Source organism: Ochrobactrum chromiisoli (assembly GCF_026241335.1).
In the GTDB taxonomy this organism is placed as follows: Bacteria; Pseudomonadota; Alphaproteobacteria; order Rhizobiales; family Rhizobiaceae; genus Brucella; species Brucella chromiisoli.
On record NZ_JAPHAV010000001.1, the window covers coordinates 690167 to 746897 of the forward strand.

Below are 56731 nucleotides of genomic sequence, written 5' to 3' on the forward strand. Positions count from 1 at the left end.
TCTCTACGCCATTCTGGTGATGATGGCTTGGGGCTATACGCATCTGTTTACGGGTCGCGCAGCTTTCCTGCATCTGGGTGCTTTCACTGCGACGATCATGTCTGCCAACGTGTTCATGGTCATCATTCCGAACCAGAAAATTGTGGTGGCCGATCTCATCGCCGGCCGCAAGCCCGATCCGAAATACGGCAAGATCGCCAAGCAGCGGTCGACCCATAACAACTATCTGACGCTGCCTGTGCTGTTCCTGATGCTGTCGAACCACTATCCGCTGGCGTTTGGAACAGAATTCAACTGGATCATCGCTTCGCTGGTGTTCCTGATGGGCGTCACGATCCGCCACTGGTTCAACACGCGTCATGCTCGCAAAGGCAATCCGACATGGACATGGCTTGTGACAGTGCTCTTGTTCATCGTCATCATGTGGCTTTCGACTGTGCCAAAAATCCTCACCGATGAGCCGAGCGAGCAGAAGATTTCATCGCTGCAACAGAGCTTCATTTCGGACCCGCACTTTGAAAAGGTGCGGGACACAGTTCTGGGGCGGTGCGCGATGTGCCACGCCAAGGAGCCCGGCTGGGAAGGTATTATTGCGCCGCCTAAGGGCGTAGTGCTTGAAAATGATAGGGAAATTGCAGCCCATGCGCGCGAAATCTATTTGCAGGCTGGGCGTTCCCATGCCATGCCGCCTGCCAATGTGACCGGTGTGAGCATCGATGAGCGCAAGCTGCTCGCATCCTGGTATGAATCCGCTACTTCTGGAGCAAAGTAAGAATGACCAAACTTCTCATCCGTGGCCGTGTGCTGAGTTTTCGCGACGAACCGCAAAGTCTGGATGATACTCAATCCTATCGCTATATCGACGATGGGGCTGTACTGGTTGAAAATGGCCGCATTGCGCGTTTAGGCGATTATGCCGATGTAATCGCTCAGGCAGGCAGCAACGTGCAGGTCGCCGACCATCGCCCGCATCTCATTCTACCGGGTTTCATCGATACGCATATTCACTATCCGCAGACGCAGGTTGTTGCATCCTATGCGGCCAATCTGCTCGAATGGCTCAACACTTATACATTCGTGGCAGAACAGAAATTCGCCGATGAGCAGCACGCGGAATTTATCGCTGAGCGCTTTCTGGACGAACTGATCCGCCATGGCACCACCACGGCCGTCGCCTATTGCTCGGTACACCCGCAGAGCGTCGATGCCTACTTCCGCGCGTCGCAGCATCGCAATATGCGTATGCTTGGCGGCAAGGTGATGATGGATCGCAATGCGCCGTCAGCACTCTGTGATACCGCTCAATCGGGCTATGATGACAGCAAGCAACTGATTGCCCGCTGGCATGGCAAGGACCGCCTTGATTATGTAATCACACCGCGCTTTGCGATTACCTCGACACCAGAGCAACTCGAAGCCAGTCAGGCGCTAGCCCGCGAACACCCTGAATGCTTCATCCAGACCCATCTTTCCGAAAACCACGAAGAGATCGAATTCACAAAATCGCTTTATCCAAATGCGCCGGATTATCTTGGCATCTACGAGCATTATGGTTTGCTGGGTGAGAAGACGTTGCTTGGCCATTCCATCCATCTCGAAGAACGCGAAGTGAAGGTGATGGCCGAGACTGGCTCGGTCGCAGTTTTCTGCCCGACCTCGAACCTGTTTCTCGGTTCCGGTCTCTTTGACCGTGATCGCCTGAAAGCATCGGGCGTGCACATGGCAGTGGCGACCGATGTGGGCGGCGGTACCAGTTTTTCGATGCTGCGCACGATGGACGAAGGCTACAAGGTTCTGCAATTGCGCGGTAATCGCCTCAATCCGTTCCAGTCATTTTATATGATGACGCTCGGCAATGCCCGCGCGCTGTCGATGGAAGACAAGATCGGTACGCTCGACGAGGGTACAGAAGCCGATATTGTGGTGCTTGATTCATCCGCCACATCGCCGATGCGCCTGCGCATGGCAGCGGGCGCAACGCTTGAGCAGGAGTTGTTCCTACTGCAAACACTGGGTGACGATCGCGCAATCGTCGAAACCTATGTGGCGGGTAAGCCGTTAAAGGCGGCACTTTCTTGAGTGTTTTTCGATGTCTGTAAACTGGAAGCTAATATATTTTATGGAGTAAATAAGTGTTATATAAATATTGTTCTTTTTAAAATCCCCATTTTTTCTATAATAAGAGGGCTTTTTTCATTGAAAAGCTATTGTTATAGGAAGAAAAATTATGACATATATTGATAATATTAAAGAAAAAAACTTGTCTGATATTATGAGGGCTGCTGATGCGTTCCCCATGGACAAAATAGTAGAGAGATATGCAAAAGATAATAATATCGATATAGATACGGCGCGAATGCATGAACGAGAATTGAAGCGGTTTTTGAGTTTAAGTATTGTGTGTAAAAGCCCAATTGGCATGCGCGGGCCGGTAGATGAATTATGGCATACTTTCATAACATTCACTGTTGAATATGAAAAATTTTGTAACCAGGTTGCTGGGCATTTTATTCATCATGTCCCAACAGATGAAAGTAGTTCGCCGGAAGCTATGCGTGAATCGGTTGCAGCATTCGATGAACTCTATGCCGATGTATTCGGTCATGAACCGCCAATCGAAGCTTGGCCCAAAACTGAAGCCAAATGTAGCTCATGCACTGATTGTATTACTTGTCTCGTTAAAAAAGATCATACTAAAATTCTTGATCGCCATGTTGTGTAGAGGATTTCCAGCAAAAGTGCGAAGCAGTTTTGCGTGGGATAATGCTTGAAAACAGACAGATAGAGCTTTTCCATTCATTTAATGGGTTCTGAGCCTAGATGCGTTTGCAACTTTTCTGTATTCTTGAGGTAGAAGGAAATATTGTAATTTTACATATCAGTTATATTTAGAGCGATTTGGGTTTCTTAAGCTCAAGTCGCTCTAGAGTGCGTTTCAATCTGATGGGGATCAGATCGATGCTCTAAATGTTGGTTTTAACGCGCATCTTTGTCCGAAAACCGTTTCACACTTTTCAGGATGCGTTCTAAAGTTCCTCTGGCTTCTTACCACCCATCGCATGGGTCAGCTCATCCGCTGTTGCGCGGATAATCGGTCCGAGATATTCGAGCCTCTTCTTGGGCAGACGAACAGCGGGACCTGAAATGGAAATGCCTGCAATCGCCTCACCATATTCGTTGAAAATGGGGGCTGCGATGCAGCACATGCCGAGTGTATGTTCTTCATCATCAATCGACCAGCCGCGTGCCCGGATCACTTGAATGTCTTTGAGTAGCGCCGGTAACGTGTCGAGAGTGCCTTCGGTGAAGCGCTCAAGCGTTTTGCCAGAGAGCGTGCGTGCGATCTGCGTATCCGACCATGTGGACAGAACAGCCTTGCCAATGCCCGAGGCATGGATTGGTCCGCGACGACCCGGACGGAAAAAGGCACGCATCGGTGCGTGGCTCTCTATCTGCGAAATGAACACAACGTCGCCGCCATCTTCGATGCCGATATTGGCCGTCTCGCCGCTCGCTTCCATCAGCTGTTTGAGATATGGCCGCGCCAATGTTCCAAGCTTGCGGAAACGGCGAAAAGCATTGCCAATCTCGAAAGCCTTCACACCAATGGACCAGTCGCCGCTTTCCAAATCATGCGAAACCATGCCGTGATTGGCGAGTGACGAGAGAAGCCGGTGCACGGTCGAAGGCGCCATCTGGCTCGCTTCCGCGAGGTCAGTCAGCGTTGAGCCGTCATTTTCGGCAATAAGCGCCAGAAGCTTGAGGCTGCGATCCAGAACCTGAACAGACGAAGGTACAGCATTCTCCGCCGCCTTGCGGCCTCGCTTTGCTTTTGTCTGTTCCATGAGCCGCCTCCGATTCCTTGTTTTTCATCACTACCTTATCCGCGTGAACCGCGAAAGTGTGTGGCGATTATCTCCATTCCGTTGAAAATCTTTATTTCCGTACAATGGTATTAATTTCCATTTTTACATATAGCATCGCTAAATGGATATATATTCCATAGGAGGAAGCCGTCATGGCCAGAATGCGCGCAGTCGATGCAGCCATACTTGTGCTGGAAAAAGAGGGGGTCAATTGCGCCTTCGGTGTACCGGGCGCTGCGATCAATCCATTTTATTCGGCCATGAAGGCACGGGGTTCTATCCGTCACATTCTTGCGCGCCATGTTGAAGGCGCTTCGCACATGGCTGAAGGCTATACCCGCGCTCAACACGGCAATATTGGCTTGTGTATCGGTACTTCCGGTCCCGCCGGCACCGATATGATCACCGGCCTCTACTCGGCTTCTGCCGATTCCATTCCAATCCTCTGCGTTACAGGCCAAGCCCCCCGTGCACGCCTCGACAAAGAGGATTTTCAGGCAGTCGATATCGCCAGGATCGCAGCCCCCGTTACCAAATGGGCGGTTACGGTTATGGAGCCGGCACTGGTGCCTTTTGTTTTCCAGAAGGCATTTCATATCATGAAGTCGGGTCGTCCCGGCCCGGTGCTGATCGATCTGCCGATCGATGTCCAACTCGCTGAAATCGAGTTTGACATCGATACTTATCAGCCGCTGGAGACATACAAGCCAGCGGCAACCCGCGCACAGGCCGAAAAGGCCATTGCTATGCTCAACGATGCGGAACGCCCGCTGATTGTTGCAGGTGGTGGCATTATCAATGCGGGAGCCTCCGATCTTCTGGTTGAATTTGCTGAAATCACCGGCATTCCGGTTATCCCGACCCTTATGGGCTGGGGCGTTATTCCCGATGATCATCGCCTGATGGCAGGCATGTGCGGCCTGCAAACATCCCACCGCTATGGCAATGCCACGCTTCTGGCCTCCGACATGGTGATCGGCATCGGCAATCGCTGGGCGAACCGCCATACCGGCAATGTCGATACCTATAAAAAGGATCGCAAGTTTATCCATGTTGATATTGAACCAACGCAGATCGGTCGTGTTTTTGCACCCGATTTTGGCATTGTTTCAGATGCGGGCAAGGCGCTCAAACTGCTGCTTGATGTTGCGACCGAATGGAAAACCGCAGGCAAGCTGCGCGACTGGTCCCAATGGGCGCAGGAATGCGGCGAACGCAAGAAGACCATGCTGCGCAAGACACATTTTGATCAGACACCATTAAAACCACAGCGCGTTTATGAAGAGATGAACAAGGCGTTTGGCCGTGACACCTGTTATGTCACGACTATTGGACTGAGCCAGATTGCCGGTGCGCAGTTTCTGCATGTCTATCGCCCGCGCAACTGGATCAATTGCGGTCAGGCAGGCCCCTTGGGCTGGACTTTGCCAGCGGCACTTGGGGTTCGCGCCGCCGATCCTGATCGTCCGATTGTTGCGCTGTCCGGCGATTATGATTTCCAGTTTATGATTGAGGAACTGGCAGTCGGCGCACAGCATAAGCTGCCCTATATTCATGTGGTCGTGAACAATTCTTATCTCGGCCTGATCCGTCAGGCACAGCGCGGCTTTAATATGGATTTCGAGGTCAGCTTAGCGTTTGATAACATTAATGCATCGGGTGACGCAGAAAAGGGTTACGGCGTTGATCATGTGGCGGTTGCCGAAGGTCTTGGCTGTAAGGCCATCCGCGTTCGAAGCCCAAACCAGTTTGCGGAAGGATTTGAGCAGGCAAAAGCGCTGATGAACGAGCATCAGGTGCCGGTTGTTCTGGAATTCATCCTTGAGCGTGTTACCAATATTTCCATGGGAGCCGACATCGATCAGGTGGTCGAGTTCGAGGAGTTGGCCGAGCGCGGCGAAGATGCACCGACTGCGATTGCGGCTTTATTAGATTAGATTGAGAGGGAGGCGGAAATGCCAAGATTTGCAGCCAATCTGACTATGCTTTTCAATGAAGTGCCCTTCATGGATCGCTTCGCGCTGGCAGCCAAAGCCGGTTTCACAGGGGTGGAATATCTCTTTCCCTATGACTTCAACCGCCATGAGCTGAAAGCAGCGCTTGATCGTCATAATTTGGCGCAGGTTCTGCATAATCTTCCGGCTGGTAACTGGGCTGGTGGCGAGCGCGGAATAGCGGTTCTGCCGGATCGGGTCGATGAGTTCCGCCGCGGCGTTGCCGATGCGGTTGATTATGCGACAGCGCTCAACTGCTCGCAGGTCAATTGCCTTGCAGGACTTGCACCGCAGGGCGTCGATCCGGATGCATTGCGCGCAACCTTTGTAAGCAATCTGCGGCTTGCAGCAAGAGAACTTGGCAAGCACGGCATTCGCCTGCTGATCGAACCGATCAATCATTATGATATGCCGGGCTTCTACCTCAACACAGTTGAGCAGGCGGTGTCGATCATTGATGAAGTGGGCAGCAACAATCTGTTCATTCAGTATGATCTTTATCATCAGCAGCGCACGCGCGGTGAACTGATCGCGACTTACGAGCGCTACAAACCGCTGATCGCTCATATCCAGCTTGCCGATAATCCGGGTCGTAACGAACCGGGCACAGGTGAAATCAACTTTTCCTATGTGTTCGAGGCGCTGAAAGCGGCTGGCTACAAGGGCTGGATCGGCTGCGAATACAAGCCGAAGACCACAACTGAGGAAGGTCTTGGCTGGTTCAAACAGGATGAAACCGAACGGCTTAGAGCATAGGGAGATTTGATATGGCTAAAATCGGCTTCATCGGACTGGGCATTATGGGCAAGCCAATGGCGCAGCATTTGCAAAATGCGGGCCATCAGCTTTTCACTTCAAAACATTCAAAGCCGCCGCACAAGGACTTGCTGGGTGCAGGATTGAGCGTGCTCGACACTCCAAAAGCAGTCGCCGCCGAATGCGAAACCATCATTCTCATGTTGCCCGATACGCCACAGGTGGCGGATGTCCTGTTCAGCGAAAACGGCGTTGCGGAAGGTTTGAGCCAAGGCAAAACACTCATTGATATGAGCTCAATCTCGCCGATTGAAACCAAGGAATTTGCAAAAAAGGTTAGGGAAACGGGTGCGGAATATATCGATGCGCCGGTATCGGGTGGCGAAGTCGGCGCGAAAAATGCCAGCCTTTCCATCATGGCAGGCGGTGCGCAGGATGCTTTTGACCAGGCATTGCCGCTGTTGAAGCTCATGGGCAAAAACATCACGCTTGTTGGTGATTGCGGCGACGGCCAGACGACTAAAGTTGCCAACCAGATTATCGTTGCGCTCAATATTGAAGCCGTGGCGGAAGCGCTGGTCTTCGCATCCAAAGCGGGGGCCGATCCGGCCAAGGTTCGTGAGGCGCTGATGGGCGGCTTTGCGTCATCGCGTATTCTGGAAGTGCATGGCGAGCGCATGATCAAGCGCACTTTCGACCCGGGTTTCCGCATTTCGCTGCACCAGAAGGATTTGAATCTGGCTTTGCAGGGCGCGAAGGCTTTGGGTGTTTCGCTGCCAAATACCGCAACGGCACAGGAATTGTTTAATTCCTGCGCAGCGCATGGCGATGATGGGCTGGACCATTCGGGACTGGTGCGCGCGCTCGAACGCATGGCCAATCATGATGTTGCGTGATTGATTTTCTCTCAGTGGCAGGAAATAGTGCGCCCAAACAACAATAATATTGGGAATCTGATGACTGTCATCACCGATCCGAAGAAGTTTCTGACAAGCCTGTTTGATGCAGCAGTTGCGGCTGCTGATCCTGAGCTGGTGATCCGTGCCAATCTGCCTGCCAAGCCCAAGGGCCGGACAATTGTGATTGGTGCAGGCAAAGGCTCGGCACAGATGGCAGCGGCCTTTGAGCGCGCATGGGCCGAACGGCATGCGGGTGAGGACGCACCAATCGAAGGCATTGTCGTCACGCGCTACGGTTATGGCACGCCCTGCAACACCATTGAGATCATCGAAGCATCACATCCGGTGCCCGATGATGCCGGGCTTGTGGCCTCAAAACGACTGTTCGACGCCGTTTCCAATCTCACTGAAGATGATCTTGTCGTCGCGCTTATTTCCGGTGGAGGCTCGGCTTTGCTGCCATCGCCGCCGGAGGGGCTGACCCTTGAAGATGAAATCGCGGTCAACAAAGCGCTGCTGGCGTCTGGTGCGCCGATCTCGGCTATGAATGCGGTGCGAAAGCATCTTTCGACCATCAAGGGCGGAAGGCTGGCAGCCGCAGCACATCCGGCAAAAGTCTTCTCGCTGGTGGTGTCCGATATTCCCGGTGACAACCCTGCCTTTGTCGCATCCGGCCCGACGGTGCCTGACGCAACGTCTCGCGATGATGCGCTCAAAATCATTGGACGCTACAAGCTTGAATTGCCCGATGCCGTGCTTGCGCATATCAAAAGCGAGAAGGCGCATGCACCAAAGCCTGATGATAAAATCTTCGCGAACAACGAAATACGTGTGATCGCCTCCGCTGCCGTTTCGCTGGAAGCAGCTGTCAAAGAAGCCGAGCGTCATTGCGTTGAGGCGGTGATCCTTTCGGATTCAATGGAAGGCGAAGCGCGCGAAGTCGCCCATGTTCATGCAGCCATTGCGCGTGAAGTGGCGGATCGTGATCGCCCGTTTAAAAAGCCGGTTGTTTTGCTGTCCGGTGGCGAAACCACCGTCACCATCCGCGCCAAAGGCGGCAAGGGTGGCCGCAACAGCGAATTTCTGTTGTCCTTTGCGCTCGATATTGATGGCTATAACAACATTCACGCACTGGCGGCAGATACGGACGGCATTGATGGCTCGGAAGATAATGCCGGTGCTTTTGCCGATGGCACAACTGTTTCGCGGCTGCAAAAGGCTGGCGAGGACGGTGCAGCGCGGTTGAATGCCAATGATGCGTGGAGTGCATTTGACGCGATTGATGATCTGTTTATCCCGGGGCCGACCGGCACCAATGTCAATGATCTCAGAGCCGTTCTCATAACAGAATAAGATGAGATTGCAGCGTGTCATCACGCTGGGGGGGGGAGGGGTGTATTGTTATAACGATTCAGACCGACATTCGCGATTCTGTTATAACGATTCATCTTTCTTGGCGGGCACCTGATCATCGTCGATAAGAATGCGGTTTGCTGCGCCGTCAAGGTCTTCATACTGGCCATTTTTGAGCGACCATAGAAAACCAGCAAGGCCCATCGCGCCCAAAAAAAGCGCGATGGGAATGAGAAAAAGAAGTCCGCTCATTTATGCGCTTCCTTCAAAACCACAGCGCGTGCAACAGTGGTCTGCATCGGCTGTTTCTGTTTTCCGGCCCGCAACCGCATCGCATTGCTGACAACCACGATGGACGACAGAGACATCGAGAGCGCTGCCACCAATGGTGTGACAAAGCCGAAAATCGCAATCGGCACAGCGATGATATTATAGCCGATGGAAAGCGCAAAGTTCTGCCTGATTAATCGGCCTGCTTCTTTTGACACTGCAAATGCCAGCGGAACAGCAGACAGACTTTCGCGCAGAAACACGAAATCGGCAGCATTGCGGCCAATATCGGCGGCAGTTGCCGGAGCCATGGAAACATGTGCCGCAACAAGCGCAGGGGCATCGTTGAGCCCGTCGCCAACCATCAGCACTTTATGGCCGTCATTTGCTAAACCCTGCACAAGCCGGGATTTGTCGGCTGGCAGAACTTCGCCACGATAGGTATCCACACCCAGATAACCGGCAAGCTTTTTCACAGCAGGCATTTTGTCGCCGGAGATAATCTCAAGCTGCAAGCCATTGCGTTTCAGTGCACCGATTGCGGCGAGCGCATCTTCGCGCGGCTGATCTTCAAAGCGGAAAGTCTGGACCAACTCGCCATTGATCGAAAGGCACGTTTCCGGCCCATCAGAAAGATTAGCATCTGCCTTGTCGTCAGCCCATTCACGTTTGCCAAGCCGATAGATCGTACCACTCAGTTCGGCCTCAATGCCAGCCCCCGGGATTTCTTCAATGCGTGTGAAGTCAGTCATAGGCTTTGCTCCGGAAAACAGAGCAAGTGCCCGCGACAAAGGATGGCGGGAATAAAGTGAGAGTTCAGATGCAATCTCAAGATTATTCGGATCGATTGACCCGCGATCAATCAGGCGAGGCTGGCCGAGCGTCAGCGTGCCGGTCTTGTCGAATACGGCCGTGTCGATCTCGGCCATCCGCTCCATGGCCGAGCCGTCCTTGATCATGATGCCGTTCTCAAACAGGCGGCGTGCTGCAACCACCTGAACAATTGGCACTGCAAGTGCGAGCGCACAGGGGCAGGTGATGATGAGCGTGCAGATAGCGATATAGATCGAGCGATACCAGTCGCCGCCGGTATAAATCATCCAGCCGACAAAGGCCGCAAAAGCAATTGTATGTACCATCGGCACATAAAGTTCAGACGCCCGATCAGCGAGACGGCGATAAAAAGCGCGACCGCCTTCGGCAACGTCCATCAGACGCACCATTTCGGCAAGGAAGGAATCTTTGGCTTCCGCCGTTGCGCGAATGACAAGTGGTGCGGAGAGGTTCATGGTTCCCGCACGAATATCCGAGCCGGGGCCGACTGGAACCGCATCGCTTTCGCCCGATGCAATGGCACAGTCGAGTTCCGAGCGACCATCTTCCACTTTGGCGTCGACAGGAACACGTTCACCAGCTGCAAGGATGATGCGCTGGCCTATGCGAATTTCATTGACCGGCAGATAGTTGCGCTCGTCATTGTCGCCGATCACCACAGCGCCGCGCGGGCTTAATTGTGCCAGACCACGCACGGCAGAGCGTGCACGTGTGCGCATCAGATAATCGAGTGTGCGGCCAATCAGCAGGAAGAACAACAGCGTGACCGAAGCGTCAAAATAGGCGTGCTGGCCATGGTTCATCGTTTCATAAACGCTCATGCCAAAGGCAAGCGAAATAGCTAGCGCAATGGGTACATCCATATTCACGCGTCGGGTCCGCAAGGCATTCCATGCAGAAACATAAAAAATTCGGCCCGAATAAATCAGTGTCGGTAGCGCGATCAGACCGGAAAGCCAGTGAAACATATCGCGGGTGGCAGCATCGGCCCCCGACCAGACCGCAACAGACAACAGCATGACATTGCTGGATGCAAAGGCTGCAACGCCAAGCGCGATCAAAAGCCGCGTGAAGGTCGGGTCCTTGTCCTGCACCATATCAAAAATATGCGCTTCGTAGCCAAGGCGACGGAGCGGATCGATCACATCGGGTGGCGTTTCGCCATCCTTCCAACGAATGGTGACGCGGCGTGCGGTCAGGTTCACGCGCACATAAGAAACGCCCGGCAGCTTGCCGAGCGTCTGTTCGATGGTCTTGATGCACAAACCGCAATGGATACCGGGAACCGAGAGATCAAGCTGGCGTAAACCATCGCCGAGCGCACGGCTTGCGACCAGCATTTCGTCTGGCGAAATCGATTGGATGACCGTGGCTATCTGTGCATTTTCAACGCAGCAACTCATAAGATCCTCCCGTCCTTCACCAGAACACGGATGATGTGGCGATACGGGTCGTCAAGGCCCGCATCGGCATTGACTTCCATAATCCATGCGCCTTCGCCCAGTTCGAGCGGTGCTGTCAGAACACCGTCTTCTGCAATGGAGAGTGTGACTTTGGTGTCATGGGCATCGCCGACAGGACGCTTGAATTCGACCGTGCCGCCGCTCATGCTGACAGCCTTGCCATCACGATCGGTAAGACGCCACGTAAAGACACCTTCCGCAAAAGCGGGCTGCGACTGCCAGCCAAGGGCTGCCTGTTCCTTGCCGGTTTCGGCTTTGGCGTTGAACTCCTGACTGGCGACATAGGTGTTTTTCACAACCAGCCCGCTCCAGCTGCTGACTGCCTTATAAGCCATCGTCATATTGACGGCGATGATGACACCGAAGAAAGCGATCATAATGCCGAGCATGTGCCAGCCGGTGAAGCCATTGGTGGTTTTTGATTTCACTGACATCATCTCTTCTCCCCGGTCATTTCTGGAGCCATGAAAGTTGCTTTGTAGCGGGCTGTTTCAGAGCCGTCTGCATCGCGCACTTCGATTTCATAGTCGGAGCGCTGCTCCGTTATGGCATCATGCGGCAGGGTTACAAAAACACGCAGCGTTTTCAGCCTGTCGGGTTCAACCGGCACATCATAATTGCCGTCTGCATCGATGTTTTCATCCTGCACGGTCAGCGTTGCACCCGGAAGGCCTTCGATTGAAAGCCGGAAGGTACGCGGAACAGGGATCATGTTGAGCAGCTTGACCGTATAGCCGTTGCGGATCGAACCATCGGACAACAGCACATATTGCGGTGTGCGGTCATGCAGCACATTGATGCCAATGCGCTGACGCGTCGAAAGCGAGATCACCAGCGTCAGACCGATCAGTGCCCAGATAATGAAATAGAACAGAATGCGTGGACGCAGGATCTTTTTCCACGAAAGATGCTCAACAGCACCGGACAACTTGTTTGGTGCCTCATAAACGCGCGCCGGATTAATCGGAGCGGTGCCATTGTTGGTGGCCAGCGCCATATTCCAGTCGTAATCGGCAAGCGTTGCATAGGAAATGAGACCGCGCTCTTTGCCGACCTTGTCCATCACGCTGTCACAGGCATCGATGCAGAGCGCGCAGGTGATGCATTCTAGCTGCTGGCCATCGCGAATATCGATACCCATCGGGCAGGCGGCAACACAGGCGTTACAATCCACGCAATCGCCTACGGTTTCCCCGGCGGCAATTGCCTTCTTGGAATGGCGTGAGCGTGGTTCGCCGCGCCAGTCATTATAGGTCACAGTCAGCGAATTTTCATCAAGCATCGCTGCCTGAATACGCGGCCAGGGGCACATATAGGTGCAAACCTGCTCGCGCATCAGCCCGCCAAAAACATAGGTCGTGGCTGTCAGGATCGCCACGGTGATGTAAGCGACGGGAGCTGCATGTCCGGTTACAAAGTCGACGAGCAGGGTTGGTGCATCGGCAAAATAGAAAATCCACGCGCCGCCCGTCAAAATACCGATCATCAACCAGATGGCGTGTTTGGTGACACGCTTCCAGATTTTGTCGAAGCTCCACGGCGCTTTGTCGAGCTTCATGCGTGCGTTGCGGTCGCCTTCGATGGCACGTTCGACCACCAGATAAAGGTCGACCCATACGGTTTGTGGACAGGTATAGCCGCACCATGCGCGACCAGCCGCTGACGTTATCAGGAACAGGCCAAGGCCTGCCATGATGAGCAGACCTGCGACATAATAGAATTCCTGCGGCCAGATTTCGATGAAGAAGAAATAGAACCGGCGATTGGCAAGATCGATCAGAACTGCCTGATCGGGCGCATAGGGACCGCGGTCCCAGCGCAGCCATGGCGTCAGATAGTAGATCCCCAATGTGATGAACATGATCATCCATTTGAAGCGGCGGAAATTGCCCTGCACGCGCTTCGGGAAAATTTTGACCCGCGCCGCATAAAGCGACTTTCCACTTTTAGGGAGGCGGATCTTGGGGGAGTTAACTGCCTGAACGTCTATCCGTTCGACATCGTCTGACATTTGCCTTGCTCCTGAAGCACGATGCCGGACAGACAGAAGCTGGCTTGCCGGGGGATCGCACTTTCAATGTTTGAGAGCGGGGTGGTTATTCGCCGTCCGTTCCAATGCAGTGATTTGAAATGAAGCGACCGATTGCCGTTAGATCGGGGCATCATTTTTAGCTGGCTGGCCCCGTTGCCGGGGCCAGTATTTGTTATTCGCCGCCACCCAGAGAGTGAACGAAGATGGCAAGCTGCTTGACAGTCGCGTCGCCGAGGCGTGCTTCCCATGCGGGCATCACGCCATGCTTTGGACGAGCCACCTGCTTTGCAATCGCGTCTTCACCTGAACCATAGAACCAGATGGCATCGGTGAGGTTTGGCGCGCCGAATTCACGCAGACCCTTTGCATCTGCGCCATGGCAGACCGCGCAGTTTTCAGCGAAGACCTGCTTGCCTGCCGGGACCATGTCCGGATTGTGTGGCGTGCCGGAAAGGCTGACCACATAGGCGCTCACATCGCGAATCTGCTCTGGTTCGAGCACATCGACAAAGGCAGGCATTTCCGAAATGCGGGTTTCGCTGTCATCGGGCGAGCGCACACCATGGCGAATGGTCGTCAGGATGTCGTCTACCGAACCACCCCACAACCAGTCGTCATCATTGAGGTTCGGATAGCCGGGAGCGCCCTGTGCACCTGTGCCATGGCACTGAACGCAGTTCACGCGAAACGCTGCTGCGCCGCCTGCAATCGCATATTGGCGCAGGTTTTCGTCAGCGATGATCTCATTGACGTCTTTCGCATTGATCTGGTCCATGATGCCCTGACGCTCAGATGCGATCTCGGCATTTTCCTTCCAGAAGTCACCGCGGCTCGACCATTCAGTGAGACCAGCCGTCGAGCTTGAGATCAGTGGCCATGCCGGATAGGCGATGACATAGGCTAATGCCCAAAAGATGGTTGCGTAATATGTCCACAGCCACCAGCGTGGCATGGGGTTGTCGAGTTCCTGAATGCCGTCCCATTCATGTCCGGTGGTCTCTACGCCACTGACTTCATCAATTTTTTTGTCAGTCATTTTTGTCGTCCTTGAATGGAATTTCCTTCGCATCATCGGCTTTCTTTTTGCTTCCCGGACGGAAAGCAAAAAGCACCACGAATACAAAGAACAGAGCCATCGCGAGCAGGCCCCAGCTATCGGCGAAAGTGCGCAGGGTGTTGTAATCCATGGCTAATTCTCCGCTTTATCGTGCTTTGGGGGACTGGTCGTAGGTCGAGAAGTCAACGAGCGTGCCGAGCATCTGGAGATAGGCAATCAATGCATCCATCTCCGAAATGACCTGTGGGTTGCCGTCAAAGTCGCCAACTTTCGCCTTTGGATACCGTTCAAGAAGGGCGGTCGTATCAGCGTCCGGCTCAGCCTGTGCTTTCAGATCGGCAACCGCGTTATCGACCATCTCTTGGCTATAAGGCACCCCGACGGCAGCATTAGCTTTGAGGTTCGCCGAAATATCAGTGATCTTGAGCGGGGTGTTGAGCAGGAAGCCGTAATTCGGCATGACCGATTCCGGCACCACGTCGCGCGGGCGCACCAGATGCTGCACATGCCACTCGTTTGAATAGCGACCACCGACGCGCGCAAGGTCTGGACCCGTGCGCTTCGATCCCCACTGGAACGAATGGTCATACATAGACTCTGCTGCCAGACTGTAATGGCCATAACGCTCCACTTCATCGCGGAATGGGCGGATCATCTGGCTGTGGCAGAGATAGCAGCCTTCACGCACATAGATGTCGCGGCCTGCCAGTTCCAGTGGTGAATAGGGACGCATCCCTTCCACCTTCTCGATGGTATTTTCGAGATAGAACAGCGGTGCGATTTCCACGATGCCGCCCACAGTTACGACGGCCAGCGAGGCAATCAGCAACAGCGTTGCGTTTTTCTCCAGTTTGGAGTGGTTTTTCAGAAAAGACATCAATCACACTCCTTATTTCGCTGGCTGCATGGTTGCGTCAACCACAGGCTGCGCACCGCCCATAGGGGCTTCCTTGCGCAGATTTCCGCGAATGGTCTGATAGACGTTCCAGGCCATAACCAATCCACCGCAGAGATAGAGAACGCCGCCCATTGTACGAATGACGTAGTAAGGGAACATGGCTGCAACGGTTTCGACGAACGAGTAAACGAGGAAGCCCTGGCTATCATATTCGCGCCACATCAGACCCTGCTGGATACCGGAAACCCACATAGCAGAGGCGTAGAGCACGATGCCGAGTGTGGCGAGCCAGAAGTGCCAGTTGACCATACGGATCGAATAGAGGCGTTCACGATTCCACAGCTTTGGCGTCAGGTAGTAGACCGCAGCAAAGGTGATCATGCCGTTCCAGCCAAGCGCACCCGCATGAACGTGACCAATCGTCCAGTCGGTGTAGTGCGACAGCGAGTTCACAGCCTTGATCGACAGCATCGGACCTTCAAAGGTTGCCATGCCGTAGAAGGCGATCGCTGCAACCATCAGACGGATGATCGGATCAGTACGGACCTTGTCCCATGCACCCGAAAGCGTCATCAGACCGTTGATCATTCCGCCCCATGACGGCATCCAGAGCATGATCGAGAACACCATGCCGAGCGTCTGCGCCCAATCGGGAACAGCGGTGTAATGCAGATGGTGCGGGCCGGCCCAGATGTAGAGGAAGATAATCGACCAGAAGTGCACGATCGACAAACGATAAGAATAGATCGGACGGTTCGCCTGCTTCGGCACGAAGTAGTACATCATGGCGAGGAACGGCACGGTCAGGAAGAACGCCACCGCGTTATGGCCATACCACCATTGGGTAACTGCATCCTGTACACCTGCGAAAGCCGAATAGCTCTTCACGCCAAGGAAGGAGACCGGAATCGCCAGATTGTTGACGATGTGCAACATGGCGATGGTGATAATGAACGACAGGTAGAACCAGTTTGCCACATAGATATGTGGCTCTTTGCGTCGCAGGATGGTGCCGAGGAAGACGACGAGATAGACGACCCAAACGATGGTGAGCCAGACATCGACATACCATTCCGGTTCAGCATATTCGCGCGATTGCGTGATGCCGAGCAGATAGCCGGTTGCTGCCATCACGATGAAAAGCTGATAGCCCCAGAAAACGAACCAGGCCAGATCGCCACCGATGAGGCGCGCGCGACAGGTGCGCTGCACGACATAGAACGACGAGGCGATCAGGATGTTGCCGCCAAAGGCAAAGATCACTGCCGATGTATGCAGCGGACGCAGGCGGCCAAAGTTGAAATAGGGTTGCAGATTGAGATCCGGGAAGGCGAGCTGTGCTGCGATAAGCACGCCGACGAGAAAGCCGGCCACACCCCAAAACACGGTTGCGATGACGCCATAACGGATCGGCCCATCCATATAGGTGGACTGATCGACTTTCTTTGGCGTCAGGCCGTAATCGGCATTACGCATCAAAAGAATGGTGAAGATGGCAAGTGTTGCGAACAGAATCCACATGTGGATTCTAAACAGCTCATCATGAGAAAATCCGGCCAGAAGCACAGCAAAAAGTGCTCCCAGACCAGACAGGACTGTTCCAGCGGCGTAGTTCATGTAATCCCCTCGCAGCGCAAGTCAGAAGCTGCCCAAGTGTCCAAGTGACGACAGCTATAGCGATAGCCCTTCTATCGGCATTCCACGGTTGCGTGTCATTGATCTAAATCAAATAGCACTTGATTGGGATGCGACGAATTGGGCGTTTCGAGAGGAATAGCTTTTTTAGCGTGAGAAATAGCTATTTGATTCGATTAAAATTTTTGATTTCGGATTATTGTGCTAGGATAATCAGTGAAGCGCGCAAGCCGCCTTCGGGGCGATTGTGAAGCTGCATTTTTCCACCCATACGGGCTGTTGCCATTTTCACAATAGCCAGCCCCAGACCGCTGCCATTCTCACTTCTGTTCGAGCCGCGATAAAAGCGTTCGGTCACATGTGCCATGTCTTCAGGCGCAATACCGGGACCATCATCCTCGACAGTGAGCACAAGCTTGTCGTCATCCCGCTGAAGGTTGCATCGCACAGACCCGCCTTCCGGTGAGTGGTTGACGGCGTTTTCAATCAGATTGCGCATGGCAAGCGTGAAGAGATGCGGATATTCCATTGTCACAAGCGGAAGATTATTGGGAAGCTCAATCGTCACGTTGCGATTTGCCGCAAGCATACGCATGTCGGTCGAGATAGAAACCAGCAACTGACAGGCGGGTTCGGGCGTGGGCCTCACCATCTCGTCACCTGTTTCCAGGGCCGCAAGGTCAAGCAGCTGGCTGACGAGGCGGCTCGTGCGATCAACACCTGACGCAATCTGGCGGATTGCCTTGAGACGCATGGTGTCATCTTTGGCACTCTCTGCAATCTGCGCCTGTGTCTTGAGGCCCGCCAGTGGGGTTTTGAGTTCATGCGCGGCAAAAATTGCAAAATTGCGCTCGCGTTCGCGCGCCTCTTCCACGCGATGGAAAAGATCGTTCAAAGCGGACACTGCGGGTGCGATTTCGGAAGGCAGCTTTTCTTCTGGCAGAGGATGCAAATCGCGCGCGTCGCGCTTCGACAACGTGCTGGCAAGACGGCTCAACGGATTAAGTCCGCGTCGCACGCACAGCCAGATCAGGATGGCAAGAATGGGCAGCAAGAGGAGGGCAGGCAGAACAACACCGGCCACCACATTTTGCACGAGGCGCTCTCGGACCGAGAGGCTATCGGCGACCATGACACGCAAACCAAGCTGCGTGTTTTCCACGGCAAAAACCCGCCAACGGTCGCCTGCAACAACCGTATCCGAAAATCCGTTCGCCACGTTGGTCAGGCGGGCGCCGGGCGCACTTTCCGAGCGGCCAACCAGCCTTCCATCGATAGCCCATATCTGGCAGAAAAGCTGACGGTCATAGAGCGGAAAATCGGGCAAGGGCTTGAGCGAAAGTTGTCCGCCATTTCCATCGGGCGCGACTTCAACACGCCGCTCGGTCAGCAGCGAATTAACCATGCGGGCTGCTTCCATGAGGCGCGCATCCAGTACTTTTTCAAGCCTTGCTTCCGTGCTCACATGAATCCAGATGACCGCAAACACCCAGACGAGAAAGGTGATCCCGATCAATATGCCCGTCAGACGGCTGCGGATGGAATTCATGTTTGTGCTCCCGCGAGCCTGTAGCCAACGCCGCGCACCGTTTCGATGAAGGCTGAACCGAGCTTCGAGCGCAAGTGATGAATATGCACTTCGACCGCATTGCTCTCCACCTCTTCCTGCCAGCCATAAAGTGCTTCCTCAAGCGATGACTTGGAAACGGTTGCGGTTGGCCGCTCCATCAATGTGCGCAGAATAGAGAATTCGCGTCGCGTCAGGCGAAGCGGTTCACCGTTGAATTGCACTGACATTTCCGCCGGGTCAAGTTCAACGCCCTGCCATTCAAGCGTGGCACTGGCACGACCCGCGCCGCGCCGGGCAATGGCGCGCACGCGCGCTGCAAGCTCATGAAGATCAAACGGCTTGCCGACATAATCGTCCGCACCCGCATCAAGCCCTGCAATGCGTTCCGGCACCTGATCGCGGGCGGTTAGCAACAGCACCGGCGTTTGATCCCGTGCCTGCCGCATCGACTTCAACACATCAAGACCGGAACCGTCTGGCAGCATGAGATCGAGCACAATTGCGTTGTAGTTCTGCGTTGCAAGGGCTGCTTCGGCGTCGCCGCAGCTTGCAACGGCATCCACGGTGAAGCCGGCCAATCCCAGCCCCACGGTAAGGCCGTCGAGCAGGAGTGCATCGTCTTCAACCACCAGAATACGCATAGTCGTCCCTGTTTCAGTGTTGACTGATTTTGAGCCAGCTTTCGCTTCGCCAGCTTAAGGTTGCCTTAAGGTGACGCGATCATTGGCTTTTTATAATCTACTTGTTCATTTAAATAAAATTTCAGCTTATGAAGGCCGGCATGTTTTGGGGACAGCGATATTGGGGTTTGAGAAATTGAATTTATGCACTGCGAAGCTAAGAACGTGCCTGTCATACGCGCGAATGATCCTGGTCGGCTTTTTACCACTGGCTCTTGCGGCGTGCACAAGCGTTCCCACAGACAGGCCGATTCCCGTCACCATGCCGCAACCCGTGGCCCTCGCGCCTGAGCCGGTGCGTGCTGCGCCTGTCGTTGAGCCTGAGATACAGACGGCGAAAAGCGAATATGAAGTCATGTATGGCGCGGTCACCGATCGTGGAAATCATATTGCGGCACTTGATCTGAGCAAAATAGCGCAAAGAAATCTTCGTAAGCAGGTCGATTATCAGACCACGCATCCGGTTGGCACGATTATCGTCGATCCCTATAAGCGCTATCTCTATCTGGTGCAGCCGGGCGGCAAGGCCATGCGCTATTCCGTTGGCGTCGGGCGTGCCGGAATGACATTCAGCGGTGACGCAGAGGTCGCCTATAAGGCTCAATGGCCGCGCTGGACGCCAACGCAGAACATGATCAAGCGTAACCCCGAACATTATGCAAAACATGCCCAGGGCCTGGAAGGCGGTATCCGCAATCCGCTCGGTGCACGCGCACTTTATCTCTATCGTGATGGCAAGGATACGCTTTACCGTATCCACGGTACCAACGAGCCATGGTCAATTGGCAAGGCGGCCTCGTCTGGCTGTATCCGTCTCTTCAATCAGGATATTATCGATCTTCACAAACGGGTTTCCAACGGAAGCCGTGTTGTTGTTCTCAACAAGGCTCAATCGTCTCAGGGAGAAAGCTGATGATAAATCGCCGCCAGATGCTTGCTGCAACGGCAGCAGGAGCCGCGACGATTGCCATTTCTGGTGGCGGAAGTTTTGCGCAAAGCATGCCGAGCGTGGCCGATGTGCTTTATGACAAAGATATCCCGGTGCTCGGCAATCCTCATGGCGATGTCACCATTGTCGAATATTTCGACTACCAGTGCCCTTACTGCAAGCGAGGACATGCTGAACTGATGCGCGTTGTTGAAAACGATGGCAAAGTGCGGCTGGTGCTTAAAGACTGGATTATCTTTGGCGATAATTCTGCCTATCCAGCACGGCTGGTTCTGGCAGCAGAAAAATCCGGCGCCTATGTCAAGGCAATGGAAGCCATGATGCAAACGACAGGGCGTTTGAGCAAAGATCAGACGGACGAGGCTCTTAGAAAGGCCGGTCTTGATCCGAAAAAACTTGAAGCGCAATATCAGGCAGATGCCGTAAGGATCGATGCTATCCTTGAGCGCAACATGGAGCAGGGCGAGGCGTTTAATTTCGGTGGCACGCCGTCTTTTGTGATCGGCACCAGACTCTATGGCGGCGTGATGAAAAAGCAGGGCCTGATCGATGCAATTGCACAGGCTCGTAGGGGCTGATGAATTTGAAAGTAAGCAGCGGAGTGTTGTCAGTCTTGTAAGGCTTTAGATTTCCTTCATAGTAAGAAGGATCAATGGACATGAACCTGATGACATGCACGCCAACGCTCAACGATGACACGGATGAAAGCCGCTGGCACAAAGTTTTCACACGCGACAAAGCTGCGGATGGCGAGTTTTTTTATGGCGTACGCACGACGGGCGTTTATTGTCGCCCGTCGTGCCCTTCACGGCGTGGAAAACGTGAAAACGTTCAGTTTTTTGACATGGCAGAGGCCGCGGAACGCGCAGGATTTCGTCCCTGCATACGGTGTAAACCCAATCTGCCAGCAACGCTTGATGCACAGAACAATGCCCGTCATGCTGATATGATTGCAGCCGCATGTCACTATATCGATATTGCGGAAGAAATACCGGACCTTGACGAAATAGCGCGCGCAGTTGGTGCCAGTGCTTCGCATTTTCACCGTCTTTTCAAAGCCTTCACCGGACTGACGCCCAAAGAATATGCGGATGCGCAGCGCGGGCGAAAAATCCGTTCAGCCCTTGAAACGCCGCAAGCAAGCGTGACAGCCGCCATTTATGAAGCTGGATATAATTCATCAAGCCGCTTCTATGAAGCATCGGACAAGGTTCTGGGAATGAAGCCAAAGACCTATAAATCCGGTGGGCAGAATGAGACAATCCGCTTTGCTGTCGGTCAGTCTTCGCTGGGGGCGGTTCTTGCTGCGGAAAGTGCGAAGGGTGTTTGTGCCATTCTGATGGGCGATGAGCCAGAGGCGCTGATCAGCAATCTCGAAGACCGGTTCCCCAAAACCGAGCTTATCGGAGGGGACCGGGATTTTGAGGATCATGTTGCGCAAATTATCGGGTTCGTTGAAGACCCTCGTATTGGGCTTGATTTGCCACTGGATTTGCGTGGCACTGTTTTTCAGGAACGGGTTTGGCAGGCATTGCTGCAAATCCCGTTTGGTAAAACAGTGAGCTACACCGAACTTGCGCAAATGATCGGCGCGCCAAAATCAATCCGTGCCGTGGCGCAGGCATGTGGCGCGAACAAGATTGCTGTTGCGGTTCCCTGTCATCGGGTTGTGCGCAATGATGGTGGATTGTCCGGCTATCGCTGGGGTGTGGAACGCAAGCGCGATCTGCTTGAAAGAGAGCGCCAGCCTTCAAACATTGAGGGTTGCAACCCCGCTGCGGATAGCTTTTGATCGGATAAAACTTGAAGGATTCGGACATGAGCGTCACGATTTACGGCATCAAAAACTGCGACACCATGAAGAAGGCGCGCACATGGCTTGAAGATCATGGCATTGACTATGCTTTTCACGATTACAAGAAAGACGGCCTTGATGGTGCAACGCTGGACCGTTTCCTGAAAGACATCGAATGGGAAAAGTTGCTCAATCGTGCGGGCACCACGTTCCGTAAGCTGCCAGAAGAACAGCGCCACAATGTCGATGCTGCCAAGGCGCGTGAACTCATGCTGGCACAACCCTCTATGGTCAAGCGCCCGGTGCTTGAGAGGAATGGCGCGCTGACTGTCGGGTTCAAACCGGATCAGTATGAGGCATTCTTCAAGGCTTGAGTACCGCAAAACCTGTCATAGATAGTATCTCCAGCGTGACGGATAAATTGGCAGGTTAATAAATGCGTCAGCGAATAGAGAAGATTTTTCAGCAATGGTCAGTGAGTTGGCGTGATGCGCTGATTGCCTCTGTTGGTGGCGCAGTCGCATGGCTGATCTGTCAGTGGATGCTGGGGCAGCCGCGCCCTCTCTTCGCGATGGTGACAGCCGTTATCTGTCTTGCGCCCAATCTGCCCAATCATGGCAAACAGGCGATTGGCGTGATCGCAGGTGTGACGACTGGCGTGCTGGTGGGCGAGTTTTCTCTGCTTCTGCCCCATACGATTCCGGTCCTGCATATGAGTGTTGTCACCTGCATCGCCATGGTGATTGCAACGACCTTCGGTCTTGCGCCGGCTATCGCCATTCAATCGGGCGTTTCTGCTATTCTTGTCCTGGCAATGGGGCCGCAGGTCGCGGGAATGACACGGCTTATTGATGTTCTGGTGGGCGCGGGTGTCGGGCTTTTGTTCAGTCAGATATTGTTGACACCCGATCCGGTGCGCCTGATCGACAGAGCCGTGCGGGGACTTGTCGATAATATCCTGAAAGGTCTCAAAAAGTCGGCAATTGCGTTGGAAACACAAGATGTTATCCACGCACAGAGCGCAATCAACCAGTTTACACAGGCGCAACGCGCGGTCAACGCGCTGGGGGATGGCATAGCGCTCGCCCGGTCAAACGCGCGCTGGTCTTTGCGCGGTCGGCTGGTTGCGCGCGAGATCAGTGAAATGGCAGGCCGCTATGATCGCCGCGGCATCCGCCTTTATGCAACGGCTCTGCTCTTTGGAGAGGCCGTCGGTAATGCGCTTCGTAAGAAGGAAGCGTCGCCGCCCGAATGGATTTCACAATCGCTTCAATCGGTCATCCATAATTGTAATCTGGGCGAGGGCGACGCGCCTGAACGCCTTTCACCCGTGCCGCAGGATATTGATTTCAGTTGGCGGGATGCGGCTTTCCGGCTGCAATCAATGAACGAGATATTGCTGCATTTTCTTCATTCAGGCCAGCCAGACAGCGTGCCAACGCGCCCCCCAAAAAACAGACCGGATATACAGGCCGGTTAGGCTGCTTTTGCGGGATGCCGAAAAATTGAACTCAATTCGAGTGATTGTCTCAATCAGAAAAATTCAGTTGTGCACGATTACCCAAAGCGTATTTTCAGCGCTATGAATCAAGCACTCTCCCAAACAAATTCGCATCGTATTGCTCTTCGTTACGCTTTTGGCGGCTTTTTCGCCATGATTGCGGCAATGGGGATCGGCCGCTTTATTTACACGCCGATCCTGCCCGGCATGATGGTGGATGTGGGTTTTAATGCCGCAGATGCAGGCTTTATCGCTTCCGCCAACTATGTTGGGTATCTGTTGGGAGCAATGGTTGCGGGCTATGGCTGGTCAGCGGGGATTGAACGCAAAAGCGTCATTGCCGGTTTGATCATCAGTGCGGTTCTCTGTGCCGCGATGGCATTTTTTGATGGCGTTTGGCCGTTTTCGATCATTCGTTTTGCAGCAGGCTTTATCAGCGCCGTGACGATGATTCTTGGCACGACAATCGTGCTTAGCCATATAGCGATTGCCGAACGGGCAGAGCTTGGTGCGCTGCATTTTGGCGGGGTTGGCGCAGGTATTGCGCTTTCAGCGATCATGGTTGCGGGTATCCGGTTTTCGGGACTTGATTGGCGGGCCGACTGGATTGGAGCTGCCATTTTAAGTCTGGTCATGGCTGTTCTGGTGGTTGCGCTTGTGAAGGAAGGGCCAGTTGGCGGAGCCAATGGCAAGCGCGAACCGGCACTGCCAAGCAGCTTTGCTTTTAATGCGATTTCAATAGCCTATGGCATTTTTGGCTTTGGCTATGTGATCACGGCAACGTTCATCATCACAATCGTACGGGCAAATGATGGTGGCTCGTTGATGGAAGCAGCCGTGTGGGTTGTGACGGGATTATGCGCTGCACCTTCGATCTGGCTCTGGTCGCCTGCCATTCGGAAGTTTGGTCTCTTTATCGCTTTTGCGCTGACTGCGGCGATCGAAGCTCTCGGCGTGGCGGCAAGCGTGTTGCTTCCGCCACCTTTGGGGCCATTGGTTGGCGGTGCATTGCTTGGCATAACCTTTATGGCGCTAACGGCCTTCGGGCTTCAGACCGCGCGTGTGCTTGCACCGCAGTCGCCGAAGCGTGCCCTTGCAAGGATGACGGTTTGTTTCAGCATCGGACAGATTGCAGGGCCGCTGATTGCAGGCTTCATGGCGCAACGCTTTGGCTCGTTCACTGTCCCCACTCTCGTTGCAGCCTTTGCCCTCCTGATGACGGCGATCATTGCTTACGCCGCTGGGCGTGCTGCCAAGTAATGGAAAACCTTAAAAAAATTTAATTGGTAAACAGTTTTGGATCGGTGCCTTATGCAGCCAACATACTTGTTGGACCTATTGCAATGTTCGTATCCTTTTTCCCGCGTCCTAAGCTGTTCTTCTCATCCGTGCTCGTTTGGACACTGCTTGCCATTATTGGCTGGTATGAAGGTGGTGCGGCACTCGGAGGTTTAATCGGTTTGCCACCGGCGGCAGCTGATGTTGCACCCATCATTGGCGCAAGCCTCTTCTGGTCTGCGCCTTTCCTTTGGTTTTATATCTATTTTGCTGTCGCCGTGTTCGCATTCTATGCGGTCTGGTCATGGTTTGCGCCGCATCCATGGCAGCGATGGTCTGTGCTTGGTTCGGCTTTGATTCTGTTTGCGACCTATTTCAGTGTGCAGGTCAGCGTTGCGGTCAACGCATGGTATGGCCCGTTTTATGATATGGTGCAGAAGGCGCTGGGAACGCCCGGCTCGGTGCAGGCAGTTGATTTTTACTGGAGTATGGTGGACTTCGCAGGCATTGCCTTTGTTGGTGTCACCATTGGCGTGCTGAGCGCGTTTTTCACCAGCCATTATATCTTCCGCTGGCGCACGGCGATGAATGATTTTTACATGAGCCACTGGCCGAAACTGCGTTCGGTCGAAGGCGCTGCGCAGCGCGTTCAGGAAGATACGATGCGCTTTTCTACGACCGTTGAACAGCTGGGCGTCAATCTGATCAAGGCGATCATGACGCTGATCGCGTTTCTTCCGGTGTTGTTTTCGTTTTCTAACAGGGTGAGCGAGTTGCCAATCATCGGGCTGGTGCCGCATGCGCTGGTATGGGCGGCAATTGTCTGGGCGCTGTTTGGCACCGGCTTTCTGGCGCTGGTCGGCATCAAACTGCCGGGGCTGGAATTCAACAATCAGCGCGTGGAAGCGGCCTATCGTAAGGAGTTGGTCTATGGTGAAGATCATGCGCATCGTGCCGAGCCGCTTAAGATGGGAGAACTGTTCTCCAGTGTCCGCCAGAATTATTTTCGGCTCTACTTTCACTACGTCTATTTCAACGTTGCCCGTATCTTTTATTTGCAGGCTGACAGTATTTTTCCGACACTTATTCTGGTGCCATCAATTGTTGCGGGCAAGCTGACGCTTGGCCTGATGAACCAGATACTCAATGTATTTGATCAGGTGCGTGGGTCGTTCCAGTATCTCGTTAATTCATGGACGACCATTATCGAACTTCTTTCGATCTATAAGCGTCTGCGTGGCTTTGAAGCGGTGATTTATCAAGAGCCATTGCCGGTGCTGGATCAGGAAAATCTCGGCCTGATGTCATAATCTTTACGATCTTCTCTGCGCGGCGCTGCCGCCCGGAGCGATGATTGTGTTGAGATAATCATTATATGTCGTGCATTTCACATCAGGCTTGTTGCAGACCTCGGATACGAGACGTTCCATGGCGCGCCAGTAAGCCCCGTCATTCATCAGCACAAAGTGAAAGCCAAGCTGTAAGGGAATGCGCTCACCATTATACTGTTTGTCGAAGGCCGTGCGGAAAGCTTTATAGGCACGTTCTTCAAACACAGCTGCCTGGGCGGGCGCTTCCTTGCCTTTGGAGTGGCGGACATAAAGATTGTAATCCATACCCACGATAAGCCGCTGCGATGGGCCTTCAGGAATAAGCGGCAGACCGAAAGACGCAAACTGCCCAGTGATCTGTGGCAGTTCCGGTCCACGCGTGATCGATGATGCTTGATAGCGGAAGCCATTGGCTTTCAATGCATCCTGTACGGGCTTTGATGCCGCAAGATAGGGCGCGCGGAAGCCGTTTATGCCGTGGCGCGCCAGTTCTTGCCAGCCCTCGGGCTCGCCGTCGATACCGTTATTCTTATAAGCATCGGCAGTGATGCGGCGGAATTCTTTGATTTCCTTGTCCCAGTCGGCCGTGGACCAGTTGGTGCCATCAAAATGGCCGCAGCCATGGCTGGCAATTTCGTTCCCTTCCAGGTGCGCCTGCCAGATATTATCAAGGCGCGTCACAACTTCATCATGGCTCAAAGCAAAGCCGACATTGGATGCACCGGCACGTTTTTGCGGCGGTTGATAATCGCGGCGGTTTTTCTTTTCCATCAAAAAGACGCAGGACAGGAAATAAGTGAAATGCGCATTGTTGTTTTTCGCCAGTTCGCGTGAACGGGTCCAAAGCTTGTTGTCATGCGCGCCGTCAAAAGAGATCAGCACATATTGCGGCTTAGAGGTTTCTGCCTGAGCCGGATTTGTGACAAAAGCAAAAGAGGCCGTGACAGCAAGGACAGAAGAAAGAATACGCATGAGAGAGTGAACGCCACTTTGGGGGAAAGGTTGCTTCCTACGTGTTGAATAAGGCGAAGCTCGGACACAAATACAGATTGTTCGGGTAAGGTGCAGCTTATTTCGCTGACGGGTCTTACATATGGCGCGAATTCCGACTAAAAGCGCCTGAACATAGAAATTAAGATCAACAGTTTTCAGAGCGTGGCTTTATGCGCATAGCGCTCAAGTAAAAAATGGCAGGTCCATGGCAGACGACAGTTTCATTCGCGAGGTAAACGAAGAGCTCCGTTCGGAACGGGCGAAGCAGGTTTGGAAAAACTTTGGCCCTCTTCTAATTGGCGCGGCGATTGCGATTGTAATCGGTACAGCCGGCTGGGTCGGTTATAAGCACTGGACTGAGAGCAAGGCATCTGCCTCTGGCGATAAGTTCCTGGCGGCTCTCGATCTTGCCGCTTCCGGCAAGAACGAAGAAGCCATCGCCGCACTCGATGATCTTGAAAAGACAGGCTATGGCTCTTATCCGGTACTGGCGCGTTTGCGTGCTGCCTCTGTGCTGGCGGAGAAGGGTGATGTGCCAGCGGCTGTTACGGCTTTTGATGCGGTTGCAGCGGATAATGCAGTTCCCGCGCCGATGCGCGACATAGCGCGCATTCGTGCAGCCTATCTGCTGGTGGATTCTGGTTCTTATGATGATGTCGCAAAGCGCGTTGAAACGCTTTCGGCAGACGGCAATCCAATGCGTTCGAGTGCGCGTGAGACCCTTGGTCTGGCAGCATGGAAAGCGGAGCGTTTCGACGATGCCGCAAAACTTTACCAGCAGATTGCCAATGACACACTGGCTCCGGCGAACATCCGCCAGCGCGCCAATACAATGCTTGATCTCATGCGCGGCGCTGGCATTAAAATGCCAGAAGCTCAGGGCTGAGCTAAACCAATTTCGGAGTAATACGAACCTATGGGTTTCACTCTCGCCATTGTCGGGCGTCCCAATGTCGGCAAGTCCACCCTGTTTAATCGCCTCGTCGGCCGCAAGCTGGCGCTGGTTGATGACTTGCCGGGTGTCACGCGCGACCGGCGTATTCATGATGCCAAGCTTTATGATTTGAAGTTTCAGGTCATTGATACGGCTGGTCTTGAAGATGCTGCCAATGACAGTCTGGAAGCGCGCATGCGTGCCCAGACGGAGGCTGCCATTCAGGAAGCTGACGCCATTCTTTTCGTCATTGACGCGAAAGCCGGGCTGACGCCAGCCGATAGCACTTTTGCCGAACTGGTCCGCCGTTCCGGCAGGCCTGTTGTGCTGGTCGCAAACAAGGCGGAAGCGAGGGGCGCGCAAACTGGCCTCTATGATGCTTTCCAGCTTGGCCTTGGGGAACCATGTCCTGTTTCTGCTGAACATGGTCAGGGCATGCCCGATTTGCGTGACGCAATTGTCGCGCTTCTGGGCGAAGAGCGTGCATTTGCCGATCAACGTGCAGAAGAAGCTGCGGAAGAGGCTTTCACGCCGGCTGCCGTTGGTGAGTTGATTGGCGATGATATTGAAGACCCGGATGAGGAAATCATCCCGGATTATGATGCCACCAAGCCGTTGCGCATTGCCATTGTTGGACGTCCGAATGCGGGTAAGTCCACGATGATCAACACAATGCTTGGCGAAGATCGTCTGCTGACAGGGCCTGAAGCCGGTATCACGCGCGATTCGATCTCGGTCGAGTGGGAATGGCGCGGACGCAATATCAAGCTTTACGATACGGCTGGTCTCCGTCGTAAATCGCGCGTGCAGGAAAAGCTTGAGAAGCTTTCGGTTGCCGATGGTCTTCGTGCGATCCGCTTTGCGGAAGTGGTGATTATCGTGCTTGATGCGACGATCCCTTTTGAAAAGCAGGATTTGCAGATCGTCGATCTGATCATCCGCGAAGGCCGTGCGCCGGTTATTGCGTTCAACAAATGGGATCTGATCGAAGATCGCCAGATGGTTCTCGAAGATCTTTACGAAAAGACGGCGCGGCTTCTGCCACAGGTGCGTGGCCTTCGTGCTGTGCCGATTTCCGGTGAGCGCGGGCAGGGGCTGGACAAGCTCATGGAGAATGTCGTCAAGACCCATGAAATCTGGAACCGTCGCATTTCGACGGGTCGTCTGAACCGTTGGCTTGAAGGCGTTATTGCGCACCAGCCACCGCCGGCAGTTTCTGGCCGTCGCCTCAAAGTCAAATACATGACGCAGATCAAGACCCGCCCACCGGGCTTCGTGGTCTCCTGTTCACGCCCTGATGCGATGCCGCAATCTTATGTGCGTTATCTCATCAATGGCCTGCGTGAGACATTTGATATGCCGGGCGTGCCGATCCGTCTGTCGCTCAAGACGTCGGACAATCCGTTTGCGGGTCGCGCAAAAAAGAAGAGATAAATGAAAGCCCGGTTGTGAAACCGGGCTTTCTTTTTGCGGGAAACGCGTCCTCAGAGCATTTAAAGTTCTAGCCGAAAACGCCGCCCTCATCAGCGTCGACAGTAATCGACAATGTGACATGGCGTGGGCGCGTGAGCGCAAAGAGCACAGATTCAACGATATCGCGGCTTGTGGCTGCCTGTCCCTTTTTTCGATGGGCGGAGGCTTCCCAGTTGTCCTCCAGGGGCGACGCGTCTTCGAGGTAGGGCGGGTGCACGATGATGGAACGCACTGGCGTTCCGGCAAGCTTTTGCCGTAGTCCGTCTGCCAGTGCAGCCTGTGCGCGCTTTGCAGCATAGAACGGCACCGAAACTGTTTGTAAGGGTGCATTTGGCAGGCCACTGATCGAACCGATGGTGACAATATCCGGGCGCGATGACGCGTTGAGAAGGGGCAGCATCCCTTGCGTGAACATAAAGGTTCCGGTTACCGCGGCATTGATGACGCCCGAAACTTCCTCAATGGAATATTCGTCCTCTCTGTCTTCCAGCCACATAGCGCCATTGTTGATAAGAATATCGATAGAGCTGTGGTCCGCCTTGATTGTTTCCATAGCGGCAGCCACGCTTGTCATGTCTGCAAGATCGACCTGCACTGTTTGCACCTTGCACCCCGTATGTGCCGCAATCTTATGGGCCGTCTCTTCAAGTGCCTTCAGGTTGCGACCGCACAGCACGAGATCACACCCGGCTTCGGCGAGGGAAAAAGCAAGAGCAGCACCCAAACCACGTGCGGCGCCTGTTAAAATGGCAGTCGTTCCGTCTAAGCGGGACATGTGTGCTCCTTCGGTTCATTCATTGTGATTGTCTCTTATTCGTCTTTGGTGACTTGAGAAACTCTTATCTGTCTGCTACTTCGCCGCCTCCTGAAAATCCCCACCATCAGAGGCAGATTATGACGACCGTTAGCCAGAGCCAGTTTGACGGCGTTACACTGGGCATCGATTTCGGTACAACGAACACTGTTCTGTCTCTGGCCTCGCCAGATGGTAGGACGGCTGTGCTGAGTGTGCCAAAGGATGGCGTCGACATGACCGGCTACCGCTCGATTCTCTGTTTCTGGCAGGATCGGGAAACTGGTGAGCGCACCTGCGAAAGCGGGGCATGGGCGATGGATGCCTTTGTGAATGCACCGCATTCAACGCGTATGCTGCAATCATTCAAGACGTTTGCGGCTCAAAAATCCTTCACCGATACGCCGGTCTTCGGCAAGCGTTTCAAGTTTGAAGATATTTTAGAAACGTTTCTTCAATCCGTTGCAGCACGCCTTGGTGATCGCCTGCCTCCAAAGGGCAATCGTGTCATTATTGGCCGTCCGGTCATTTTTGCCGGAGTATCGCCGGACGAAGACCTGGCCATGCAGCGTTATGAAAAAGCGTTCCGTGCTTTTGGCTTCACCGACATTCACTATGTTTATGAGCCTGTGGCGGCTGCTTATTTTTATGCACAGGAACTCAAAACCCAATCCACCGTTCTGGTCGCTGACTTTGGTGGTGGTACGAGCGATTTTTCCATCGTGCGTTTTGACGTGGGTGCGAATGGTTTGAGTTTCACGCCGCTGAGCCAGACAGGTCTTGGCATTGCGGGCGACACATTTGATTATCGCATCATCGACAATGCGGTGTCGCCGCTCCTTGGCAAAAATGGCGAATATAAATCTTTTGGCAAGCGCCTGCCGATACCGCGGCATTATTATGCAAATTTCGCGCGCTGGAACACATTGTTTCTGATGAATTCGCCCGCAACTATTCGCGCACTGACCGATCTTGCCAAGAATGCAGTTGATCCTGAGCCGCTTGAACATTTCATTCATCTGATCGAAAACGACTACGGTTATGAAATTTATCGGGCCGTCTCAAATCTCAAGGTTCGCCTGTCGTCGGAAAAAGTATCCGAACTGCATTTCAAGGCCGATGATTTTGAAATTCGTTCCGCTATCACGCGCGATGATTTCGATAGTTGGATTGCCAGCGATGTGGCTAATATCGAGCAATCCGTTGAGCAGGCCGTGCAAAATGCCGGGCTGACGTTTGATGGCATCGACCGTGTGTTTCTGACGGGCGGCACTTCCTTCGTGCCGGCCATTCGCACGGCCTTCGAGCGGCGCTTCCCCGATGCAATGGTTACAAGTTCGAATCAGTTTGATTCGATTGCCAATGGTCTGGCATTGATTGGCCAGAGTGACGACATTCAACGCTGGGCGGTTAAGCCGAATTAAAGCGGGTTGGTTGTGCCTGCGCATTTTAAATTCATTTTTTACGCCGAATAGATCGCGAAGGGAGAAGCTTGCGCTCATTGGTTGTTTAGAGGTTCAAAAAAGCAAATGAAAACAAGCAAGCGGCGTCTGGCGTTAATTCAAAATTAATCAATATTTTCAAAGGGTAAACGAAAATCTGTTAACCATCCATCAAGGTTAATGCTCCATTATTCGCTATAGTTAAGTAATTGTTGCGAGTGGAGTTTGCGGTGCGTTTTGGTTCCATACGAGCGCTGTTTGGCCGGTCGAAGGCCGTTGCCGAGCCGGTATGGCACTATCCGGTGACGGGCTATTGTCCGGAGGATGGTCGCTATTACGCCGTGCGTGCCAAGCCACGTCAGGTCGTGCGCAAACCACACCGTATGGTACCGCTCGTTCTGGCCGCAATCACCTATCTTTTCAATTCCAATGCAATTGCCTTTCAGGATATGGCAAGCCTCGTTCCGAGCGCTGATATTGCCGGTCATCGCTGGACGGCATTCGTCGCCAAAGCACCCGTTGGCTCGCTTCATCAGGCGGAAATGCCTTTCGTTGACGCAACGACTGTAACCGGCAGTATTTCCAGCGGTGGCATTGAAGTTCCGGGCATCGGTCGTGTTGCGCTTTCGGGTGGCCACAAAACCGCAAAGCTTGGCGTTGACGACCCGAACCCGGATGAAAACCGTATCAATCGCGCGGATAAAACGGACCGCATCGTTTCGGTCAAGCCGAAGGCACCGGCGCGTGCATTTAACGCGGGCAGCATGTTTGAAAAAATCAGCATGATCACCGCGCCGCGCGAAAAGATCGATGCGCGGATGGCTTTCTCCAAGTCCAGCATAGAAGGGAAGGAGGTTGAGATTGCGATGGCGTTCCACGCGATCAAACCGCCCAAGCCCAAAAGTGACATTCCTGTTCAATTGGCAAAGCTTATAAACAACGATCAGCCCGACGTTCTCGCGTTGGGCTACGCGCCGTCTAAGCCGGATTATGGCAAAACCTCTCCATTTGAGAGCATTTTGACGCCAGAGGCCGATGCAGGCCGGTTTGTGCCTCCAATCAGCAGTCAGGATCATGCTTGGGCCGCAACGCCTTTACCCGCTGAGTCGTTTGGAGCAAAAGAACAGAAATGTCTTGCAGAGGCCGTTTATTACGAAGCGCGCGGCGAAACGGTCAAGGGGCAGGTGGCTGTCGCGCAGGTTGTGCTTAATCGGGTGCGCAATCCCGCCTATCCAGGAACCATCTGCGGCGTTGTTTATCAAAATCGCAACTGGTTGAATGCCTGTCAGTTTTCGTTTGCCTGCGACGGCCAGAAACATCGTGTAACCGAAATGCCGCAATGGCGCATGGCGCAGCAGGTTGCCAAAACGGTGACTGCAGGCCGCATCTGGTTGCCGGATGTTGGCTCTTCCACGCATTATCATGCAACCTATGTCAGCCCTTTCTGGGCGCCAACCATGAAGAAAATGACCAAGATCGGACTTCATGTGTTTTACAGGACTTATGGCGGCGGTTGGAGCTGATACAGCCCGTCATGGAAAATCACTTTCGCACACATTTATTTGTTTCGTATGCCGGTCGAAACAGGTGCAGATTGATGAATCTCTCTGCTGACCGACGCCCAATTTGATTCCAATTTTTGGGCCGAATGGCTGTGTGATTTTTGCCTTTGGGTGGAAAATGAGTCGCACCAGTGGCTAAATTATTGTATTTCCAAGAGAAAAAACCTTTTGAAGCAACTGCTTCACTGCCTTGACTAGCGGGCGGTGTGTCAATATGTTGCGCGCAACTTGGAAATGGGCTTTCAACGCCCGCGTTTCTTGCAAAAAGGAGCTGCCAATGACGAGCGGCACTGAACCGGGAAAAGCACCCGGCGAAGGCAAGAGTGCAGGCGGGAAAACTGTTTCCGGGGGGCTGGATCAGCGTTTGAATCGCCTTGAAGCCGAATTGGCCAAAAAGGGTATGTTCAAAGCTCCGGCTTCCGAGGATGAGCGGTCGGAAACTTCCAGTTCCGTTGCGCAGGCCATGAAACTCTCCAGTGAATTTATCGCTGGTATCATAGTTGGCGCGCTGATTGGTTGGTTTGTTGATCGTTACGCAGGCACGTCGCCTTGGGGGTTGATCATCTTTCTCCTTCTAGGCTTTGGTGCAGGCACCCTCAACGTGCTCCGTTCCGCAGGTTATGTCGCCGATCAAGGCAATATTAAGTCTGACGTGGATAAGGGCAAGAAAGACTAAGTCTTAGCGGACATGACAAGAATGTTCGCGTATAGACGCTTGTGACAACGGGCCTTTGGTCCGTGACTGAAACGCCCAAGCGAACCTTTGGTTCGCCAGTGAAGTGCCTTAGGGCAGGAACGACAGACGAGGTTAAGTTGGCCAACGATCCGATTCATCAGTTCCAGGTTTCCCGATTGATTCCGATCGACGTCGGTGGATTGGACTTGTCGTTCACCAATGTTTCGGCCTTCATGGTCGCAACTGTGGTGCTCGCATCCGGTTTTCTTTATTTCACATCGTCGAGCCGTGGATTGATCCCAAGCCGCCTTCAGTCGGTTTCGGAGATGGCTTATGAATTCGTGGCGTCAAGCTTGAGAGATTCGGCCGGTTCGAAGGGTATGAAGTTCTTCCCCTTCGTTTTCTCGCTGTTCATGTTTATTCTGGTCGCAAACTTTATCGGTCTGTTTCCTTACTTCTACACGGTCACCAGCCAGATCATCGTAACATTTGCGCTATCGCTGCTCGTTATTGGAACAGTCATCATTTACGGTTTCTACAAGCACGGCATTGGCTTCCTGAAGCTTTTCGTGCCAAGCGGCGTGCCGGGCATTATCGTGCCACTGGTTGTTGCCATTGAAATCATTTCTTTCCTTTCGCGTCCAATCAGCCTCTCGGTTCGTCTTTTCGCGAACATGCTCGCAGGCCACATCACGCTCAAGGTTTTCGCAGGCTTTGTTGTCTCGCTCAGCTCGCTCGGAGCGCTGGGTGTGGGTGGCGCTATCCTGCCTCTCATCATGACGGTCGCGATCACCGCGCTTGAGTTTCTGGTTGCGTTCCTCCAGGCCTACGTCTTCACCGTTCTCACCTGCATGTACATCAACGACGCAGTACATCCGGGTCACTAAAGCATGTTGCGGAAAAGTGGTTTACCGGTTTTCCGACAACAACATGCGTAATGAAAATATTTAAAGCGCCTCGTATTGCTATAATAAAACACGAAGCGCTTTGAGGTTCTCACCGGCGGGTTTCCGCCAGAACAGAAATCCGCACTAATTTGCAATCCAGAAGGAGCTTTAACATGGAAGCGGAAGCAGCAAAGTACATCGGCGCCGGTCTCGCCTGTTTCGGTATGGCCGGTACGGCTCTCGGCCTCGGCAACATTTTCGGTAGCTATCTCTCGGGCGCTCTGCGTAACCCATCCGCTGCTGACAGCCAGTTCGGCCGTCTCGTGTTCGGTTTCGCTGTGACGGAAGCTCTGGGCATCTTCTCGCTGCTCATCGCGCTTCTGCTCCTCTTCGCTGTTTAATCAACAGTCGCAAGAAACTGGCCTGCCGCGATCTGTATCTTGAAATGCAGCGCGGCTGGCCTTTGCATATGAAGTCTGAGTGAGCATGGTTCAATTTTCCGGTTCTTTTGCCCGGAAATGAATATGCTGGATTGAAGGGGAAATCTGGATGTTCGTGTCCACGGCGTTTGCCCAAACCGCCACCGAATCGCAACCGGCACCAGCTGCTGGCGAGCACGGCGCAGCCGATGCTGTGCACACCGAAACCGGGGTCGCGCACGATGCCGGACACGGCAGCGGCGTATTCCCGCCGTTTGATTCTACCCATTACGCATCACAGCTTCTGTGGCTGGCGATCACTTTCGGCCTTTTCTATCTGTTCCTCTCGCGCGTGGTTCTTCCACGTATCGGTGGCGTGATCGAAAACCGTCGTGACCGTATTGCACAGGATCTTGAGCAGGCCGCCCGCCTCAAGCAGGATGCTGACAACGCCATTGCTGCTTACGAGCAGGAACTGGCCTCTGCCCGCGCCAAGGCTGCTTCGATTGCTGAAGCTGCCCGCGAAAAGGGCAAGGGCGAAGCGAATGCTGAACGTGCAGCTGCTGAGGCAGCTCTTGAAGGCAAGCTTGCTGAAGCGGAAGAACGTATCGCAGCAATCAAGGCGAAGGCCATGAGCGATGTCGGTACGATTGCCGAAGAAACAACGTCTGCGATTGTTGAACAGCTTTTGGGCACAAAGGCTGACAAAGCTGATGTGACCGCAGCCGTCAAAACCGCAAACGCCTGAGGAGACGAAAATGGATTCAACATTTTGGGCGCTTGTTGCGCTTATTCTCTTCATCGCACTGATTGTTTATCTGAAGGTTCCGGGTATGATCGGTCGCTCACTTGATGAGCGTGCCGAGAATATCAAGAAGGAACTCGAAGAAGCCCGAACCCTGCGCGAAGAAGCCCAGCAGCTTCTTGCTGAATACCATCGCAAGCGCAAGGAAGCGGAAAAAGAAGCAGGCGACATTGTTGCCGCTGCTGAACGCGAAGCAAAGGCTCTACTCGAAGACGCCAAGCGTGCGACCGAAGAATATGTCGTTCGTCGCAACAAGCTTGCTGAGCAGAAGATTGCAACCGCTGAAACCGATGCAATCAATGCAGTCCGTGCTTCGGCTGTTGATCTGGCAATTGCAGCTGCTGGCAAGATCGTTGCCGACAAGGTTGATACCAAGGTTGCAGGCACCCTGTTCAAGGATGCAGTCGGTCAGGTTAAATCCAACCTGAACTAAGTTCATCTCTAATAGAGTTTTATAAGCCGCCTCAAAAGGGCGGCTTTTTTATTTGGGTTTTGGCCAAAATATGAAGCTATGCAACATTTAGAAGGGAGTGCTGCCTCGCGCAAAGCAACCCAAGTTTTTGGAGTTTCGCTCAGAGGTGTGACGCCGTACCCTGGGTTTGGTTGAAATTGGGAGGCTCTTGAGAGGATAAGGGGGGCTTTGATGCAGGACGATAATCGCCGTTTGGAGCGTGGCAGAGCAAAGCTCACATCATTACATGCAGACTCAAGCTGTAGCGTCGTTGAAGCTTTAGACGACATTGCGCCGGATTTTGCCCGTTATATTTATGAATTTGCTTATGGTGACATTTACAGCAGACCGGGCCTTGTGGCGCGCGACCGCCAGATTGGCACGATAGCGGCGTTAACGGCACTTGGTCATAACTCGCAGCAGTTGAAAGCACATATTCTGGCAGGCATGAACACCGGACTGACACGGGAGGAAATCGTTGAGGTTATAATCCAAATGGCTGTCTATGCTGGTTTTCCCGCAGCGATGAATGGCCTTGCTGTCGCAAAGGAAGCCTTCAGCGAGTTTGACAAGCACTCCTGCTAGTCAAACGTTGCCGTAAAAATTCAACATACAGATCCGCATTAAATAGACGAAAAGCGGCCTTTAATTGGTGCAAAAGTATAGCGGTGAACGCCTGGTACTGGGCCAATTGCTTCGATGGCTGCACGGTGTTTAGCTGTGCCGTAACCCGCGTGCACCTCAAAGCCATATGCAGGATGAACCGCTGCACTGCGGGCCATCATGCGATCACGCGTGACTTTCGCCACAATGGACGCTGCTGCAATTGACATTGAGCGCTGATCGCCTTTTACCAATGCAGATCCCGGACAAGACAAACCGGGCGGAATATCGCGACCATCAATCAATGCGTGATCCGGGCTGAGTGTCAGGCCCAGAAACGAGCGGCGCATGGCTTCAAGCGCTGCTTTTCGAATGTCACTTCCATCAATGCTGCGCGCACTCAGGCTTGCGACCGAAACGGTGAGTGCTTTGGCCAGAATGATTTCGTAAAGCGCATCGCGCTTTTTGGCATTCAGGCGTTTGGAGTCATCCAGCCCCTCAGGCAGGTTTTCCGGATCAAGAACAACTGCAGCAGCAACAACGGGGCCTGCGAGCGGCCCGCGGCCAGCTTCATCAATACCTGCAATATGACGAAGCCCGCGCGCCATAAGCCTTCTCTCTTCTGAGAAGTCAGGTGCAAGCGGGATGTCAAAGAGGAGCGGAGAATCAGAACTCAAGCGTTTCATTTGGCGGCAATGCTCGCATTGCTTCTGATTCTCCGCAAGGTCCCTGCCGAGGATAGTGGCGTAAAAGCAGGGGCCTTCCGTCCGAAAAAATCAGACGGAGATTAAATACACAACTGACAACTCTGACATGCGTGAAGCGAACAATAGGCTCGCAGCGCCTTGCTTTTGTGGATGACGGATTCCCACACGCGCTGCGGCTCAAAAAAGAGAAAGCTGTTTGCCGCCTTTTTCGACAGGCTCGAACAGATCTGTCCGCAGCGCAACGCGCTTTGAATTGTAGCCGAGCTTGCGCGCAGCAATTTCAAAACGGCGCCCAATCTGCCAGGCATAGGGGCCTGTGCCGCGCATCCGCTTGCCCCATTCCGCGTCATAGTCCTTGCCGTCACGCATCGAGCGTACCAGTGACATCACATGCCGATAGCGGTCAGGATAATTGCGCAGCAGCCAGTCCTTGAACAAAGGTGCCACTTCAAGCGGCAGACGCAGCAACACATAACCTGCTTCGCGCGCCCCTTGTGCGAAAGCAGCATCCAGAATGCGCTCGATCTCATGATCATTGATGCCGGGAATGACCGGCCCCATCATGACATTGGTTGGAATGCCGGCTTCGTTGAGCTTTCGAATGGCTTGAAGCCGCAAAGTTGGTGTTGATGCGCGCGGTTCCATCGTGCGCGCAAGGTTGGCATCCAGCGTGGTGACTGAAAGCGCGACTTTGGCCAGACCCTTTTCAGCCATACGGCTTAAAATATCGATGTCACGCACCACGAGCGCTGATTTGGTGACAATGCCGACGGGATGATTGGCAGCCTCCAGCACCTCGAGAATTTCGCGCATGATACGCCATTTCTTTTCGATGGGCTGATAAGGATCGGTGTTGGTGCCAATGGCGATTGTCTTGGGCTGGTAGCCGGGCTTCGCAAGTTCGCGTTCCAGAAGGCGGGGCGCATCCGGCTTGGCGAACAGGCGCGCCTCGAAATCAAGCCCGGCAGAAAGCCCCATATAGCTGTGCGTTGGACGGGCAAAGCAATAGATGCAGCCATGTTCGCAACCGCGATAGGGGTTGATAGAGCGGTCAAAATTGATATCGGGTGAATCATTGCGCGTGATGATGGTGCGGGGCTTTTCAATCTGCACGTCAGTCTTGAAAGCGGGCAGGTCTTCGAGCGTCTCCCATCCATCGTCAAATTCATGTCGTGTGGTCGGCTCAAAACGCCCTGTCGGATTGATGCCAGCGCCGCGTCCACGGCGCCGTGCGTGGTCAATACGTAAGCCTGCTTCGCTCACAAGCGCATTGGCGTGTTCCGCGCCTCCTGCTGCGAATGCTGCTTTGTCTGCCTGCTGGATAATTTCCATAACCGACTCTCTCGTTTCAGGCACTATTCGTAATCCAATAGTCGGAACAAATCAAGAACATTATGTCAGGCAGCTTTTCGATCACGCAGCCTTGATATAAAAGGGCGCATGTTATCCGTTTTGATTATGGCGCGAAATTCTGAGAAGCCTCTGGCTCAAACGTTGTCAGCATTGGTATCCGCCGTTGTTGAAGGGCTTTTGCGACGTGTTGTTGTTGCGGATAGCGGTTCCAGCGATGCGACACGATTGGTTGCCGAAGGGGCGGGATGTTCGCTTTACGATGCTAAGGATTTACCGAAGGCATTTGATGATCTGCGAACGCAGTGGCTTCTCGTCTTAAAGCCCGGTGCAATTCTTCAGGATGGCTGGGAAGATGCCGTGCGGCGGCATATGGAATCGGGAAAAGCGCCGGCACGCTTTTCAACACCACATGATTCGGGTTTGGTGGGCAGGTTTTTGGGTGCAAAGCCGTCGCTCGATGCAGGACTTCTGGCGCCTGTCTTGGTTATCAGGCCATTGATCCGGGATGGGGGCATCCCACCGGTTGTCATAAAACAACTCAAGCCTGTGCGGCTGTCCCACCCGATTTTGCCACCAGAAACAACAAAAGGCGGAGCCTGAAGCTTCGCCTTTTTGAATGATATCAGAGCAAGCTGATATTATTTCTGGTAGCTCGAAGGCGATGCATCGCCAAAACGATGGGCTGAGCCGTCCTGATGGGTGTTCTGACCAATCGAAGCGGTTGCCGTGCGATCAACCTGCTGTGTTGCAACGGGTGTGCGGTCATTGGCATAAAGATCGGCAGGGGTGCCAACATTTGGGTTTTCAGCGAAAGCAGCACCGGCGCTCAGAACGACGGCAACAGCAGCAAGAGCAAACTTTTTCATTTTTCTATTCCTTCTATATCGCCCTTTGGATGGCATCAGTGCTTCCGGGGGCACCGGGGTGGCGCTAACGCCATCCACCGGGGAGATAACTGGGGTGCTGTTCGGATCATTCCGCCCAGCGGGATTGTTTACAAACTGAGCTTAGTTCTGAAAGCTCGAAGGCGATGCGTCACCGAAGCGATGAGCTGAGCCGTCCTGAACGGAGACCTGACCGATGGAAGCGGTTGCCGTACGATCAACCTGCTGGGCTGCAACGGGCGTGCGGTCATTGGCATAAAGATCGGCAGGGGTGCCAACATTTGGGTTTTCAGCGAAAGCAGCACCGGCGCTCAGAACAACGGCAACAGTAGCAAGAACAAATTTTTTCATTTTCTATCTCCTTGGTTTTTGTGAAGCGACGCTGTGTTCGTCGTTTCGATGAGCAAGAGATAGGCCTTTCGATTGGCTGCGCCTAGCCACCGTTTGGTTCACAGATTGTATTCGTAAAGGTGAACAATAAGGCGGATTTTAGCGGCATGCCTTCTCTGCGGTGAATTTTGTTCAAGTATATGTGAACAATAAAAGGCGAAGACCGGGCCTTACCAAGGCGTCTACCGAGAGCGTTGGATAATGCTTGAAAACAAACACAGAGCATTTCCAATGATTCAATCAAAACAGGAAGTGCTTTAGTCAGCGGAAGCCGTTGTTTTCGTTGAAATAACGAACCAGTCCGGTTTCTTCGAGCGGATGGCGCTTGCCGCCATATGTGTGCGCGCCATGTCGTTGAATATGGCAAAGCACGTCGCTCCTGAACCTGACATTTGCGCAAAGAGCGCGCCGTGCTCGCGCAGGCAATCAAGCTTGTCGTTGATTTGTGGCGCAAGCTTGAGGGCGGCTGGCAGCAGGTCGTTGCGTGTTGACCCAAGGTAACCACACATCGCTTCAACGCTGCCTTCAGGTGGCGAGGCGAGCGCCGGATGGTCGCGCTTTGTCAGTGCCTGGAATACAGCGGGTGTGGCAACAGCCGTGCCATCATTGATAAGCAAGAGGGGAAGCGACGGTATGCCTGTTACAGGGGAAAGCCGCTCACCAATGCCACGTGCGATCAACGGCGTACCAAAGGCCGCGCCATGCAGACACATAGGAAGGTCTGCGCCAAGCTTTAGGCCAAGCGCTGCAAGCGTGTCAGAATCCAGCTTCAGCTGCCATAGTTCATTGAGCGCAAGAAGTGTTGCCGCAGCATCGCTTGATCCCCCACCAATACCGGAAGCAACGGGCAGGTTCTTTTCAAGGTGGATGGCAACAGGGGGCAAATCACGCGCAGCATATTCTCGCAAAGCATCGCGGGCTTTTAAAACGAGATTGCCACCATCAAGCGGAACCCCTTTGGCGAAACGACCACTGATAGTGAACTGATCCTGCGGGGTGGGCGTCACTTCAATGACATCGCCATAATCGGCAAAAACCACAAGCATATCAAGCAGATGATAACCATCATCCCTGCGCCCGGTTACATGGAGCGCGAGATTGGTCTTGGCCGGAGCAGTGTGTCGAACCGTTTGTGCGGCCTGTGCTGTATTGTGCATTTTCTAGGTAAATCAGGATCAGTCTTTTTTGACGTAATATTCGCCGGTCTTGGGATCCTGAACCAAAGTGCCATTGGCACGGTTCTGGGCTTCCTTCTCTGCCCGACGCACACGCTGGGTCACGCGAACCGCTTCGCGCTTGAACGACCGGTAACCGTACCAGGCGGCGGCGAGGATCAGCAGCAGAAAAATAAGCTGGGGCATGGCCTCTAGTCCTTTTAGCATCGTGCCTTCACAGAATGAGAGCGCCCTTTGTGCGTCCAAAAGGACGCTTGACGCTCTAGGCTTACACATGTCCTGCAATTGCCATTTCAGGACATGTGTGGATAAATCTTAGCAGCAGTGTAACACTGATCTTGGTCTTTATGCACCATAACATGGTAAAACCATGGAATTCAAAGCCCGTATCGCGCCCAGAGTGCTTTTTCTTCTGCAACCGATAGCATACCATCGCCAAGATGGGCTGCGATAGCGGAGGGGTCGATACCAAGGCCGAGGCCCATTTCGACACCCGGCACCTTTCGGCCCAGAAATCCGCGCTTGGGTTCGATCAGCTTGAGTTTCACCTTATTGCCATAGGTTTTGCGCAAAAAGCTGCGCATATCTCCAAGACCGTCGATCAGGCCAATTTCTTTGCCCTTGATGCCAGTCCAGAACATGCCGGTGAAAAGGTCGGGATCGTTTGCAAGCTTGCTGCCACGACGCTCTTTCACCATGTCGATAAAGGTTTCATGAATTTCAAGCTGAAGCTTTTTCAGCCGGTCAATATCGGCCTTTTTCTCTGGCTGGAATGGGTCGAGTACGGCCTTGTTTTGTCCGGCTGTATAAACGCGACGTTCGACGCCGATCTTTTTAAGCAGTTCCGGAAAACCAAACGATGCCGATACGACACCAATCGAGCCGACGATGGAAGAGGGGTCAGCAATGATCTCATCGCCCGCCAGTGCAATCATGTAACCACCGGACGCAGCGGCGTCTTCCACGAAGACGAAAACACGCTTTTGATGTTCGTCCGCCAGATCGCGGATACGGCGATAAATCAGGCGCGATTGAACCGGTGAGCCGCCGGGCGAGTTGATCGAAATTGCAACGGCTGGCGCTTCCTTTTCGCCAAAGGCTTTTTCAAGCACGCCTGCTGCCGTTTCCAGCGAAAGCGAAGGACGCAACGGTGAGCCGCCGCTCATGATCGCACCGTGAAGGCGTACAACCGGGATTTCAATTTCTTTTTTGCGAAAACGACGCGGAATGAAGCGGGACAAGAGGCCGGACAAATCAAACTCCAGTTGAAAAAATTGTTACCCCAGATGTAGAAATCATTCCTGAAAATACAAAGAAAAATGCCCGGAATTTTGTTCCGGGCATTAAAAAATCGTCAGTTTTGTGGTTTTGCCAGCATTCTGAGTAGGAAGTAACCACAGATTGCAGAGAGCGCAGAGCCTGTAAGGACGCCGATTTTCGTCTCTGCCTGCAAGAATTCCGACGGGAAGGACAGCAGACCGATGAAGATGCTCATGGTAAAGCCGATACCGCACAGAATGGCAACGCCGTAAAGCTGGCCCCAGCTCGCGCCCATGGGCTTCTGCGCAAGCCCGGTTTTTATCGCAAGCCATGCTGCACCAAAAACACCAATCTGCTTGCCGACAAACAGCCCCAGCATGATGCCAAGTGGCAATGTGTCGAAGATGATTGAGGGTGTCATTCCGGTAAATGAGATGCCGGCATTTGCAAAGCCGAAAATGGGAACAATGATAAAGGCAACTGGTTTGGCCAGTGCGTGTTCGAGCTGGTGAAGAGGCGAACTCATATCATCCGGCTTTGCCTTGCCCGGCTTAAGCGGAATCATGAGCGCAGCGACAACACCTGCAACCGTGGCGTGAACGCCGGAATTGAGCACAAAGAACCACAGCACTGCGGCACCGATGAGGTAGGGCAGCAATTTGGCTACGCCAAAACGGTTCATGGCAAACATCACCGCCGCAGTTGCAAAGGCTGCGCCGAGATAAGGCATTGAAATTTCCGCTGTATAAAAGACCGCGATGATGATGACAGCTGCAAGATCGTCGAGGATTGCAAGCGTTGCAAGAAAAACCTTGAGACTTGTTGGTACCCGTGGTCCAAGCAGTGATAATACGCCAAGAGCAAAAGCAATGTCAGTGGCGGAAGGCACAGCCCAGCCGTGTACTTTTTCTGCATCGCCATAGTTAAAGGCAACAAAGATCAGCGCTGGTACGATAACGCCGCCTGCGGCTGCGATCCCGGGAAGGATGCGATTGGGCCAACTTGCAAGCTGACCATCAAGGAACTCGCGCTTGATCTCAAGGCCGACCAGCAAAAAGAAGATCGCCATCAATGCGTCATTGATCCAATGTGCAAGGCTGAGCGGCCCGATATAGAAATGCAGCGCATCAAAATAAGCGCTTGAAAAGGGTGTGTTGGCGACGATCAGCGCAAGCGCTGCGGCTGCCATAAGCACAATGCCACCGGAAGATTCGCTGTCCAGAAAGCGGCGCATGATGGAGATGGGGCGGACAGGCTTCGGATTTGATGTCATTCTTCTTCTTTTCAGGTTGCTTCCGGAGTGTTGACTTCATACAGAACGAGATTGCGGTCCGTTATTTCCAGTTCGGGCCAATAGGAACGCCACTGATTTATATGGTCTGATGCGAAGTGTTTTTCCAGTGAATTGCGATCCTGCCATAGCTCTTTTACATGGATAATTCCCGGCTTGAGTACATCTTGAGAATAACAATAATCAATGCAGCCAGTCTCAGCGCGGCTTGCTTCAATCATTCGTTTCATGATGGGGCGAGCATCGTCTAATTTTTCCGCAGGCAGTCTTACAGTTCCCACGACCAGAATCATGACTTCATTTTCCCAGAATATAGTGTTTGCAGATTCGACCGTGTGATGTGCAGCCTTTTCTCAAAGCAGTGAAGTCTGGCCATTATTAATGGCTGTGGCACGTGGCGTGAAATCATTGCCTGCATCGCCATGCAAAACAAGGGCAGGCATGAGCGACAATCCTGCGCGGCTTCCACGAATGCCCGTAATGATGATGCGAATAGCTGAGTTTTGCGGTCGAGGCTGTATCGGAATGATTTTCAACCCGCCAAAACGGCCTTCGAGTGCTTCGAGTATCGGCGCAATCGAGCCGGGGCGCGCAATGACGGAAACGCCACCGCCTGGCTTGACGATGCCGGAGGCCGTGCGCATCCATTGGTCAAACATGCCTTCCGGCATGACATGCGCTTCTGCTTTCACCGGGTCAGGTGTTGAGCGATCACGTGCCTCGTTGAATGGGGGATTCATGATCGCAAAATCGAAGCTGTCGTTGGATAGCCCCGCGGCGGCACGCGCCTTACCAGCCAGCGAGACATCGGCTTCAAGGATATCGACGCGATCAGTCAGGGCTGCATTGAGTGGGTGGGCAAGTGTCTTGCGTGCGAAGCCGAGCATGAAGCCGGAGCGCTCAATAAGCGTGACCTGTGCATTTTTGCAGCGGGCCGCAACGGCAAGCCCTGCCGCACCCGCACCGCTTCCAAGGTCAGCAAGGCGACCGGCAAATCCATCTGGTACGCTGCTTGCCAGTATCATTGCATCGACGCCGGATCGGTGCCCCTTCATTGCAGGCTGCACGAGATGAAAGGCCCCCCGATGGAATGTGTCGAGTGTCTCTTCCATGCTATCGTGCTGATGCTCGGATATGTTACTTGTCATGATCTCTTAATTCATGCTCCAGACCGGCATCGATAAGATAGCGCCGGGCTTCGTCCAATCTGTCTTCCTCGACCAGAAAGCGCCTTGGTATAACGCCAAGAGAGCCTTCAAGGATACTCATATTGGTATCGGCGATGAAGTAGATGATGCCTGCTTCTTTCATCAGAGCTTCCGCTACTGACAGCAGAACGGAATCATTTGTGCGCATAAATTCGATCATTTCGACAATGTGTATTCAATAGACCGCATTGACAACAGCTTCCTTCAATGGTGAACAGGCTCTGAGTAAAAAAGCTTAAGCGTTGCTGGGCTGATAGGTGCCTTGAGCAATCCGGTTCGCTTTCATAATGTGACCGGGCAGCTAGGAGTGATGACATTGGGTGTGGTTTTGAATCTTGACGCGAAGAAAAAACAGGGCGGATCAGTGCAGCCACTGGTCGATTTGACGAAGGCCGATATGGGCCGGGTCAATGAGCTGATCCTGTCGCGTGCAGGCTCCGATGTTGAAATGATCCCTGAGGTTGCCAATCATCTGATCTCATCGGGAGGCAAGCGCCTGCGTCCGATGATGACACTCGCGAGCGCCCGTATGTGCGGCTATGAAGGTGATGGTCATGTGCGCCTCGCAACGGCTGTTGAGTTCATGCATACAGCAACGCTTTTGCATGATGATGTGGTTGATGAAAGTGATCTGCGTCGCGGCAAAAGCACTGCGCGTATGATCTGGGGCAATCAGGCAAGCGTTCTGGTTGGCGACTTCCTGCTTGGTCAGGCATTCAAGATGATGGTCGATGTGGGCTCGCTTGATGCGCTTGATGTTCTTGCAACCTCTGCATCGGTGATCGCTGAAGGCGAAGTGATGCAGTTGGCTGCCGCCAAGAATATGGAAACCACCGAAGATGAATACTTGGCGGTCATCAAGGCCAAGACGGCGGCGCTGTTTTCGGCTGCCGCTGAAGTCGGCCCGATTATCGCGGATGCGCCGCGCTCTGAGCGAGTTGCCCTGCGTGATTATGGTCTGAATCTTGGCCTGGCTTTTCAGCTTGTTGACGATGCGCTTGATTATGGTGGCTCGGCTGCTGATCTTGGCAAGAACACCGGCGATGATTTCCGCGAAGGCAAGATTACCCTGCCGGTTATCCTGAGTTATCGTCGCGGTACCGACGAAGAACGTGCTTTCTGGAAGCAGGCGATTGAAGAAGGTGCAAGTGACGATGCTTCACTTGAAAAGGCGATTGGCATCATGACAAAGCATGGCGCGATTGCCGATACCGTTCAGCGAGCACGTCACTTCGGTGAGATTGCGCGCGATGCTCTGGCACCGTTGAAAGCCACAGCTGAGAAGGATGCACTGATCGAAGTCATCGATTTTTGCATTAGCCGGGTAAACTGAGGCTATTGTTCAATTGAAAGAAAGGCATCCATCACGGATGCCTTTTGAGCATGTCACCTGAAAGTGGAAGCCGGTTTCAGGGCGATGACATGCTGATAAGAATGAAAGAAAAGCATCCATCACGGATGCTTTTCTTGCCCTGACATCCCAAAAAGGCCATGCTTGGGGTGCCTCTGAATAGGGGGAACTGATACGGATTTGAAAAGAGGACTGGGCTTTATGCGGCAGGGAACAAAACGTCATTCGTTTTATGGGTTGCTTTTGCTGGCTTTGGCTGGCGCAGCCTTGCCTGTAAACACGGCGATGGCAAAAGCCAATCCAGATCCTGTTTCGCAAGTCCGTGCCGGTTCTTTTGCGGGCGCTTTTCTGGCGGCCCGCACGGCCGAGGCCGACAACAATATTGGCGCTGCGGTGGATTTCTACCGTCAGGCCATGGCTTTTGATCCCGGCAATGACATTATCAAGCAGAATCTGCTTCTCGCACTTCTGACGGAGGGCCGCTTCAAGGAAGCGCTGCCGATTGCGGAAGAACTAAAAGATCAGCCGGAGATTGAGCGCTTTTCGCGTGTTGCATTGGCAATCGATGCGATTTCCAAAAAGCAATATCGCAAGACCGGCCCGCTGCTGATGCTATCCGTTCAGTCTGATATGGATGTGCTCGCCACCAGTCTCATGAGCGCTTGGGTCAAAGTCGGGCAGGGCAATCCGAAACGTGCACTGGCCGATGTCAACAAGATTGAAGGCCCGGAATGGTATAACCTTTTCCGCATTTATAATGCTGCTTTGATTGCGGATATTGCCGGTCAGAAGCAGGATGCGCGCAATTACTACCAGCAGGCAATTGACGATCGCCCCGGTGGCGCTGCGGCTCCTGATACGTATGAGCGGGTTGTGATGGCCTATGCTTCCTTCAAGCTTCGTCAGGGCGACAAGGAAGGCGCGATCAAGCTTCTCAAAGACGCAGAAGAATTGCTCAACGGCCGCATGACCATCACTGAAATGCGCGAAAAACTTGAGGCGGGACAGAAATATCCTCGCCTGATCGACACGCCGCAGCAGGGCGTTGCCGAAGTGCTTTATACGCTCGGAACCGCGATCAATCGCGGTGGCGCGGAAGCTTTTGCCAAGCTTTATTTACAAATGTCGCTGCCGCTGCGCCCTGATAATGATGCAACACTTTATCAGCTGGGTGATATTTCGGCGAAATTGCGCCAGCCCGAACAGGCTGTTGAATACTATGCTCGTGTGCCTGAAAAATCGCCCTACCGGCGCGACGCCGAAATGCAGCGCGCGCTTAATCTTGCCGAAAACGACAAGACAGGCGAAGCGATCGCGCAGTTGAAAACCTTGCTAGAGCGCGACAAGACGGATCTGCGCACCTATCTGGCATTGGGTGCCGTCTACGCGCAGGACAAAAATTTTGCCGATGCTGCAAAAATCTATGATGCAGCGGTGAAGCAGATTGAAAAGCCAGAGCGTAAGGACTGGCCGGTTTTCTATCAACGCGGTATTGCGCATGAACGGTTGAAGGAATGGGATCAGGCAGAGCCGAATTTCAAAAAGGCGCTGGAGCTTTATCCCGATCAGCCGCAGGTGCTGAATTATCTTGGCTATTCATGGGTTGATCGCGGTGAAAACCTCGATGAAGCATTGGAGATGATCAAGAAAGCAGTCGAACTGCGTCCGCAGGATGGCTATATCGTTGATTCGCTTGGCTGGGCTTATTACAAGCTCGGTCGTTACCCGGAAGCCGTGGTTGAGCTTGAAAAAGCCGTAAAACTGCGCCCGGAAGATCCAACCATCAATGATCACCTTGGTGATGCTTACTGGCGGGCGGGTCGCCAACTCGAGGCTACGTTCCAGTGGAATCACGCAATCGCTGGCAAGCCTGAGCCGGAAGAACTGGCCAAGATCGAAGAAAAGCTGAAAAAGGGTCTGGCACCCGATCCAACACCTTCTGAGGCACGGGTTCAGGAGAAGAGCCTTGCCCCGGCAAAAGCCCCTGAAAGCAAAACCGAATAGTTTTATAGCCCGGAAGTCGCACCGATTTCCGGGCCTTGTATTTGTCGATCTGGGGCTTGGTGTATTCAGCGATCAAATGTCATGCTTGACCGTGGCAGGCGGACAAATTAGACCGGGCCAATCATTTCAATAACAAGGCCTGACCCCGTGTCCAGTACGTTGCCAGCACATATGCACCCCACCCGTTCCTTTCAGGGCTTGATCCTGACGCTCCATAACTATTGGGCGGAACATGGTTGCGCTATTTTGCAGCCTTACGACATGGAAGTGGGGGCGGGGACTTTCCACCCGGCAACGACATTGCGTTCACTTGGACCAAAGCCTTGGAAAGCCGCTTATGTGCAGCCATCGCGCCGCCCGAAGGATGGTCGCTATGGTGAAAACCCAAACCGCTTGCAGCATTATTACCAATATCAGGTGATCATCAAGCCATCGCCGCCGAACCTTCAGGATCTTTATCTCGGTTCGCTGCGTGCTATCGGTCTTGATCCGACGCTGCACGATGTGCGCTTTGTGGAAGACGACTGGGAAAGCCCGACGCTCGGCGCTTGGGGTCTTGGCTGGGAATGCTGGTGTGACGGCATGGAAGTGTCGCAGTTTACTTACTTCCAGCAGGTTTGCGGCATTGAATGCTCGCCGGTTGCAGGTGAACTGACCTATGGTCTTGAACGCCTCGCCATGTATGTGCAGGGCGTGGACAATGTCTATGACTTGAACTTCAATGGTCTCGAAGGCGAAGAAAAAGTTACCTATGGTGATGTTTTCCTACAGGCCGAGCAGGAATATTCCCGCTACAATTTCGAAATGGCGAATACAGAAATCCTGCATCAGCATTTCATTGATGCAGAGCGCGAGTGTGCAGCCATTCTAAAAGCGGGCAGCACGGGCGAAGGCTCACTGCATAAATGCGTGTTCCCGGCCTATGATCAGTGCATCAAGGCATCGCATGTCTTCAACCTGATGGATGCGCGCGGCGTGATCTCGGTTACCGAGCGTCAGAGCTATATTCTGCGCGTGCGCAATCTCGCGCGTCAGTGCGGCGAAGCGTTTCTGCTCACCGACGCCGGCGGCTTCAACCTTAAGAACGAGGCTGTGTGATGCCTGATTTACTGCTCGAACTCTTTTCCGAGGAAATCCCGGCTCGCATGCAGCGCAAGGCTGCGGGTGATTTCAAGAAGATGATCACCGATGGTCTGGTGGAAGCTGGTCTGTCCTATGAGGCAACCACTGCCTACTGGACGCCGCGCCGCCTGACGCTTGATATTCGCGGCCTGACAGTGCGCTCAAAAGACGTGCATGAAGACGTGAAAGGTCCATCCGTTACGGCTCCTGAGCAGGCCATCCAGGGCTTTCTGCGCAAGGCTGGATTGACCGATGTATCGCAGGCGCATGTGCATTCCGACCCGAAAAAGGGTGATTTCTATGTTGCTCATCTGACCAAGCCGGGCCGCGCTGCGGAAGAAATCATCGCGGAACTCGTACCGCAGACGATCCGCAATTTCCCCTGGCCAAAGTCGATGCGCTGGGGTGCGGCCTCGTCAAAACCGGGTGCGTTGCGCTGGGTGCGTCCGCTGCAATCAATCCTTTGCACGTTTGGGCCTGAAACCGAAGAAACGGTTGTGGTCGATTTTGATGTTGATGGCATCAAGTCGGGCAATGTCACCTATGGTCATCGTTTCCTAAGCGATGGTCAGCCGATCAAAGTGCGCCGCTTTGAGGATTACGTCGATAAGCTCGAAAAGGCTTTTGTGGTGCTTGACGCGGAGCGCCGCAAGGAAATCATCTCGCAGGACGCGCATAATCTCGCCTTCGCCTCCGGGCTGGAACTGGTCGAAGATGCAGGCCTGCTTGAAGAAGTCTCGGGCCTTGTCGAATGGCCTGTTGTGCTGATGGGCGAGTTTGAGGAAGAATTCCTCGCAATTCCGCCGGAAGTCATTCAGCTGACCATCCGCGTGAACCAGAAATGCTTCGTCACCCGCAAACAGGGTGAGACGGAGGCGCTGTCGAACAAGTTCATTCTGGTGTCCAACATCGCAGCACGCGATGGCGGCACGGAAATCGCTTATGGTAACGGCAAGGTCGTGCGCGCACGTCTTTCTGACGCGCTCTACTTCTGGCACACCGATCAGCATGATCTGCCGGACCTCGACAAGCTTTCAGCGTCGGGCGAGAAATTCGGCCTTGATCTCACAAAGCCGCTTGATCAGCGCATGGCGCGTCTGGATGCGCTGAATGTGACCTTCCACGCCAAGCTTGGCACGCAGGGCGCACGCGTTGAACGCATCCGCGAACTGGCAGCTGAGATTGCACCACTCGTCGGTGCTGACCCGAAGCTTGCCACACGCGCGGCAGTTCTCGCAAAGGCGGATCTCACCACGGAAGTTGTCGGCGAATTCCCCGAACTTCAGGGTGCAATGGGCCGCAAATATGCGCTTCTTCAAGGCGAAGATGAATCTGTCGCAGCCGCTTTGGAAGAACATTACAAGCCGCAAGGCCCGTCTGACTTCGTGCCGAAAAACCCGGTTTCAGTGGCTGTTGCTCTTGCTGACAAGCTCGACACGCTGGTCGGTTTCTGGGCGATTGACGAAAAGCCAACCGGCTCGAAAGATCCGTTCGCTCTTCGTCGTGCAGCGCTTGGCGTGATCCGTCTTGTGTTGTCACAAGATTGGAAGTTCCCGCTCATGCCACTTCTGCGTTCGGCCTATGCCTCGCTCAAGGAAAGTCAGGTTCAGCGTCAATTGCGCGAGTTTGAAGCAAAGCTGGCTGCTGAAAAGTCTGGCGATGTGGATGGCGAACAGGATGTCGATAACGCACTGCGCAACTTCGAAACAATGAAGCGTGCGGAAATCGAAGCCAACGCGGAACCACTGCTTGCTGATCTTCTGTCCTTCCTGCATGACCGCTTCAAGGTTCACCTGAAAGAAGACGGTGCACGTCATGACGCGATTGACGCAGTTCTGACTTCTGATGCCGATAATCTTCTGCTGGTTGCCCGTCGCCTTGAAGCGCTGATCGTCTTCATCAATGAAGAAGACGGCAAGAACCTGCTGGCTGGCACCAAACGCGCTGCCAATATTCTGGCTGCGGAAGAGAAGAAGGGCACCAAGGTTGCCGCAACTGTCGATGCGGCTCTGCTGAAACTCGACGAGGAAAAGGCGCTTTATGCGGCGGTAAACCTCGCAGCTCAGGAAGCCGAAGAAGCCATTGCCCGCGAAGATTTCGGTGGTGCGATGCTGGCACTCGCCAAGCTGCGCGGTCCGGTGGATACATTCTTCGAGAAGGTTCTGGTCAATGACGAGGACGAAAACGTCCGCGCCAATCGTCTTGCACTGCTTGAACAAATCCGCGCAGCCACCAGCAAGGTGGCCGATTTCTCGAAAATCGCCGGATAAAATAAAAGAGCCGCCTCAAAGGCGGCTTTTTTTAATAACTCATTCCGATCTTGCATTAACTGCCTTTGAGATACACTTGCTCAAAAGCAAGGCTTTGTGTAGCTAAAGCGGCAGGAGAATGACCTTGGCCGATATTCTGGACTTCGATGACAATGCTGTTTCGCGTGCGGTAGAAGTGCTCGCCCGCGGTGGCCTTGTCGCGATTCCGACAGAGACAGTCTATGGCCTTGCTGCGGATGCAGCGCATGGCGAAGGCGTGGCCGGTATTTTTGCCGCCAAGGGTCGCCCGCAGTTCAACCCGCTCATCGCGCATGTTGACAGCATCGCTATGGCCGAGCGCTATGTGACCTTTGATGCTGTCTCGCGCAAACTCGCGGAGACTTTTTGGCCGGGGCCGTTGACTCTCGTTCTGCCGCTTAAAGCCAAACAGGATACGCGGCGCCCCATTCATCCGCTGGTGACAGCGGGACTTGAGACACTTGCTATCCGTATGCCAACCGGAAAAGTACGTGATGTTATAAAGAATCTCGACAGTCCGGTTGCAGCACCGAGCGCCAATACTTCCGGCCGCATCAGCCCGACTTCGGCCAAAGCCGTGGCGGACGATCTGGGTGGCAAGATCGATATGATCCTTGATGCCGGTCCGTGTGGCGTAGGTGTTGAATCGACCATCATCAAGGTTGAAGGCGAGCGCGTGCGCCTGCTGCGTCCGGGTGGTCTGGCTGCTGAGGAGATTGAAGCCGTTCTTGGTGTAAAACTCGAACGCGCCGAACACAAAGCTGCCATTCAGGCACCGGGCATGATGGAATCGCATTATGCGCCCAATGCTGCCATGCGGCTCAATACAGCGAGTGTTGAGGAGGGCGAGGCGTTGCTGGCATTCGGGCCTGAGCGCGTGGTCAATGCCGAAAAGGCGGTTGCTCTGCTCAATCTCAGCTCGACAGGTGATCTGCGCGAAGCGGCCAGCAATCTGTTTGATTTCATGCGCAAGCTTGATTTAAGCGGCGCACGTGTAATCGCAGTTGAACCCATTCCGTTCGATGGTCTCGGTGAGGCCATTAATGATCGTCTTAAACGCGCGGCGGCCCCGCGCTAGTTCCCCAAACATCTAAGAGAAGCACATGCTCGACACCGCCCTGATCGAACGATTTGCAGCCATTGTTGGCGAAAAGAACGCGCTGACCGCACCCGAAGACATTGCGCCATTTATGATTGAGCAGCGCGATCTTTATCAGGGCCGTTCGCTGCTGGTGCTGCGCCCGGCTTCAACGCAGGAAGTTTCTGACATTCTGAAACTCGCCAATGAAACAAAAACGCCAGTTGTGCCGCAGGGCGGTAATACCGGCCTTGTTGGCGGTCAGACGCCGGATCAGAGCAACACTGCAATCGTTCTGTCGCTTGGCCGTATGAACAAGGTGCGCTCGGTTGATCCGGTTGGCAATCTGGTGACGGTGGAAGCCGGTGTGATCCTGAAAAACCTCCAGGATGAAGCGCAGAAAGTGGGTCGTCTGTTCCCGCTTTCGCTGGGTGCCGAAGGCTCATGCCAGATTGGTGGCAATCTTGGTTCTAACGCTGGCGGCACGGCAGTTCTCGCCTATGGCAATATGCGTGAACTTTGCCTCGGTCTTGAAGTGGTTTTGCCAAGCGGTGAGATTCTCAACGACCTTCGCTATGTGAAGAAAGACAATACCGGCTACGATCTGAAGGACCTCTTCATTGGTTCGGAAGGTACACTCGGTGTTATCACTGCTGCCGTTTTGAAGATTTACCCGCAGCCAAAGGGCAAGGGCGTCGCTTATGCCGGTCTTCGCAGCCCGGAAGATGTGCTGCGCCTGTTCCAGCTTGCGACCGAACATGCCGGCCCGTCGCTCACCGGCTTTGAACTGATGCCGCGTGTCGGCGTTGAATTTACCATCGCCCATGTGGATGGTGTGCGCGATCCGCTTGAAAGCCCGCATGACTGGTATGCGCTGGTCGATATTTCATCGAGCCGTTCAGAAGACGATGCGCGTACGACGCTTGAAACAATCCTGACGGAAGCGTTTGAGAACGACATCATTCAGGATGCCGCCATTGCCGAGAGCGTTGCGCAGGCACAAATGTTCTGGAAAATGCGCGAAGAAATGTCCTGGGCGCAGAAGCCGGAAGGTGGCTCAATCAAGCACGACATTTCGGTTCCTGTCGCGAAAATCCCGGAATTCATTCATGAGGCCAATGCAGCAACGCTCGAAATGATTCCCGGCTCGCGCATCGTTTGCTTTGGACACATCGGCGACGGCAATCTGCACTATAATGTGTCGCAGCCTGTTGGTGCAGACAAGCAGGCTTTCCTTGATCGCTGGCACGACCTTAATCACCGCATTCATATAATTGTTGCTTCTTATACGGGATCGATCTCGGCGGAGCATGGTATCGGCGTGTTGAAGCGCGAAGAACTTGCCTTCTTCAAGCAGGACGTAGCGCTTGAACTGATGCGCCATATTAAGAAATCATTTGACCCGAATGGCATCATGAATCCGGGTAAAGTGCTGTAATTTCAGCAAATATGACGAAATCGAGGCGGGCAGGAAACTGTCCGCCTTTTCATTTATGTAAACGAAAATTAGCAAGCATTACCGAGTTCTTACACCTGGTTGTAAAGCAGTAACCAAATGAAAAAGCAGGGAAAAGTTAACCTAACGCGTTAAGCGCCCCGGTAATATTCATCGCCTATTCTCCAAATCAACAAGAGCGAACATCGCTCATAAAGAGAAGCCGGAATAACTGGCTCTCAAAAAAACAGAGAGATAAGGCAGAGGCGTCGAAAATGATGAGCAGCGGACTTAAGAAGCCGGAATGGGCAGGTCAGGAACTTCGGTTGGATCCGTTTCACTTGCCACAGGTCGTGACTTACCCGGCAGAAGATTGTGACGCAGATGTAACCTTCACCATCAGCGAGCGGGGCGCGGTTGTCCGCCAGATTTTGCCATCAAGCGGTTTGCCAATGTCGCTTGCACTTCCGATTAACGCTTTCGTCGGCGTGACGGCACGTGCGGTTGAAGATGAGTTCGGCGAAATCACCGTCACGCTGGAACTGATGCATGAAGATCCGCAGCTCTCCGTGCCGCTGCTGGTTGCGCACGATCTGACCGATGTTGCAGCTGATTGGCGCGCATGGGCCGCAACCTTCAATCTGCCAATGATGCTGGTTGAAGAGGATGGCGTTGCACGTCCGCTTTATGAAAGCACTGGCCCTGTTCGCACGTCTGAGCCACAGGCACGCCGTCAGGGGCAGGAGCCACGCCGCCGTCGTCCGCGTTTTCTGGCACGTCGCAAGACAGGTTCGCTGGGTGTTCGCATGGTGATTGAAGGCCGTGAGATTATCGCTCGAAATTAAGAAAATATCACATTCGCGTGTGAACACGGTCTTGTCGAATTTCTATACTATCTAAAGAATAACGCTTCACTCGGCGGCCGTCTGGAAAGATGAAGGACCTTTTCAGACATTTAAAGCTCCGAAGCTGAGGCAACCAACTTGGCTGACCTCCAACAAAGCCACCCGGATGGTAACTCCATCCGGGTTTTTTTATCGCATTATTTTTTTCGGCTTAGGAAAGCCATCACGGCTTCGCGTGCTTCGTTCGAAGTCAGTCGCTCGGCAAAATGCTTTGCTTCCCGCGCGATCCTCTCTGAAACGGGTTCAGCGGGAAGCCGCATTAGCCTGCGGGCGATCTGCATTGCCTGCGGAGGCTTGGCAGCAATTTCGTCTGCCGCTTTCAGAGCTTCGGTTTCCAGCTCGCTGCTTTCGACAATCTTATAAACGATGCCGGCTTCAAGAGCGGCCTGCGCATCAAAGCCGTGGCCTAATGCCAGAAGAGCGAATGCTTTCTGATGCCCCATAAGCGGCGGTGCCAGCAGGCTGGATGCTGCCTCCGGCACAAGCCCCAGATCAACGAAAGGCGTGCGGAACAATGCGTGGCTGGTTGCAAATGTCAGATCGCAATGAAGGTGGATTGTCGTGCCAATACCAATGGCGAGGCCATCGACGCCGGAGACAATCGGCTTCTTTGCGCTTGAGAGCGCGCCAAGGAAATCGAGAATTTCTTGGCCAAGACTGCCACCCGATGCAGCTGCCATGAAATCCTGCATGTCATTGCCTGACGAGAATGCGCCCGGCACACCGAGAAACACGTGAACGCGCACGCTTTCATCGGCATCGCCGTCAATCAGTGCTTTGGCCATGGTGGCATACATGGCGCGCGTAATGGCGTTTTTCTTATCGGCCCTGTTAAGCCGGATAATCTGCACTGCGCCTTTGCGCTCGATCAGAATATGCTCACTCATGATCAGTGCTCCAGCGCAGATTTCGCCGCAGTAAGGCTGCTTGAACCCGTTATCACGGTGTCTTTCAGAGATGATACTTCCGCCAGCATGTTTTCAGCAAAGAAGCGGCAAAGAACGGCATGGCTGCTTTCATCGCTGGTAAGGGCCGCACGTGCCAGATAAGCGCCGCCAGCGGTCAGTGATAAAAGACGCTG

Annotated in this window: 58 protein-coding genes (2 of these 58 cut by a window edge); 32 read left to right on the top strand and 26 right to left on the bottom strand. The window is 53.6% G+C overall.

Annotated features, from left to right (window positions below; genetic code table 11):
- The 3 genes from OPR82_RS03250 to OPR82_RS03260 all read left to right on the top strand — a co-directional run.
- Positions 1-772 carry the 3' portion of a urate hydroxylase PuuD gene (locus OPR82_RS03250; RefSeq protein WP_265983003.1) on the top strand. It extends 464 nt beyond the left edge of the window, so the window shows 772 of its 1236 coding nt (coding positions 465-1236); the start codon falls outside the window, past its left edge; the stop codon is at positions 770-772.
- 2 nt (positions 773-774) lie between these two features.
- Complete coding sequence (gene guaD / locus OPR82_RS03255; RefSeq protein ID WP_265983004.1) at positions 775-2079, top strand: guanine deaminase; 1305 nt, start codon at positions 775-777, stop codon at positions 2077-2079.
- A gap of 148 nt (positions 2080-2227) precedes the next feature.
- Positions 2228-2722, top strand: coding sequence for a glycine-rich domain-containing protein (locus OPR82_RS03260; protein ID WP_265983005.1), 495 nt, complete (start codon positions 2228-2230; stop codon positions 2720-2722).
- 304 nt (positions 2723-3026) lie between these two features.
- On the opposite strand, the gene OPR82_RS03265 is transcribed toward OPR82_RS03260, so the two are convergent.
- Positions 3027-3845, bottom strand: a complete 819-nt coding sequence (locus tag OPR82_RS03265; RefSeq protein ID WP_265983006.1) for an IclR family transcriptional regulator — start codon at positions 3843-3845, stop codon at positions 3027-3029.
- A 173-nt stretch (positions 3846-4018) separates the two neighbouring features.
- Here OPR82_RS03265 and gcl point away from each other — a divergent pair, with 173 nt between their 5' ends.
- The 4 genes from gcl to OPR82_RS03285 are packed head-to-tail and all read left to right on the top strand — an operon-like array spanning position 4019 to position 8868.
- Positions 4019-5803, top strand: a complete 1785-nt coding sequence (gene gcl, locus OPR82_RS03270) for a glyoxylate carboligase (protein WP_265983007.1) — start codon at positions 4019-4021, stop codon at positions 5801-5803.
- A gap of 18 nt (positions 5804-5821) precedes the next feature.
- Positions 5822-6616 carry a hydroxypyruvate isomerase gene (hyi, locus tag OPR82_RS03275; protein WP_265983008.1) on the top strand — a complete coding sequence of 265 codons (795 nt, stop codon included), beginning with the start codon at positions 5822-5824 and terminating at the stop codon, positions 6614-6616.
- A gap of 11 nt (positions 6617-6627) precedes the next feature.
- On the top strand, positions 6628-7512 hold the full coding sequence (locus tag OPR82_RS03280) for a 2-hydroxy-3-oxopropionate reductase (protein ID WP_265983009.1): 885 nt from the start codon (positions 6628-6630) through the stop codon (positions 7510-7512).
- A 60-nt stretch (positions 7513-7572) separates the two neighbouring features.
- Positions 7573-8868 (top strand): glycerate kinase type-2 family protein, encoded by a 1296-nt coding sequence (locus OPR82_RS03285; protein ID WP_265983010.1) that lies wholly within the window; start codon positions 7573-7575, stop codon positions 8866-8868.
- Between the two features lie 81 nt (positions 8869-8949).
- Here OPR82_RS03285 and ccoS read toward each other — a convergent pair whose 3' ends face one another.
- From ccoS to OPR82_RS03335, 10 genes are all read right to left on the bottom strand, one after another.
- A complete protein-coding gene (ccoS, locus tag OPR82_RS03290) occupies positions 8950-9120 on the bottom strand; it encodes a cbb3-type cytochrome oxidase assembly protein CcoS (RefSeq protein WP_265983011.1) in 171 nt (56 codons plus the stop codon).
- Positions 9117-11375, bottom strand: coding sequence for a cation-translocating P-type ATPase (locus tag OPR82_RS03295; protein WP_265983012.1), 2259 nt, complete (start codon positions 11373-11375; stop codon positions 9117-9119). The genes ccoS and OPR82_RS03295 overlap by 4 nt, the downstream gene beginning before the upstream one ends.
- Positions 11372-11869: a FixH family protein gene (locus OPR82_RS03300; RefSeq protein ID WP_265983840.1), complete on the bottom strand. Its 498-nt coding sequence runs from the start codon at positions 11867-11869 to the stop codon at positions 11372-11374. The genes OPR82_RS03295 and OPR82_RS03300 overlap by 4 nt, the downstream gene beginning before the upstream one ends.
- Entirely contained in the window at positions 11869-13446 is a 1578-nt protein-coding gene (ccoG, locus tag OPR82_RS03305; RefSeq protein WP_265983013.1) for a cytochrome c oxidase accessory protein CcoG, read from the bottom strand. The genes OPR82_RS03300 and ccoG overlap by 1 nt, the downstream gene beginning before the upstream one ends.
- A 193-nt stretch (positions 13447-13639) precedes the next feature.
- Complete coding sequence (gene ccoP, locus OPR82_RS03310; protein WP_265983014.1) at positions 13640-14503, bottom strand: cytochrome-c oxidase, cbb3-type subunit III; 864 nt, start codon at positions 14501-14503, stop codon at positions 13640-13642.
- A complete protein-coding gene (locus tag OPR82_RS03315) occupies positions 14496-14654 on the bottom strand; it encodes a cbb3-type cytochrome c oxidase subunit 3 (protein ID WP_265983015.1) in 159 nt (52 codons plus the stop codon). Before OPR82_RS03315 ends, ccoP begins: the two co-directional genes overlap by 8 nt.
- 15 nt (positions 14655-14669) lie before the next feature.
- On the bottom strand, positions 14670-15401 hold the full coding sequence (gene ccoO, locus OPR82_RS03320; protein WP_265983016.1) for a cytochrome-c oxidase, cbb3-type subunit II: 732 nt from the start codon (positions 15399-15401) through the stop codon (positions 14670-14672).
- A 12-nt stretch (positions 15402-15413) separates the two neighbouring features.
- Positions 15414-17039, bottom strand: a complete 1626-nt coding sequence (ccoN, locus tag OPR82_RS03325; protein ID WP_265983017.1) for a cytochrome-c oxidase, cbb3-type subunit I — start codon at positions 17037-17039, stop codon at positions 15414-15416.
- A gap of 214 nt (positions 17040-17253) precedes the next feature.
- The gene (locus OPR82_RS03330; protein ID WP_265983018.1) at positions 17254-18606 is read right to left on the bottom strand and encodes an ATP-binding protein; all 1353 of its coding nucleotides are present in this window, start codon (positions 18604-18606) and stop codon (positions 17254-17256) included.
- Positions 18603-19268, bottom strand: coding sequence for a response regulator (locus tag OPR82_RS03335; protein ID WP_265983019.1), 666 nt, complete (start codon positions 19266-19268; stop codon positions 18603-18605). Before OPR82_RS03335 ends, OPR82_RS03330 begins: the two co-directional genes overlap by 4 nt.
- A 223-nt stretch (positions 19269-19491) precedes the next feature.
- Between OPR82_RS03335 and OPR82_RS03340 the strand changes: the two genes are divergently transcribed.
- From OPR82_RS03340 to sbmA, 7 genes are all read left to right on the top strand, one after another.
- Entirely contained in the window at positions 19492-20220 is a 729-nt protein-coding gene (locus OPR82_RS03340) for a L,D-transpeptidase (RefSeq protein ID WP_265983020.1), read from the top strand.
- Complete coding sequence (locus OPR82_RS03345; RefSeq protein ID WP_265983021.1) at positions 20220-20834, top strand: DsbA family protein; 615 nt, start codon at positions 20220-20222, stop codon at positions 20832-20834. Before OPR82_RS03340 ends, OPR82_RS03345 begins: the two co-directional genes overlap by 1 nt.
- A gap of 80 nt (positions 20835-20914) precedes the next feature.
- Entirely contained in the window at positions 20915-22048 is a 1134-nt protein-coding gene (ada, locus tag OPR82_RS03350) for a bifunctional DNA-binding transcriptional regulator/O6-methylguanine-DNA methyltransferase Ada (RefSeq protein WP_265983022.1), read from the top strand.
- A 26-nt stretch (positions 22049-22074) separates the two neighbouring features.
- A complete protein-coding gene (locus OPR82_RS03355; RefSeq protein WP_265983023.1) occupies positions 22075-22425 on the top strand; it encodes an ArsC family reductase in 351 nt (116 codons plus the stop codon).
- A gap of 62 nt (positions 22426-22487) precedes the next feature.
- Complete coding sequence (locus OPR82_RS03360; RefSeq protein WP_265983024.1) at positions 22488-23531, top strand: FUSC family protein; 1044 nt, start codon at positions 22488-22490, stop codon at positions 23529-23531.
- A gap of 102 nt (positions 23532-23633) precedes the next feature.
- Entirely contained in the window at positions 23634-24812 is a 1179-nt protein-coding gene (locus tag OPR82_RS03365; protein WP_265983025.1) for a YbfB/YjiJ family MFS transporter, read from the top strand.
- An 83-nt stretch (positions 24813-24895) separates the two neighbouring features.
- Positions 24896-26140: a peptide antibiotic transporter SbmA gene (gene sbmA, locus OPR82_RS03370; protein WP_265983026.1), complete on the top strand. Its 1245-nt coding sequence runs from the start codon at positions 24896-24898 to the stop codon at positions 26138-26140.
- A 3-nt stretch (positions 26141-26143) separates the two neighbouring features.
- On the opposite strand, the gene OPR82_RS03375 is transcribed toward sbmA, so the two are convergent.
- Positions 26144-27133, bottom strand: coding sequence for a polysaccharide deacetylase family protein (locus OPR82_RS03375; RefSeq protein WP_265983027.1), 990 nt, complete (start codon positions 27131-27133; stop codon positions 26144-26146).
- Between the two features lie 226 nt (positions 27134-27359).
- On the opposite strand from OPR82_RS03375, the gene OPR82_RS03380 reads away from it, so the two are divergent.
- Together OPR82_RS03380 and der are read left to right on the top strand one after the other, a co-directional pair.
- Positions 27360-28040, top strand: coding sequence for a tetratricopeptide repeat protein (locus tag OPR82_RS03380; protein WP_265983028.1), 681 nt, complete (start codon positions 27360-27362; stop codon positions 28038-28040).
- A 30-nt stretch (positions 28041-28070) separates the two neighbouring features.
- Positions 28071-29522: a ribosome biogenesis GTPase Der gene (gene der / locus OPR82_RS03385; protein ID WP_265983029.1), complete on the top strand. Its 1452-nt coding sequence runs from the start codon at positions 28071-28073 to the stop codon at positions 29520-29522.
- A 67-nt stretch (positions 29523-29589) separates the two neighbouring features.
- Here the strand turns inward: der and OPR82_RS03390 are convergent, their stop codons facing one another.
- Positions 29590-30336, bottom strand: a complete 747-nt coding sequence (locus tag OPR82_RS03390) for an SDR family oxidoreductase (protein WP_265983030.1) — start codon at positions 30334-30336, stop codon at positions 29590-29592.
- A gap of 119 nt (positions 30337-30455) precedes the next feature.
- On the opposite strand from OPR82_RS03390, the gene OPR82_RS03395 reads away from it, so the two are divergent.
- The 8 genes from OPR82_RS03395 to OPR82_RS03430 all read left to right on the top strand — a co-directional run bounded on the left by OPR82_RS03395 (position 30456) and on the right by OPR82_RS03430 (position 37181).
- Complete coding sequence (locus OPR82_RS03395) at positions 30456-31778, top strand: Hsp70 family protein (RefSeq protein WP_265983031.1); 1323 nt, start codon at positions 30456-30458, stop codon at positions 31776-31778.
- Positions 31779-32026: 248 nt separating this feature from the next.
- Complete coding sequence (locus OPR82_RS03400) at positions 32027-33319, top strand: cell wall hydrolase (protein WP_265983032.1); 1293 nt, start codon at positions 32027-32029, stop codon at positions 33317-33319.
- A 316-nt stretch (positions 33320-33635) separates the two neighbouring features.
- Positions 33636-34034: an AtpZ/AtpI family protein gene (locus OPR82_RS03405; RefSeq protein WP_265983033.1), complete on the top strand. Its 399-nt coding sequence runs from the start codon at positions 33636-33638 to the stop codon at positions 34032-34034.
- Between the two features lie 137 nt (positions 34035-34171).
- Positions 34172-34921 (top strand): F0F1 ATP synthase subunit A, encoded by a 750-nt coding sequence (locus OPR82_RS03410; protein ID WP_095446113.1) that lies wholly within the window; start codon positions 34172-34174, stop codon positions 34919-34921.
- A gap of 173 nt (positions 34922-35094) precedes the next feature.
- A complete protein-coding gene (locus OPR82_RS03415) occupies positions 35095-35322 on the top strand; it encodes a F0F1 ATP synthase subunit C (RefSeq protein WP_007632966.1) in 228 nt (75 codons plus the stop codon).
- A 148-nt stretch (positions 35323-35470) separates the two neighbouring features.
- On the top strand, positions 35471-36088 hold the full coding sequence (locus tag OPR82_RS03420; protein WP_265983034.1) for a F0F1 ATP synthase subunit B: 618 nt from the start codon (positions 35471-35473) through the stop codon (positions 36086-36088).
- A gap of 10 nt (positions 36089-36098) precedes the next feature.
- Positions 36099-36578 (top strand): F0F1 ATP synthase subunit B, encoded by a 480-nt coding sequence (locus tag OPR82_RS03425; RefSeq protein ID WP_265983035.1) that lies wholly within the window; start codon positions 36099-36101, stop codon positions 36576-36578.
- 210 nt (positions 36579-36788) lie between these two features.
- Positions 36789-37181, top strand: a complete 393-nt coding sequence (locus tag OPR82_RS03430) for a carboxymuconolactone decarboxylase family protein (RefSeq protein WP_265983036.1) — start codon at positions 36789-36791, stop codon at positions 37179-37181.
- Positions 37182-37219: 38 nt separating this feature from the next.
- Here the strand turns inward: OPR82_RS03430 and OPR82_RS03435 are convergent, their stop codons facing one another.
- Together OPR82_RS03435 and OPR82_RS03440 are read right to left on the bottom strand one after the other, a co-directional pair.
- On the bottom strand, positions 37220-37885 hold the full coding sequence (locus OPR82_RS03435) for a ribonuclease HII (protein WP_265983037.1): 666 nt from the start codon (positions 37883-37885) through the stop codon (positions 37220-37222).
- A 198-nt stretch (positions 37886-38083) separates the two neighbouring features.
- A complete protein-coding gene (locus tag OPR82_RS03440) occupies positions 38084-39238 on the bottom strand; it encodes a PA0069 family radical SAM protein (protein ID WP_265983038.1) in 1155 nt (384 codons plus the stop codon).
- Between the two features lie 108 nt (positions 39239-39346).
- Between OPR82_RS03440 and OPR82_RS03445 the strand changes: the two genes are divergently transcribed.
- Positions 39347-39859 carry a glycosyl transferase gene (locus OPR82_RS03445; protein ID WP_323054528.1) on the top strand — a complete coding sequence of 171 codons (513 nt, stop codon included), beginning with the start codon at positions 39347-39349 and terminating at the stop codon, positions 39857-39859.
- A 38-nt stretch (positions 39860-39897) separates the two neighbouring features.
- Here OPR82_RS03445 and OPR82_RS03450 read toward each other — a convergent pair whose 3' ends face one another.
- The 9 genes from OPR82_RS03450 to OPR82_RS03490 all read right to left on the bottom strand — a co-directional run bounded on the left by OPR82_RS03450 (position 39898) and on the right by OPR82_RS03490 (position 45627).
- Complete coding sequence (locus OPR82_RS03450) at positions 39898-40125, bottom strand: hypothetical protein (protein WP_265983040.1); 228 nt, start codon at positions 40123-40125, stop codon at positions 39898-39900.
- 141 nt (positions 40126-40266) lie between these two features.
- Positions 40267-40494, bottom strand: a complete 228-nt coding sequence (locus tag OPR82_RS03455) for a hypothetical protein (RefSeq protein WP_265983041.1) — start codon at positions 40492-40494, stop codon at positions 40267-40269.
- A 296-nt stretch (positions 40495-40790) separates the two neighbouring features.
- Positions 40791-41690 carry a 4-(cytidine 5'-diphospho)-2-C-methyl-D-erythritol kinase gene (locus OPR82_RS03460; protein ID WP_265983042.1) on the bottom strand — a complete coding sequence of 300 codons (900 nt, stop codon included), beginning with the start codon at positions 41688-41690 and terminating at the stop codon, positions 40791-40793.
- Positions 41691-41708: 18 nt separating this feature from the next.
- On the bottom strand, positions 41709-41894 hold the full coding sequence (locus OPR82_RS03465) for a hypothetical protein (protein ID WP_265983043.1): 186 nt from the start codon (positions 41892-41894) through the stop codon (positions 41709-41711).
- A 191-nt stretch (positions 41895-42085) separates the two neighbouring features.
- Positions 42086-42961, bottom strand: coding sequence for a S49 family peptidase (locus OPR82_RS03470; RefSeq protein ID WP_265983044.1), 876 nt, complete (start codon positions 42959-42961; stop codon positions 42086-42088).
- A gap of 101 nt (positions 42962-43062) precedes the next feature.
- A complete protein-coding gene (gene nhaA / locus OPR82_RS03475) occupies positions 43063-44241 on the bottom strand; it encodes a Na+/H+ antiporter NhaA (protein ID WP_265983045.1) in 1179 nt (392 codons plus the stop codon).
- A gap of 11 nt (positions 44242-44252) precedes the next feature.
- The gene (locus OPR82_RS03480) at positions 44253-44552 is read right to left on the bottom strand and encodes a putative quinol monooxygenase (protein WP_265983046.1); all 300 of its coding nucleotides are present in this window, start codon (positions 44550-44552) and stop codon (positions 44253-44255) included.
- A gap of 60 nt (positions 44553-44612) precedes the next feature.
- A complete protein-coding gene (locus OPR82_RS03485; protein ID WP_396996541.1) occupies positions 44613-45407 on the bottom strand; it encodes a methyltransferase in 795 nt (264 codons plus the stop codon).
- Complete coding sequence (locus tag OPR82_RS03490) at positions 45397-45627, bottom strand: putative signal transducing protein (protein ID WP_265983047.1); 231 nt, start codon at positions 45625-45627, stop codon at positions 45397-45399. Before OPR82_RS03490 ends, OPR82_RS03485 begins: the two co-directional genes overlap by 11 nt.
- A gap of 156 nt (positions 45628-45783) precedes the next feature.
- On the opposite strand from OPR82_RS03490, the gene OPR82_RS03495 reads away from it, so the two are divergent.
- From OPR82_RS03495 to OPR82_RS03525, 7 genes are all read left to right on the top strand, one after another.
- Positions 45784-46800: a polyprenyl synthetase family protein gene (locus OPR82_RS03495; RefSeq protein ID WP_265983843.1), complete on the top strand. Its 1017-nt coding sequence runs from the start codon at positions 45784-45786 to the stop codon at positions 46798-46800.
- 219 nt (positions 46801-47019) lie between these two features.
- Positions 47020-48822 carry a tetratricopeptide repeat protein gene (locus OPR82_RS03500; RefSeq protein ID WP_265983048.1) on the top strand — a complete coding sequence of 601 codons (1803 nt, stop codon included), beginning with the start codon at positions 47020-47022 and terminating at the stop codon, positions 48820-48822.
- 171 nt (positions 48823-48993) lie between these two features.
- Positions 48994-49920 (top strand): glycine--tRNA ligase subunit alpha, encoded by a 927-nt coding sequence (locus OPR82_RS03505; protein WP_265983844.1) that lies wholly within the window; start codon positions 48994-48996, stop codon positions 49918-49920.
- Positions 49920-52214, top strand: a complete 2295-nt coding sequence (gene glyS / locus OPR82_RS03510) for a glycine--tRNA ligase subunit beta (protein WP_265983049.1) — start codon at positions 49920-49922, stop codon at positions 52212-52214. Before OPR82_RS03505 ends, glyS begins: the two co-directional genes overlap by 1 nt.
- Before the next feature lie 118 nt (positions 52215-52332).
- Positions 52333-53310 (top strand): L-threonylcarbamoyladenylate synthase, encoded by a 978-nt coding sequence (locus OPR82_RS03515; RefSeq protein ID WP_396996531.1) that lies wholly within the window; start codon positions 52333-52335, stop codon positions 53308-53310.
- 25 nt (positions 53311-53335) lie between these two features.
- Positions 53336-54748, top strand: a complete 1413-nt coding sequence (locus OPR82_RS03520; protein WP_265983051.1) for an FAD-binding oxidoreductase — start codon at positions 53336-53338, stop codon at positions 54746-54748.
- A 272-nt stretch (positions 54749-55020) separates the two neighbouring features.
- Entirely contained in the window at positions 55021-55590 is a 570-nt protein-coding gene (locus OPR82_RS03525; RefSeq protein WP_265983052.1) for a DUF6101 family protein, read from the top strand.
- Positions 55591-55787: 197 nt separating this feature from the next.
- Here the strand turns inward: OPR82_RS03525 and OPR82_RS03530 are convergent, their stop codons facing one another.
- Positions 55788-56537: a crotonase/enoyl-CoA hydratase family protein gene (locus OPR82_RS03530; RefSeq protein ID WP_265983053.1), complete on the bottom strand. Its 750-nt coding sequence runs from the start codon at positions 56535-56537 to the stop codon at positions 55788-55790.
- 2 nt (positions 56538-56539) lie between these two features.
- Positions 56540-56731 carry the 3' end of an acyl-CoA dehydrogenase gene (locus tag OPR82_RS03535; protein WP_265983054.1) on the bottom strand. 1587 nt of this gene lie beyond the right edge of the window, so 192 of the gene's 1779 nt are visible here — the last part of the coding sequence; its start codon lies beyond the right edge, outside the window; its stop codon occupies positions 56540-56542.

Coding starts and splice junctions, on each gene's coding strand:
- OPR82_RS03365 (WP_265983025.1), top strand. CDS start 23,634: ATGAATCAAGCACTCTCCCAAACAAATTCGCATCGTATTGCTCTTCGT.
- OPR82_RS03460 (WP_265983042.1), bottom strand. CDS start 41,690: ATGCACAATACAGCACAGGCCGCACAAACGGTTCGACACACTGCTCCG.
- OPR82_RS03455 (WP_265983041.1), bottom strand. CDS start 40,494: ATGAAAAAATTTGTTCTTGCTACTGTTGCCGTTGTTCTGAGCGCCGGT.
- ccoN (WP_265983017.1), bottom strand. CDS start 17,039: ATGAACTACGCCGCTGGAACAGTCCTGTCTGGTCTGGGAGCACTTTTT.
- OPR82_RS03530 (WP_265983053.1), bottom strand. CDS start 56,537: ATGAGTGAGCATATTCTGATCGAGCGCAAAGGCGCAGTGCAGATTATC.
- nhaA (WP_265983045.1), bottom strand. CDS start 44,241: ATGACATCAAATCCGAAGCCTGTCCGCCCCATCTCCATCATGCGCCGC.
- OPR82_RS03430 (WP_265983036.1), top strand. CDS start 36,789: ATGCAGGACGATAATCGCCGTTTGGAGCGTGGCAGAGCAAAGCTCACA.
- OPR82_RS03420 (WP_265983034.1), top strand. CDS start 35,471: ATGTTCGTGTCCACGGCGTTTGCCCAAACCGCCACCGAATCGCAACCG.
- OPR82_RS03300 (WP_265983840.1), bottom strand. CDS start 11,869: ATGTCAGTGAAATCAAAAACCACCAATGGCTTCACCGGCTGGCACATG.
- OPR82_RS03525 (WP_265983052.1), top strand. CDS start 55,021: ATGATGAGCAGCGGACTTAAGAAGCCGGAATGGGCAGGTCAGGAACTT.
- OPR82_RS03330 (WP_265983018.1), bottom strand. CDS start 18,606: ATGAATTCCATCCGCAGCCGTCTGACGGGCATATTGATCGGGATCACC.
- OPR82_RS03260 (WP_265983005.1), top strand. CDS start 2,228: ATGACATATATTGATAATATTAAAGAAAAAAACTTGTCTGATATTATG.
- OPR82_RS03485 (WP_396996541.1), bottom strand. CDS start 45,407: ATGACAAGTAACATATCCGAGCATCAGCACGATAGCATGGAAGAGACA.
- OPR82_RS03265 (WP_265983006.1), bottom strand. CDS start 3,845: ATGGAACAGACAAAAGCAAAGCGAGGCCGCAAGGCGGCGGAGAATGCT.
- ccoG (WP_265983013.1), bottom strand. CDS start 13,446: ATGTCAGACGATGTCGAACGGATAGACGTTCAGGCAGTTAACTCCCCC.
- OPR82_RS03295 (WP_265983012.1), bottom strand. CDS start 11,375: ATGAGTTGCTGCGTTGAAAATGCACAGATAGCCACGGTCATCCAATCG.
- OPR82_RS03465 (WP_265983043.1), bottom strand. CDS start 41,894: ATGCCCCAGCTTATTTTTCTGCTGCTGATCCTCGCCGCCGCCTGGTAC.
- OPR82_RS03515 (WP_396996531.1), top strand. CDS start 52,333: ATGACCTTGGCCGATATTCTGGACTTCGATGACAATGCTGTTTCGCGT.
- OPR82_RS03425 (WP_265983035.1), top strand. CDS start 36,099: ATGGATTCAACATTTTGGGCGCTTGTTGCGCTTATTCTCTTCATCGCA.
- OPR82_RS03505 (WP_265983844.1), top strand. CDS start 48,994: ATGCACCCCACCCGTTCCTTTCAGGGCTTGATCCTGACGCTCCATAAC.
- OPR82_RS03355 (WP_265983023.1), top strand. CDS start 22,075: ATGAGCGTCACGATTTACGGCATCAAAAACTGCGACACCATGAAGAAG.
- OPR82_RS03440 (WP_265983038.1), bottom strand. CDS start 39,238: ATGGAAATTATCCAGCAGGCAGACAAAGCAGCATTCGCAGCAGGAGGC.
- OPR82_RS03480 (WP_265983046.1), bottom strand. CDS start 44,552: ATGATTCTGGTCGTGGGAACTGTAAGACTGCCTGCGGAAAAATTAGAC.
- ccoO (WP_265983016.1), bottom strand. CDS start 15,401: ATGTCTTTTCTGAAAAACCACTCCAAACTGGAGAAAAACGCAACGCTG.
- OPR82_RS03490 (WP_265983047.1), bottom strand. CDS start 45,627: ATGATCGAATTTATGCGCACAAATGATTCCGTTCTGCTGTCAGTAGCG.
- OPR82_RS03500 (WP_265983048.1), top strand. CDS start 47,020: ATGCGGCAGGGAACAAAACGTCATTCGTTTTATGGGTTGCTTTTGCTG.
- ccoS (WP_265983011.1), bottom strand. CDS start 9,120: ATGAGCGGACTTCTTTTTCTCATTCCCATCGCGCTTTTTTTGGGCGCG.
- OPR82_RS03520 (WP_265983051.1), top strand. CDS start 53,336: ATGCTCGACACCGCCCTGATCGAACGATTTGCAGCCATTGTTGGCGAA.
- OPR82_RS03285 (WP_265983010.1), top strand. CDS start 7,573: ATGACTGTCATCACCGATCCGAAGAAGTTTCTGACAAGCCTGTTTGAT.
- OPR82_RS03380 (WP_265983028.1), top strand. CDS start 27,360: ATGGCAGACGACAGTTTCATTCGCGAGGTAAACGAAGAGCTCCGTTCG.
- OPR82_RS03315 (WP_265983015.1), bottom strand. CDS start 14,654: ATGGATTACAACACCCTGCGCACTTTCGCCGATAGCTGGGGCCTGCTC.
- OPR82_RS03435 (WP_265983037.1), bottom strand. CDS start 37,885: ATGAAACGCTTGAGTTCTGATTCTCCGCTCCTCTTTGACATCCCGCTT.
- OPR82_RS03280 (WP_265983009.1), top strand. CDS start 6,628: ATGGCTAAAATCGGCTTCATCGGACTGGGCATTATGGGCAAGCCAATG.
- sbmA (WP_265983026.1), top strand. CDS start 24,896: ATGTTCGTATCCTTTTTCCCGCGTCCTAAGCTGTTCTTCTCATCCGTG.
- OPR82_RS03405 (WP_265983033.1), top strand. CDS start 33,636: ATGACGAGCGGCACTGAACCGGGAAAAGCACCCGGCGAAGGCAAGAGT.
- OPR82_RS03395 (WP_265983031.1), top strand. CDS start 30,456: ATGACGACCGTTAGCCAGAGCCAGTTTGACGGCGTTACACTGGGCATC.
- OPR82_RS03360 (WP_265983024.1), top strand. CDS start 22,488: ATGCGTCAGCGAATAGAGAAGATTTTTCAGCAATGGTCAGTGAGTTGG.
- OPR82_RS03375 (WP_265983027.1), bottom strand. CDS start 27,133: ATGCGTATTCTTTCTTCTGTCCTTGCTGTCACGGCCTCTTTTGCTTTT.
- OPR82_RS03390 (WP_265983030.1), bottom strand. CDS start 30,336: ATGTCCCGCTTAGACGGAACGACTGCCATTTTAACAGGCGCCGCACGT.
- OPR82_RS03345 (WP_265983021.1), top strand. CDS start 20,220: ATGATAAATCGCCGCCAGATGCTTGCTGCAACGGCAGCAGGAGCCGCG.
- ccoP (WP_265983014.1), bottom strand. CDS start 14,503: ATGACTGACAAAAAAATTGATGAAGTCAGTGGCGTAGAGACCACCGGA.
- OPR82_RS03450 (WP_265983040.1), bottom strand. CDS start 40,125: ATGAAAAAGTTTGCTCTTGCTGCTGTTGCCGTCGTTCTGAGCGCCGGT.
- guaD (WP_265983004.1), top strand. CDS start 775: ATGACCAAACTTCTCATCCGTGGCCGTGTGCTGAGTTTTCGCGACGAA.
- OPR82_RS03445 (WP_323054528.1), top strand. CDS start 39,347: ATGTTATCCGTTTTGATTATGGCGCGAAATTCTGAGAAGCCTCTGGCT.
- OPR82_RS03415 (WP_007632966.1), top strand. CDS start 35,095: ATGGAAGCGGAAGCAGCAAAGTACATCGGCGCCGGTCTCGCCTGTTTC.
- der (WP_265983029.1), top strand. CDS start 28,071: ATGGGTTTCACTCTCGCCATTGTCGGGCGTCCCAATGTCGGCAAGTCC.
- hyi (WP_265983008.1), top strand. CDS start 5,822: ATGCCAAGATTTGCAGCCAATCTGACTATGCTTTTCAATGAAGTGCCC.
- OPR82_RS03340 (WP_265983020.1), top strand. CDS start 19,492: ATGATCCTGGTCGGCTTTTTACCACTGGCTCTTGCGGCGTGCACAAGC.
- gcl (WP_265983007.1), top strand. CDS start 4,019: ATGGCCAGAATGCGCGCAGTCGATGCAGCCATACTTGTGCTGGAAAAA.
- ada (WP_265983022.1), top strand. CDS start 20,915: ATGAACCTGATGACATGCACGCCAACGCTCAACGATGACACGGATGAA.
- OPR82_RS03335 (WP_265983019.1), bottom strand. CDS start 19,268: ATGCGTATTCTGGTGGTTGAAGACGATGCACTCCTGCTCGACGGCCTT.
- glyS (WP_265983049.1), top strand. CDS start 49,920: ATGCCTGATTTACTGCTCGAACTCTTTTCCGAGGAAATCCCGGCTCGC.